Genomic DNA, 51,595 nt, shown 5'->3' with positions numbered 1-51,595 from the left:
CCGTTTGGGGTGCTGTCTCAATGTCTAGTGCTGCAGGTTTAGTGCTGCAGGTGCGCGACAGCTTCGTCAGCGCTCATGTTCTTATCAGCCATGAGCTTCTTGACGCGGTCGGCGTACACGTCCACGTATACCTGACCGCTCAGGGAGCGAATCTCGGAGCCGATACGGTCGGCAATTTCGCGCTGAACGCGGTGACTCATGTCCGATCCGTCGGTGTATTCCTCGAAGGTGAGGGGCTTGCCGATAATGGTACGCACCTGAATAGGCTTGCCGTCGTGGCGCAGGCGGATACGGTTCGAGCCGGAGGGCTGAATCAGGTCGGTACCGATCTGACCGACGGGCACTACGGGCACGCCTGCTTCAACTGCGAGGCGGGCAACACCGACCTTGGGGCGGTAGCCGCGTCCATCGGGGCTGCGGGTACCTTCGGGGTAGATACCAATCACGCCACCGTCTTTGAGGACCTGCGCGCCGGCGTTGAGGGATTCCTGGCTCTTCTGACCACCCGAACGGTCCATGGGCAGCTGACCGACGCCGCGGAAGAACGCCGCCATGGCGCGGCCCTTCACGCCGGGGGTGGTGAAGTAGTCGCTCTTGGCGAGGAAGTTCACGGTGCGAGGCATGGCGAGAGGAATGAAAATGGAGTCGCAGAACGCCAGGTGGTTGCTGGCAACGATGTAGGGACCCTCGGGCAGATTCTCAAGGCCCACCACGTCATGGTGGTACAGTCCCTGCAGCAGGGGGGAGCCAAGAATCTTAAGGGTTGAATAGAGGGCGGTGTTAGGCATAGGGTCTCCTCTCTGAATGTTCCCGGCTCAATTCTAGCGTGTCTGGAGAGGCGCGAGGGAACGCGCGATAATTAAAGAAAAGAGAACGATTTTTCTGCGCACCGGTGTGCGGGTGCGCGCTGGGCGATGTACCACCCCGCGGTAGCCTCCGTGGCACTCTGGGCGGGTACGCTATAGAGCTATACCTGCATTGACCGTGTTGCAGGCGATCAAGGAGAATTATGAGCATTTTTGATAACTCATTGGAGCCGCTCAAGCGGATGCGCCGCAAGGCTCGCGAGCGCAGGCTTCTAGCAACCCAAAATGTTAAGGATTCTCTGGCGCGTCGCCTCGGGGAGGAGCAGGAGGCGTTCGATCACTCCCCCGTTTCTTTTAGCCCTGACCCTGCGCAGCATTCTGTGGGTATTTTGCTGGTGCACGGTTTTACGGGTTCGCCGCATAGTATGCGCCCGTTGGCTCAGCGTTTTATGGAGCTCGGTTATGCGGTGGAGATGCCGTTGCTGACCGGTCACGGCACCCGGTGGCAGGATTTGCGTGATAGTACCTACCAGCAGTGGCTGGATTCTGCCGAGCAGGGGTACCGCCGCCTGGTGGAGCAGGGCCTGCAGGTGGTGGTCATTGGCATGTCGATGGGCGGCACGGTGGCGACCCATCTATCGGCTCGTCTGCCGGTGGCGGGTACGGTGCTGATCAACCCCTACATGGTGGATGTGAACCCGATGATGCGCCATGCGGGCAAGGTCTCTAAGGTTCTGCCGATGCTCAAGGCGATTGGCTCCGATATTGCGATTCCTGGCGTGAGCGAGGGTGCGTATTCTATCGTTCCGACGGCGGCGGTGCATCAGCTGCATCTTTTGGGTGCGGAGACTCGCGCGCTGATTCCGCAGTTGAAGGCGCCGGTGCTGTATGCGCGTTCACTGGGCGATCATACTGTGTCGGATAGCTCCCATAAATATTTTCTCGAACATTGTTCAGTTCCTGTAGAATTTAGGTGGCTGACCCGCAGCTACCATGTGGCAACGCTCGACTACGACGCCGAGTATCTTCTCTCCACCGTTCAAGCTTTTGTCGCATCCCTAAACCACTAAATTCTGAAGGTTCCGCCCGTTGCACACCGGCGCATGCATCACCCGCCGCGGTGCGCAGAACACTCAGAAAGCCATCACGGCACCTCGAGAAATCGAGGACAGCCCGCGGCACCGGACCGCCCGAGCTTACGCCCTGATTTGAAAGGCGCATTATGAAAGTCTTCTCCACTCCCGCTGAGGTTCTCGTCGACCCCTCGCTGAACCTGACAAGCATTGTTGAGCGCCACCGAGCCGATAGCTCCAACCCTGTGCTGTACCGCCGTCAGATGTCTCCGGGTAACTGGCAACCGGTTCGCGCCCAGCAGTTCCACCAGATGGTAACCGACCTGGCGAAGGGCATGATTGCTGCGGGTATCCGCCCGGGTGACCGTGTGGGCATTATGAGCCGCACCCGCTTCGAATGGACCGTCATTGACTTCGCGATTTGGTACGCGGGTGCCATCTCCGTTCCGGTGTACGAGACCAACGCCCCTGCACAGGCGGCGTGGGCGCTCGCCCATTCGGAGGCTACCGCCATCTTCGTTGAGGATGAGAAGCTCCTGGCACGCATCGCCGAGGCTGAGGAGTTCGCCTCCACGACCGAAGAGCCCATGCAGTTGAAGCACCGCTGGGTCATTGAGAACGGCGACCTTGATACCCTCAGCGCTCGCGCATCCGAGGTGAGTGATGACCAGCTGGAGCAGGTACGTTCCGCAGCCGGCTGTGATGACATCGCGACCATTGTGTACACCTCCGGCACGACCGGTCGCCCCAAGGGTTGCGCGCTGACTCACGGCCACTTCCTGAACCTGAGCGCGAACACTAAAATTGCAGAGTCTGAGATTGCAAACCCCCGCAACTCCTCCATCCTTTTCTTGCCGCTGGCGCACGTTCTGGCGCGCCTGATTCAGGTTCTGGCGCTGGATGCCGGCCTGGTCATCGGCCACTCCCCCAATATTAAGAACCTGGCTGCTGACTTGGATAGCTTCAAGCCGACCATGCTGCTGGTGGTGCCCCGCGTCTTTGAGAAGGTGTACGAGGGCGCCATGGCGAAGGCGGCTAAGGGCGGTAAGTTCAACAAGGCTCTCTTTGAGCGTTCCACCGACATTGCGGTGCGCTGGTCGCAGGCGAAGGTTGAGGGGCGCGTGCCCATCAAGCTGGCGGCACAGTACGCTCTGTACGACAAGTTGGTCTACTCCAAGCTGCGTGCGGCCCTGGGCGGCGAGCTGCGTTACGCGGTCTCCGGCGGCGGTCCCCTCGGCGAGCGCCTGGCGCACTTCTTCCACGCGGTGGGTGTGCAGGTGGTTGAGGGTTACGGTCTGACCGAGACCTGCGCCCCGATTGCGGCTGGCCGCATCAACCCGTACCAGATTGGCATGATTGGCCCGCTCCTCCCCGGTGCAGAAGGCTATATCGCTGAGGACGGTGAGCTTCTGGTTCGTGGCGTGGGCGTGATTAGCAGCTACTACAAGAACCCTGAAGAGGACGCTCAGGCGTTCACCGAGGACGGCTGGTTCCGTACCGGTGACCTGGCTCGTTTCGATGAGCGGGGCTACCTGAAGATTGTGGGCCGCAAGAAGGAAATCATCGTCACCGCCGGCGGTAAGAACGTCATTCCGGGCATTGCGGAGAGCCATCTGCGCACCTCTCCCCTGGTGTCGCAGGCGATGCTGGTTGGCGATGAGAAGCCGTTCATCGCGGCGCTGGTGACTCTGGATCCGGATACCCTGCCCGAGCAGCTGGAGCACCTGGGGTTGCCGCGCTCGCTCTCCATTCCGGAGGCCGCTGTTCACCCGGCGGTTCGCGCCGCAATTCAGAAGCTCGTGGATGAGGCAAACCAGCTGGTTTCCCGCGCCGAGGGTATTCGCGAGTTCCGCATTATGAGCCGTGACCTGACCGAGGAAGATGGCTACCTGACTCCTTCGCAGAAGCTGCGCCGCGCAAAGATTCTGCAGGACTTCTCCTCCTACGTGGATGAGATGTACGGCAAGGTTTCCGATAGCACCTCGGATTCTTTGGCTCGCCTGCAGGAGTACGCGGCGGAGCAGTCTGAGAAGTTCGCTGAGCTGCGTGAGCAGGCAGCCGAGCGTCTGCACGAGTACGCTGACCAGCAGACGGAGCGTCTTGCCGAGCTGCGCGAGCAGGCTGCGGAGAAGCTTGAAGAGCTGCGCGAGCAGGCTGCTGAGCGTATGCAGAAGCCGCAGGAAGATAAGGCTGAGGCTGACGCCAAGAAGCCTGAGAAGGCGGAAAAGGCTGAGGATTCTTCTGAGGACACTTCGGAGAAGCCTGCCGAAGCGAAGAAAGCAGCTACTCAGCGTTCAGAAGGTGAAGATTCCTAAACATCCCTAGGTGAAGACAAATACGTAAGGAGGGGGTCGTACCACTGTGGTACGACCCCCTCCTTACGTATCTTGGCTCTTTTATCTAGCTATCGTTAGTTGGCGAGCTCGTCGAATTCCAGGCCGAGCAGCGCGTTCTCAACGATTTCGGTCAGTGCCGGGTGAATCCAGTACTGGCCGCGTGCGAGGGTGCGCGCATCCATGCCGAAGCTCATTGCCTGCAGTAGCGGCTGGATGAGCACGGAGGATTCTTCACCGACCAGGTGCGCGCCGAGCAGCTCGCCGTTGTCCTTGCGGGCAATGAGCTTGCACAGACCGGTCTTGTCTTCCATTGCCCAGCCGTAGGCGGTGTCGCCAAAGTTCTGCGCCTTGACGGTAATCTCAAAGCCTTCACGCTCAGCAGCCTCGCGAGCCTGCTCTTCGGTCATGCCGACCACGGCGATCTGCGGGTTGCTGAAGACAGCACCGGGTACGTAGCGGTGGTCGCTGGCGCGCAGGTCCTCGGGGTGGCTGAGGTTGTGCTGCACGACGCGTGCCTCGTGGTTTGCCACGTGCTTGAGCTGGTAGCGGCTGGATACGTCACCGAGAGCGTAGAGGCCGGGTACGGGTGCGCCGTTGTAGAGTACGCGCTGGTACTTGTCGACGCTGAGCTGACCGCCATCCTGAACGTCGAAGTAGTTCTTCGCGTTGAGGGTGTCGGTGTTGGGGCGGCGGCCGGTTGCCACGAGCACGGCGTCCGCGGGGATTTCGAGCAGTTCTTCACCGTTCTCGGTGGTGCGCTTTGCCACGACGGTGACGCTGCCGTCGGCGTTCTCACGAATTTCGGAGAGGCCAGCATTCTTAACGATGTTCCACTGCTTGTTTGCGGCTTCTTCGAAACGTGCCACGACCTCTTCGTCCACGCCGCGCAACAGGCGGGAGGAACGGTTCAGCTGAGTCACTTCGGTGCCGAATGCGGAGAAGACGTGGGAGAACTCTGCCGCAATCACGCCGCCGCCGATGACGACCATGCGTGCGGGCAGTTCGTCCATGCGCATGACGTTGTCGTTGGTGTACACCTTGGAGGAGTCAATGCCGGGCACGGGAGGCAACACGGCGCGGGAACCCGCGGCAATCACAATCTGGCGGCCCTGCAGGCGGGTGCCGTCGGTCAGCTCGATGGTGTGGGAGCCGACGAAACGCGCGTACTGGTCGTAGAAGTCCACGTTGGGCAGACCGGCGCGCCAGTTGCGGCCGCCTTCAGAAATCTGGTCAATGCGGGAGGCGAAGATACGGTCACGAATCTGTGCCCAGTGCACGGCATCCACGTGCGCGTCGACGCCCAGGTGCTTGACCTCGCGGGTCTTCTGCGCGATGGTCGCCGGGTAGACGTACATCTTGGTGGGGATGCAACCAACGTTCAGGCAGGTGCCGCCAAAGATGCCGCCATCGACCAGGGCGACCTTCTTGTCGTCCCATTCGGGGCCGATGAGGGTGTTGCCGGATCCGGAGCCGATGACAATGAGGTCGTACTGTGCTACGCCGTCAATGCGTTCTACGTTCTCGATGCTCATGTGGTCCTCTCGTTTAAGGTGTTGAGGCTGGGCTCGTTCCCCAGCGTGCCCCTCGATGACGGGCTTATTTCTGTTACTGCCACTATAACGCGTGGAAGGTCTGGGCTATTCCCAAGATCTCATCTCATTGCCTGTTGATACGCAAAAGTGCGCCGCCCCAAAGAACACAGCGCTGAGAACACGGCTGTTTCTTGAGAAGACGCACTCATGCATTGAAACTATTCGAGCCCGCGGATGAGTATTCCTTAGATGTCAGCCATGAGCCCTGCCAGCAGACGGGTGAAGTCAATGGCGGGGTCGACCGACTCTTCGTCGGGCCAAAAATGAATCGGGTAGGCGGCACCCTGCGCACGCTGAAGCACGGGGCTTTCGGCGAGCACCGGTTCTGCCACGAGCTCGCCAAAGAGGGAGCGCATTTCGTCACGGCGGTAGCGGTGTTCACTGTCGTTGGGGCGCATCTTGTTGATGATGACGCCAGCACCATCAATGCTGATGCCGCTTTCCTGCTGAAAACGCACGATGGCGCGCAGGGTTCGTTCGGTGCCCGCCACGGAGAAGAGGGAGGGCTCAGCGACCGAGAGGATACGCTCACTCACCGCCCAGCCCATCGAAGATAGGGTGCCGAGGAACGGCGGGCAGTCAATCAAGATGACGTCGTAGGCGTCCGCAACCGCCTCCACCATGCGCTTAAAACGGCGGATGAACGGCGCGGCTTCCTGGCGGTCCACGAGGGTGGAGCGTGCCGAGCCGCGCGCCACCTTCACGCTACCGGTGGTCACGGGGTTATTGGTCAGCAGGGTGGGCTTGCCGACGAGCGCGTTCCAGGAGGAGCTACCGGCTTCCTCAGCAAAGGCGCGCTCATTGGAGCTGGCGATCAGGGAGGCGACGTCGGGGATGGTTTCATCCACCGCCAGGCCGGTGCTGGCGTCGCCATGGGGGTCGAGGTCAATAACGAGTGTGGAGAGTCCGCTGTGTAATGCCGCGGAGGCAAGCCCCAAAGTGATGGACGTTTTGCCAACGCCACCTTTGAGGCTGCTGATACTGACGATGCGGGGCATGCAGGTCCCTTTTATGAGTGAGGTGTAATGCCCCTTTATTTTAGCGAATCTTCGCTTTTCTTCCGGCTCTGACAGGGGTGTATCTTGAGTTTTTTCTCAAGCGGGCATTGAATATTCCCTCGGGTTTAAAGCTTCAGCCCGCGCTCGCCAGCTAGGTTGGTGGCAAACGCGGGCTGATCTACGTTTTATGTTTTATGCCTGTGCGCGGCGGGCACGGCGGGCGGCGAGTTCGTCGCCCTCGAAGTTTTCGTGCATTTCTTCGCCGGGCTGGCCGTTGAGGTTCATTTCGATTTCGCGCCAGACGCGACCGATAGCGATACCAAAGACACCCTGACCCGCCTGAACCAGGTCAATAACTTCGCTCGGGGAGGTGCATTCGTAGACGGTGGTGCCATCACTCATCAGGGTGATGTTCGCGAGGTCGTCAATGCCGCGGGTACGCAGGTGCTCAATGGAGGTACGAATCTGCTGCAGGGACACGCCGGTGTCGAGCAGTCGCTTCACGATCTTGAGTACGAGCACGTCGCGGAAGCTGTAGAGGCGCTGGGTACCGGAGCCGGATGCGCCACGCACGGTGGGTACAACCAGGTCGGTGCGTGCCCAGTAGTCGAGCTGACGGTAGGTGATGCCGGCTGCCTTGCAGGCGACGGCGCCACGGTAGCCGAGGTTTTCCTCGACCACGGAGACAGGGTCAGTGAAGAGTACGCCCTGTTCACCGCGCGGAGGCGGTGCTACGGGGAAGAGGGTATCGAAGCCGTCCAGGGGCTGGTCGAAGCCCTGGGGTGCCTCTTGGGTGCCTGCGGCCTCGCCTGCATTTTCGGCTACCTGCTGCTCTAGCACGGTCCCTCCTTTTCGTTAAACCCTTTTAAGTGCTTCACCGCGCCCTATCAAATGCGGTCGATATCGTTCCGGTGTAGACCCGAGTTTCGGGTGAGATTCTAGGGGCGAGCCTTGGAATCTGCGTCTATGATTCGCGTGGTTCCTCTCGGTTCCGGCGCGGTTTTCAATGCTACACATTGGTTCGACAATACGATTCGCAGAACACGATTCGATAGTGCGACCGATGCGCGATAGGCGCGGTTGTTCAATCTATTTTAACTGATAGAGGGCTCTACTTAAAATTGAACCCACCGGAGCGAATGATCTTTTCAGATTCATTCTCCTGCATTAACACCGTATGAGGCGCCCCTCCCCCGCCATTCGGTTCGCTTCCCCCATCTCCGCTGCGTGGCGGAAGTTTAAAAAGTAAATGCGTACGGATAGGTAGTCCGTACGCATTTACAGCTGAGTTGAGTGAATAGCCTTGGCAGGCCGGGAGCCCCCTGGTGAGAAAGCTCTTCGTGTTGGACGAAGGGGTAGAAATTCCGAGCGTGCCAGCGTCGGCTTCGTCCAAGTCTAGAGGCCGCTACCCGTTGGTGCGAGTAGGGACCATAGAGGGAAGCACCGTGGTCAGCAGTGTTTCCCGACAGGAAAACCCCATGTGGGGTGCGGTAGAACCGCAAGAGTTGTGAAGGGTAGACGGTCCGGTTGTCTGGGCCTTCGTTCGCCTACTCGTAGGTAGGCATTGCCGATTCGACGAGAGTTGCGTGCAGTTGCAGGCACAACTTGCGAATCTTGTCAGCTCGTTCCTGCGCCTGAGCCTGGGAGGCTGCGTCGCGGCGCGATGCCAGCGGAGCCACTGCGATTTCCACGAGGGAAATTTCGCGGTCTGCCGCAGACTTGAATGCGCGCAGGTGACGAGGCTGAATGCCATGCTGGGTCAGCTCTGCGCTCACGCGGGCAATCAGCACATCGTAATCGGTGTACTCCACATCCGAGCCGTCTTCGAGCAGTCCAAAGTCAATCAGCTCGCGAATCAGCTCGGGAGTGGTGTTAGCATATTCTGCCAGCTCGCGGAGGGTGTAGGTGCGACCTTCCTGCTCATCCGGTCCGAGGACGGTGTCCAGAACGTCTTCACTTACGGTGGCGGGCATGGAGTTCAGCACGCGACCGGCTTCCAGGTCCTCCAGATGCTGACGAATCACCTTGAGCGGCATGTAGTGATCGCGCTGCATAGTGAGAATGTAGCGCAGGCGCTCAATATCAGTCTGGGAGTACTTGCGGTAACCGGTTTCGGTACGGCTGGGGTGCACCAGGCCGCGCTCCTCCAGGAAGCGAATCTTGGAGGCGCTAATTCCGGGGAACTCCAGGTCGAGCTGGCTAAGAACCTGACCAATGGTCCGGCTCTTAACGTCACGCGGGTTACGGTCAGAGTCGCCGTTCTCCACGTCCTCTAGTTCAACCTCAGCGTTAGTGAGGTTTTCATCGATGCGTGAGGTCATCTATGTCTTTCGGGTACTTTGTTCAGCCGATGTCGATACGAGCCGAAGTTTGAGTGAGTGGCTCGTTCCCCCGGTTGAGGGTCTCGCTTCGTGCCGAACATCTTTGCTTAGTGTTGAGAGTGTGATAGATAAGTTCAGTTGTTTATCACGAAATGATAAACCGCAAACCTTCGAGACAATCTTATAGCCTCACAAGGCATTTTGCTATTTAGTTCGCCCTTTTCAGGGGCTTTTTGAACCCAAAAATAGCCACACAATCAAACACTATTCTGTAGAGACAATACCAATTTTAGCAAAATTCCAATATTCCTAACACTCATACCCCATATTGGACTGCTTTACGGAGAAAATTTTATCTTCTCGCGATAGTTGAAGTTTTCATCACATTTAACTTGAAAGAGGCTCCCACTAGGGGTTTAGCCATATTTCAAGCCCCTTCGACGGCTTCAGTGACCCTCAAGATGAACCTTATATACATCCGTTTATTTGCGTTTGTGTGCACTTTAAATGAAAAAACGGCGAGACCAATCGGTCTCGCCGTTTTATCAGTACGTACCTCTTATTTTGAGGAACGTCAGGGCTATAGAGTCTATCGACTTAGAGCTTAGCCAGCTCAGCCTTGTATGCCTCTGCATCCAGCAGGTTAGCCAGGTCGTCAGCGTTCTCGGGGCGAATCTCAACAATCCAGCCCTCGCCGTAAGGATCGGAGTTAACCAGTGCGGGGTCATCCTCCAGACCCTCGTTCACTGCAACAATCTCTCCAGCAACGGGAGCGAAGAGGTCAGAGACAGACTTGGTGGACTCAATCTCACCGAAGCTATCCTCAGCAGCTACAGAATCGCCAACAGAGGGAAGGTCGACGTAGACGACGTCACCCAGTGCATCCTGAGCGTGGTCGGTAATACCAACTCGTACGGTGCCCTCAGCGGTGAGAGCGGAAACCCACTCGTGCTCAGAAGTGTAAGAGAGTTCTGCGGGAACGTTGCTCATAGCAGCGGTGTCCTTTCAGTGTGATCTTGCGTAGCGCGGACCATTCCGCGCACGGTGCCGTTCCGTGTGTGGGATGACGGAACGTCCTACATCAATTATCACATAAGAAGTAACGCGGGGCACGTCTAAACACCCCCGTACCACTTCTATGACACTATATTTTCCTCATCCCATCTAACCCCTTAACAATCGCCCCTTCCCAAGGTTCTAGAGGCACCTCTATTACTCACCTCCAACACCCCGTCCCTATTCTTCTCCAAACCCTCCCCGGCATACAGCCACCAGATACGCAAAAAGCTCAGGACCCCACACCATGAAGGTGCAGGGCCCTGAGCCTTAGGCTAGAGAGCTAAACTCTCACAGCGCCTTAGCGGGAAGAAATGACGCGCTCGGAGAAGCGGTTCGGGTTACCGAAACGGTGTGCGGTAATCGAAACAGCCTGCTCGCGGAGGAAGGGCAGCATCTCGATACGGCCAGCCTCGGTGACCGGTGCGAAGTACACTGCAACATCCGGGCGACCACCCAGTGCCGAGTAGATGGACTTCACATCGTTACCGATGTAGCGGATACGGGTGCCTTCCAGCGGGGTACCAGCCAGTGCGCGAACCGGGGTCTTAGCGTTCGAAGCCAGGTACTCGCGGAACTGAGCGTCCGACTTGACCTCGTACTTGACACCCTTGTTCTCCAGGACGCCGCGGACGTCGACCGGCAGGTCCTTACCGACGGACAGAGCAACCGGTGCGTTAGCTGCCAGACCGGCGAGCACAACGCGCAGGGTCTCTGCGGGCGATGCGGACTCGTCTGCACGAACCAGAACCTGGGTGGGTACGTAGCGCAGGATGTTGCGCTCGACGCCCAGCTTCGAGGGATCGTGGCCGAAGCCGAACTCGGTGTCCCAAGCGTGTGCGTCAGAGGAGACACCGCGCTTGATGAATGCGAAGTCATCGCGCTTGCCGAGCTCGGAGTTCTCGATGGTAGCCAGGGTCTCGCGGACGGTCACCGACTGGGTGGTTGCGGTCGCGGTTGCCTGTGCGGGCTCCCAATCGGACAAAGCGATCAGGTAGCTGGGGCCACCAGCCTTGGTACCGGAACCCACGGTGGACTTCTTCCAACCACCGAAGGGCTGACGCTGAACGATTGCACCGGTAATTGCACGGTTGACGTACAGGTTACCTGCCTGGACCTTGGAGAGCCACAGCTCGAGCTCGTCAGCATCCAGCGAGTGCAGGCCTGCGGTCAGACCGTAGTCGGGTGCGTTCTGCAGCTCGATTGCCTCTTCCAGGGTGTCAGCGGTCATGATGCCCAGGATGGGGCCGAAGTACTCGGTCATGTGGTACTCGGAACCGGGCTTGACGCCTTCGCGAACACCGGGGCTCCAGAGGCGGCCGGTCTCGTCCAGTTCCTTGGGCTGGATGAGCCAACGCTCGCCCGGGCCGAGGGTGGTCAGACCGCGCAGCAGCTTCTCTTCCGGCTTCTGAACAACGGGGCCCATCTGGGACTCGATGTCCTGCGGGTGTGCCACGTGCAGGGAGCTGACGGAGTCAATCAGCTGGCGACGGAAACGCTCGGACTGTGCCACGGAGCCAACCAGGATGACGGTCGAACCAGCGGAGCACTTCTGACCTGCGTGGCCGAATGCCGAGTAAACGACGTCCTTGACGGCGAGGTCGATGTCAGCGTTCGGGGTGACGATGATGGAGTTCTTACCCGAGGTCTCACCGAACAGGGGCAGGTCATCACGCCAGGAGCGGAAGAGCTCAGCGGTCTCGTAACCACCGGTCAGGATCAGGCGGTCAACCTCGGGGTGCGAGATGAGCAGCTTACCTGCAGCGCGGTCAACAACCTTGACGAGCTTCAGAACTTCCTTGGGAACGCCTGCATCCCACATAATCTCTGCGATCAGTGCACCGGTGCGAGCGGTGATGGTTGCGGGCTTGAAGATGACAGCAGAACCTGCAGCCAGACCAGCCAGAACACCACCAGCGGGGATAGCGGTCGGGAAGTTCCACGGGGGAACAACCAGGGTCAGGTCAACGGACTTGGGCTTTGCGCCGTCGATCTTCTCGAGGTCCTCGGCCAGCATTGCGTAGTAGTATGCGAAGTCGATTGCCTCGGAGACCTCGGTGTCGCCCTGCTCCAGGGTCTTGCCAGCCTCAGCTGCCATAACCTCAAGCAGGTCACCGCGGCGCAGTGCGATAGCCTTACCGACCTTGCGCAGAATCTCTGCACGCTCGTGGCCGGAGAGCTTACCCCATGCCTTGCCTGCCTCTTCGGTTTCCTTGATCAGCTTCTCTGCGTCAGCTTCGCTGGTCAGCTCGTTAGCCTTGAGGGTTTCGATGCCCAGCTTGGTGGTCTTGGAGCGCTCGAGGATTGCACGGCCCCACTCGCGGTTACCTGCCAGTGCGGGGTCGGTGTCGGGGGTGTTCTCGAAGCGGCCAGCCGGTACGAAGACGTTGTCCTCGTTCTCGGTCAGACGGTTCTGGGAACGCTTGGATGCGGGAACCTCGTCGGTGACGGAGTTCAGTGCACGCATGAAGCGGTCCTCTTCGCGCTTGAAGATGGACTCGTCGGTTGCCAGGTCGAAGATACCGGACATGAAGTTCTCGGAGGAAGCGTTCTCCTCGAGACGACGGATCAGGTATGCGATAGCAACGTCGAATTCCTTGGGGTTCACGACGGGCACGTACAGGAGCAGGTGGCCAACGCGGCGGCGGATAATCTCAGCCTGCTGCTCAGCCATACCAATCAGCATCTCGAACTCGACGCGATCCTTCACGCCACGGTCCTCGGACAGCAGCAGTGCGAAAGCAACGTCGAAGAGGTTGTGGCCTGCGATACCGAGGCGGATGTTCTTCACGTGCTCGGGGCGCAGTGCGTAGTCCAGAACGCGCTTGTAGTTGGTGTCAGCAGCCTGCTTGGTGTCCCAGGTGGTCAGCGGCCAGCCGTGCATAACAGCTTCCACGATTTCCATGGAAAGGTTTGCACCCTTCACCAGGCGGACCTTGACGCCAGCGCCGCCAGCCTCAACACGCTTAGCAGCCCATGCCTGCAGGCGCTGCATTGCAGCCAGGGTGTCGGGCAGGTATGCCTGGAGCACGATACCGGCTTCCAGATCCTTCAGGTGCGGCTGGTCCAGAATCTTGGTGAACACCTCGATGGTCAGGTCGAGGTCCTTGTACTCCTCCATGTCCAGGTTGATGAACTTCTTGGGGGAGGAAGAAGCAGCCAGCTCGTACAGCGGGGTCAGGCGGCGAACAGCGGTCTCAACGACCTCGTCGAATGCCCAGTGCTGGTGGGGGCCGGAAACAGCGGACACCTTAATGGAGACGTAGTCAACGTCGTCACGTGCCAGCAGGCGCTTGGTCTCAGCCAGGCGGTGCTCTGCTTCCTTGTCACCCAGAACTGCCTCACCGAGCAGGTTGACGTTCAGGCGGTTACCGGTCTTGGTCAGCTCTGCAATTGCGTCGCCCAGCTTCTCCTCGGAAGCGTCGACAATCAGGTGACCGACCATCTCGCGCAGCACGCGGCGTGCAACGGGAACGGTAGGCCATGCGACCTTGCCAGCCAGCTTGCCACCGAAGCCAACAGCGGACTTCATGTACCAGGGCAGGAAGGAAGGTGCCAGGCCGGAAATACGGGAAAGGTTGCGGCCGGAGACGTTGTCGTCTTCGGGGCGAATAACGCCATCAACAAAGCCGACGGTGAAGGGAAGACCATTGGGGTCCTTCAGAACACCGGCGAGCTGCTCAGCCGCGAAGGTGGGCTTGATCGACTGGGACTCGTTTACCCACTGACGAACAAGCTGACGAGCTTCCAGAGCCATCTTCTGGTAGTGCTCAGATGCGAAAGGATGGGTCATCCTTGACTCCTAACTATCTCACTGTGTGCGGTGCACACCACGTTTGGCGATGTCTCTATTTCACCACAAAAGGGTAATAAATACCTCATTAGAAAAACTGAATGTTTTTTCCAAAATCCATTTAGTTTTTCTAAATGATTGTGTAGCGTGGTTCCCGCCCGGCAACCCTCCGAACACCGAGCCCAAAGAGAAGAAACGAAGACCATAGCAACATCGCTATCCATCTCTCTCAGGCTAGCACTTTCAGAACGCAAATACCGAACCGATTTCGTAACAATCGAACACTTCAAAACCATTCCCAAAAGCATCTTCGCCCCTGAGAATCATCACGTTCACGCAAAATACCCGTCACACAAGCCAACATGCGCATCCAAGATCCCCGCCGTCTCAAAAAGAGCCGCAACAAAGCCCACGCGGTACCATAGACAAGAGTCCACAATGAGAGACGCACCACGGAAGAGCTCAGAGGCACAATCTGCAGAACAACCGGGCGCACCAGGGAGAAAAACGTGTCAATCTACGACATCCGACGCATGCAAATGCTCCTCGAAATCCAAGAACGCGGCACCATCATCGCCGCCGCAGAAGCGCTCAGCCTCACCCCCTCCGCCGTCTCCCAGCAGATTGCCACCCTCGAAAAAGAAACCGGCACCCCGCTGTTGCAGCGCATCGGCAGGCGCGTACAGCTCACCAGTGCCGGACTCATCATCGTCGACAGCGCCCGCAGTATCCTGCGCGAACTCGACCGCATGCAAACCTCCGTCGCCAACCTCACCGGCGAACCCGCCGGCATGGTGCGCCTCGCCATCTTCCAGTCCGCCGCCTTCGCGTTGCTACCGGAAACCCTCAGCTACCTCGCCGAGCACGCCCCCTCGCTCACCCTGCAGGTACTGCAAATCGACCCCGAAACCGGCACCTCCCTGACCCGAAGCCGCGAATACGACATGGTACTCTCCGAAGCCTACCCGCACCACCACATCCCCGAATACCCCGAGCTGCACTCCGAGCTACTCACCGAAGACCCGCTCAGCCTGATTGTGCCCAGCACCTCCACCATCACCTCCATTGAAGAGGCGCACGCACTGCCCTGGGTACTCGAAATGGAGCAAAACACCTCCCGCAGCTGGGCACTCAACCAGTGCCGCACCGCAGGATTCGAACCGGTCATCCGCTACAGCGCCAACGACATGATCACGAACTCCAACCTCGTCAAGGCCGGATTCGCCGTCACCATCGTGCCCGGCTTCATCCTCTCTTCACTCTCCACCACCGAGGGGCTACGCATCGTGGAGCTACCCGGCAAGCCCTCCCGCAAAATCTTTACTGCCGTACGCCGGGAATCTGCCGCCAACCCCGCCATCGCCATGGTGCGCGAAGCGCTGCACCACGCGGTCAAGGTGGCATTCGGCGAACGTGAAAAAACCGAAACCGCATAGGAAAACTCAGCCGCCGCCCAACCCGGCGCACTAGACAACGCAAAGGTCAGGGCCGTTCCTACGAACGACCCCGACCTTTCACTGTGCCTTTTGAACAGGCGCCTATATATAGAGGTATAAAAAGCACACAACAGTGGAGCTACTCCCCCGCCGCGCCCATTCTCCACAAGCGCCAGTTCAACTGCTAGTTCAGCGAAGCAACCACAGCCGGGCTCTGAACCTCATAGAACGACGACGACAAACCAGCCGCCGCCATATCCAGCACAGCGCTCACATGAACCTGCTTCAATGCAGAACCGGCAACGCCCGAAGCCACCTGATAATTCAGCTGAACATCCAGACGGTGACCGCGAGGAATAGCAGTACGCAACTCCAGAACGTTCTCACTGCCGGAACCAGCCTGACCGGTCTGTTCGCTACGGCGCACCGCATCAAGATTCAGAGCATCCACCGGAGCCACCAGAGCCGAAGCGCCCAAGCCACCCGAAGGCGACACCGCCTGACCAGAGGTCACGCGAAGAGTCACCGCAGGATTCAGCAACAAGCCGGTCTTCGGATCCTGCGCGCGAGCACGCACCATCAGGCGCGTACCCACCGGCAGAGTCGAATTGCCCTCATTAATAATGCTCAGACGAGTCGGCAGATTCCGGAAAGCAACAGTACGCGCCGGCTGACTCTGCAAAGGCACAGCCTGCACACCGTTAGCAGCCTTCAACTCCAGGCGGATGCACGACTCGTTATAGCGCATCGGAACCTGCACCAGCGCAGAACTCGCCGCGCCACCGTTCTGTCCACCACTGTGCTGTCCACCGCCGTGCTGACCGCGCTGCCCGCCACGCTGTCCGCCAGGGCGCTGGGTCACCGGGCTCACGCGAGCGCGCTTACCGCCCGAACGAGTTGCCGCCTCCGCAGCGCTCACGCCGCCAGCCACCAGGGCAGCCGAAGCGCCCGCAACCTTCAACGCGGTACGGCGAGAAGCATTCATCAGATTATTCTTAGTCATTTTCTACTCCCCTTATGCCTTCGCGATACGGTACACGCCGCTAATCGTGCCCTGCCACCAGGTGCCGTAACGGTCAATCGTGCCCACCATCTGCAGGGTGTCACCGCCGCCAAGCAGCAGACTCACATGCTGAGGCAGGCGTTGCTCGTGCACAGTCTTACCGGTTTCCATATCAATCGCGACAGCCCACGCGTAGGCACCATTCGCCAAACCAGCCGGGCCGCGGCGACGCTCACACGTGTAAATCAGCCCGTCAGCAGTGGAATAGCGCGGAACAGCCGAAGAGTACACATCCCTACGGTCCCAAATCTTACGCAGACCGCGACCGGTAATATCCCAACGCTCCATACCGGGGGCAAAAAGTGCGTTCGCCGGAACCGACGGGCCGGCACCCTCAGGGTACTTCGGGTAGGGGTAGCCGTAGGTGCTTGCACCCACCATCGTGTTACCCACACCAATCATGGAGTTCTCAGTGCCAGAAGTACCGGCGGTAAAGAGGCCAGCACTACCGACCTTCGCACCATTATCGGTGCGATACACAATGACCGACTCCTGAATATCAGAGTTATCGGTCAGCATCACGTAATCGGAGCCGTTCGGGCCAAAGAACGTCGGAGAGGCACCCGAGCCCCACGCGAGCTTGCCCGGCTTGCGGGCGCTACCCCGGTCATAGGCATGCCACCACTTGAGGACGGGGGCACCGGTTGCCGTAGCGTTCAGCATATAAATCGCGTGGGAGGTCACCACGCTCACACCCTGCGGGCACGCCGAAATCGAGTTATCGATACGCTCACCAGCAATCGACGCCTTATTCAGACGCATAGAACGAATCGTGCCGCGGGCAGAATCAATCACCGTAATGTAGCCATTTTTCGTGGCAACCCAAATGCGACCGGACCAGTCGGGCACCAGACCAACCACAGCATCGTTAGCACTCTGGGCAAGCATGCGGCTCAGGTCAATACGCTCATCAACCCGGATGCTGCGTCCGTCGTTGGAATGAGAAAGGCGCAGCAGGCACTGGGAGCCATCCACCAGAACCATGCGGTCCTGCCCGTCAAGGTAAGCGTACACACCGCCCAGCAGCGCGCCCTTCGGAATGTCCAGGTGCGAAAGTTCACGACCCGTATGCGGGTCAAGAATAGAAAGCTTCGGGGTGATGAACTCGCCGTGGGCGAAGACCTGGGTGCAGAGCACCTGAATGAAGCCGTCGCGTCCGGCAAGGATCGTCGGGCAGGCGCCGCCGAGCTTCGTGCCGGTAATCTTCCAATTGCCTGCGCCGGGGCCGGCAAGAGGAGTAGCGTCAGAGGACTGGGCATCACCGTGCATGGTGGTAATGCCGGGTGCGCCCAGGTGCGGATTCGCCTGGGCGTTATAGGTGGGGGTCATGGTTGGTTCTTTCTAACGGTGAGTGGCGCACATCTTCAATGGAGTGCACAAATATGCGCTTTCACATGCGCAAACGTTTCACATTGTAGGGTCAGAAAGCAGTTTTTGACGACACTAAAGGGCACCTTGAAACATTGTTCAGGCGACGCTTGAGAGCTTCACCAGGAAAACTCTCAGCACTACCCATTCAGATTCAAGGTGCCCCTTTAACCCATCACCACAGACTCTCGCACTCGTGGCGATTATTTTTAGCTATTTCTCCATGAGCGCCTTTGCCAGGGCATCATCAAGAACCAAGTCAGTAATTGCGCCCGTACGCAACGCGCCGCGCAAAGCACGCACACGGTGAGTACCGGACGCAACGCAAATACGGCGCGGAATGCGGGCAAGCTCCTTCGGAGTCGGACCGGACGCACGCTTATTCAACTCAAGATCAGCCCATGAGCCGTCCTCACGCAGAAGAATCGTGCACATATCCCCCACAACGCCCAGCTCACGCAACTGACGCTGCTCCTGCACCTCAAAATAGCCACCCGAGTACACGTGAGAAGGAATAGGCCCGCCAAAAGCACCCACGCCAAAAATAGCAAGGTCAACATTCTGCTGGGCATGCAGATTCTTCTGCACGCTACGCTCACGCCACATGGCAGTCTTCGTGTCCGCATAGTCAAAGAACGCGGGAACCGGAAAATGGATAGTCTGCGCATCATAGGCATTCACCAACTGCCCCAGCAAGGAGCCCAGGTACGGAATACCCGAATGGTGCGCGTTACCGGCACCATTCATCTGCACCACAGTCACGCCCTTCAGTGGGCGGCGCGGCAGATGACGAGAAATCTCAGTCATGGTTGAACCCCACGCCACACCCAGGCTCGTTCCATTATCAATCAGGGAATCAAGTAGAGCCGCCGCAGTACGGGACACCTGGCTCATGCGGGCGATGGGGGTGGCGTCCGAACGGACATTCACGAGAGTAACGCGCACTTTATAGCGCTCGCCGATGCGGCGCTCAAGCTCGCTGCGGGCACGGAAGGAATCATCTAGACGGATCTGCACCATGCCGCTCTCACGAGCACTTTTAAGCAGACGCGACACAGTGGCTCGAGAAACCCCCAGACGAGCCGCGATAGCGTCCATCGTCATGTTGTGGATGTAGTACAGCTGCGCTGCCTCATAGGTATGGTTAGCGCGTTCGTTCATCTGCCACAGACCCCCAGTGAAAATCCGTTCATACTGCTTGGTTATTATTTCACCATTGGGTTTTACTAAATGCAAGATGAAACCCCCACGCCGCACAAGCGGCAATACAGGAAAGAGCAGTACATGAGCTCCCAGCACATTGCACAGCAGTCTCAGCTGACCGCCGAGTCCCGCGCCAAGGCGCTCAAGAGCATGGTCAACGAAGAACTCGACATCTTGGTCGTCGGCGGCGGCATCACCGGTGCAGGCATTGCCCTCGACGCAGCAACCCGCGGTCTGCGCACCGGTATCGTCGAAGCAGGCGACTGGGCTGCAGGCACCAGCGCATGGTCCTCCAAGCTCGTTCACGGCGGCCTGCGCTACCTCTACAACCTCGACTTCAAGCTCGTGACCGAAGCACTGACCGAGCGCGGCCTGCTGCTGAACAAGATCGCACCCCACCTGGTGCACGCACAGCCCTTCCTGTGGCCCCTGAAGATGCCCGTCATCGAGCGCGCATACTCCGCAATCGGCATCGGCATGTACGACACCCTCGCATTCCTCGGTTCCCGCGGCAACAAGGGCGTCCCCTCCCAGCGTCACTTCACCAAGACCGGCACCAAGACCGTCTTCCCCGACATCAAGGACTCCGCATTCAGCGGCGCAATCCAGTTCTACGACGCACGCGTTGACGACGCACGCCTCGTCATCGACGTCGTCCGCACCGCTGCAGGCTACGGCGCACTGGCTGCATCCCGCACCCAGGTTGTCGGCTTCACCAAGGACGCATCCGGCCGCGTCATCGGCGCAGAGCTGGCAGACCTGGAGACCGGCGAGCGCCTGAACGTGCGCGCAAAGCACGTCATCAACGCAACCGGCGTGTGGACCGAAGAGTCCGAGTCCCTGGCTAACCCCGATGCAGGCCTGGAGGTTCTGGCTTCCAAGGGTATCCACATCGTGGTTCCCCGCGACCGCATCAACGCAACCAGCGGTATCTTCACCAAGACTGAGAAGTCCGTTCTCTTCATCATCCCCTGGCAGCGTTACTGGATCATCGGCACCACCGACACCCCCTACTCCGAGGACCGCGAGCGCCCCGTCGCAACCAGCAAGGACATCGACTACGTGCTGATGCAGGCTAACAAGCTGATCGCTAACCCGCTGACCCGCGAGGATATCATCGGCACCTACACCGGCCTGCGTCCGCTGCTGCAGCCCAAGGTCAAGGACGGCGCAGCATCCACCAAGGTTTCCCGCGAGCACACCGTGACCGAGGTTGCACCCGGCATGAGCGCAATCGCAGGCGGCAAGCTCACCACCTACCGTGTGATGGCTGCCGACGCTGTGGACTTCGCACTGGGCGAGCAGGCTAAGCAGAACCCCTCCGTGACCGCAACCATCGGCCTGGTTGGTGCTGAAGGCTACCACGCAATCGCCGCTAACCGTGCACGCTACGCAGAGCGTTACGGCTGGGATGAGGACCGTATCACCCACCTGCTCGAGCGTTACGGATCGCAGATTGAGGACCTCGGCGCTCTCATCGACGCTGACCCCTCTCTCGGTGCTCCCCTGGCTAAGGCGCCCCAGTTCCTGCGTGCAGACGTCGTTTTCGCTGTCCGCTACGAAGGTGCCCTGCACCTGGAGGACGTTCTGGTCCGCCGCGTACGCCTCGACCTTGAGCAGCGTGACCGCGGCCTGGCAGCAGCAGACGAGATCCTCGACATCATGCGTGCCGAGCTTGGCTGGGACGACAAGAAGGTTAAGGAAGAGCTCGACCTCTACGCAGCACGCGTTGCAGCAATGCGCGAGGCTGAGTCCACCTCCACCGACGCTGAGGCATCGGCAAAGATTGAGGCTGTCACCCCCGTGGCACCCCGCGTGAAGCTCTAATCCTTAGAGAATCCACCTACCTTTCGTAACCGTTTATTCAGCACGAACCAACCGTTCACCCCTCATCTGTTATGAGTTATCTCACATTTTGGTGAGGGGTGGACGGACGGTTAAATAACCGTTTACGATATTCCCCTAGCTAAGAAGCAGCGAGTTAAATACGGGGTTAGCCCACTGGTACAAACTGCTTCTCATCCAGAAACATCTATCAACTTTTCGTAGCAACCGCTACACATTTCAGCACAGCGTTGTGCCCCGATCCGCCCGTGCGGTGAGGATGCACGGGAATGCGCAAGCAAAGGTTCGCTTGCCTTCCAGACGCTTCGTCTTCAAGGAGCAACAATGTCTCTTCTTACTTCCGCAGGAACTGTACTTGCAGCCGGCTCTTCCGCTCTCGTGGATGCATCCGGCGCCCCCACCACCCTCGGAATCTTCGTTTCCGAGTTCTTCGGCACCTTCATCATGATTCTGCTCGGTGCCGGCGTATGTGCCGCAGTGACCCTCAAGAAGTCCTACGCTAAGGACGCAGGCTGGGGTGTTATCACCTTCGGATGGGGTCTGGCAGTGTTCACCGCCGTGTACCTCTCCTTCCATTCCGGTGCACACCTGAACCCCGCTGTGACCGTTGGCCTGGCAACCGCAGGCCGCGACCTGGCAACCGGCGTTCCCGCAACCCCCGGCAACATTGCCCTGTACATCGTCGCTCAGATGCTCGGCGCAATGGCCGGCGCAACCGGAGCGTACCTCACCTACAAGAAGCACTTCGATGAGGACCCGGGCGACCGCCTCGGCATCTTCGCAACCGGCCCCGCCATCAAGTCCTACGGCTGGAACTTGCTCACCGAGATTATCGGCACCTTCGTCCTGATTGGCTGGATCATCGCATCCGGTAAGACCCCCAGCGAGCTCGGCCCCCTGGCTGTTGCCCTGGTCGTTGTATCCATCAGTATGAACCTCGGTGGCGCAACCGGTTCCGCTATCAACCCCGCACGTGACCTCGGCCCCCGTATCGCCTACACCTTCCTGCCCATCCCCGGTAAGACCGGCTCCAACTGGTCTTACGCATGGGTTCCGGTTGTTGGCCCAATCATCGGCGCTATCCTCGCAGGCCTGATCGTTCCGGCAGTTCTGCCCCTCTAAACCTCTCTAATACCCCCGTTCTTTTGTTCTAAGGAAAAATCAATGACGACTTCTCTGCACTCCGCAACCCTCAACGTCGAGCGCAAGTACATCCTCTCCATCGACCAGGGCACCACCAGCTCCCGCGCGATCCTGTTCAACAAGGCGGGCGAGAACGTGGCTCAAGGCCAGCTCGAGCACGAGCAGATCTTCCCCAAGGCCGGCTGGGTCGAGCACAACGCAACCGAAATTTGGCAGAACGTCCGTAAGGTCGTAGCAATGGCTATGGCAAACGGCGAAGTCAACCACCACGAAATCGCTGCAGTCGGCATCACCAACCAGCGTGAAACCACCGTCGTGTGGGACAAGAACACCGGTGAGCCCGTCTACAACGCAATCGTCTGGCAGGACACCCGCACCCAGGAAATCGTTGAAGAGCTCGCAGGCGAAGAGGGCGTTGGCAAGTACCACGACATCGTCGGCCTGAACCTCTCCACCTACTTCTCCGGCCCCAAGATCAAGTGGATCCTGGACAACGTTGAAGGCGCACGCGAGCGCGCAGAACGCGGCGACCTGCTCTTCGGCAACACCGACACCTGGCTGGTCTGGAACCTGACCGGTGGTGTTGACGGCGGCGTTCACGTCACCGACGTAACCAACGCATCCCGTACCCTGCTGATGAACATCCGCACCCTCGAATGGGATCCGCAGATCGCTGCAGACATGGGTATTCCCATGAGCATGCTGCCCGAAATCAAGTCCTCCTCCGAGGTGTACGGCTTCGGCCGCGCAACCGGTCTGCTCAGGGGCACCCCCATCGCGGGTATCCTGGGTGACCAGCAGGCTGCAACCTTCGGTCAGGCTTGCTTCGAGAAGGGCATGGCGAAGAACACCTACGGTACCGGTAACTTCATGCTCATGAACACCGGCAACGAGCCCGTCTTCTCCAACAACGGTTTGCTGACCACCGTTGCCTACAAGATTGGCGACGCAGCTCCCGTCTACGCTCTGGAAGGTTCGGTCGCGATGAGCGGCTCCCTGATCCAGTGGCTGCGCGACAACCTGCGCATGATTGAGCACGCTGCAGAGTCTGAGGAACTGGCTACCTCCGTCAAGGACTCCGGTGGCTGCTACGTTGTTCCCGCATTCTCCGGCCTGTTCGCACCGCACTGGCGTTCCGACGCTCGCGGTGTCATCGTTGGTCTGACCCGCTACGTGAACCGTGCACACATCGTGCGTGCAGCGCTGGAAGCAACCGCATTCCAGACCCGCGAGGTTCTGGACGCAATGAACGCTGACTCCGGTGTTGAGCTCTCCGAGCTGCGCGTGGACGGCGGCATGACCGCTAACGAGTTCCTCATGCAGTTCCAGGCTGACATCCTCGGCGTTCCCGTGATTCGCCCGAAGGTTGTTGAGACCACCGCTCTGGGCGCAGCATACGCTGCAGGTATCGCTGTTGGTTTCTGGAGCGGCGAGCAGGACGTTGCGGACAACTGGGCTGAAGACAAGCGCTGGCTGCCCTCCATGGAGCCCGCAGAGGTTGACCGCCAGTACCGCCTGTGGAAGAAGGCTGTCTCCCGCACCCTCGAGTGGGTTGACGAGGACGTTCCGACCGCCTAATCGCAGCACCCGTTGCCTAACGGCACGGCCCGCGTACTAACGAAGCCCCGGCTGCTTCTCCCCCGCTATGGGGTTGAAACAGCCGGGGCTTTTCGCTGTTTTATGACGCTCAATTCAGCGTTTATTGCGGCGTAATTTCTACAAAAATTAGTGCTGGGGTACGGTGGGTGATTGTAAATGCAGTATCTTCCGCCGGCTGCTTCCCGCGGTATTGTTCGTGAGGTGTCAGTACCGTGCAGGATCCCGTTGACATATTCTGGGTTTCCTCACGCAACCAGCGGTTCGCGCTGATACTTATTTACGCTCCTATCACCGTCCGCCGTGGTTCCGGATACCGCGGCGGACGGGCTTTTAGCTCTTGTTACAGGCTTCTCTGTATTAACGATGAGTGGGGTTTCGCTTTTCTTGGTGCAGTTCTCACCGTAAAAATCACTCGTTTTATGTCTCTTCTTGAGATACCCGTTCACCTGGCATGTGGGGTTTATCTAATGGTGTTTGTACGCCTTTTATGTCTACTTCTCGCGCCGTATCATAGATGTATAGGCTTATTGGTCCTACTCTAACCGCGAAGATGGCGGTTAGTTAAGCATCTGGCACCTACCCGGTGCTCACGAGAGCGGAGGTACGCTCCGCTGGAAGGAGGGAGCGGGTTATCCCGCACCGATTATGGTTGATGTCCGTCGCCGCAAGCTTGCAATTATTGCTATGAACGTTTCGGTTCTTGCAGCTGCTCTCTCCTGGTTGCTGGTGCTCTTCTCCGCCCTGTACTCTGCCGCGGCTGTGCCGTGGGCTCTGGGCGTTGCTATCGTGCTGACGGTGATTGGCGCCTACGCGCTGTACCGCTACTACTCCAAGTACTCGCACGTGCTCCCGAACGAGGACCCGGATGCGCACGATGTGCTCGGTCACGACCTGCACTCGACCCACCTGCCGCACCTGCACCACACGGAGGGCAATACCAACGGGGTAGCCGCTAAGTAGCGAGCTCCTCTTCCCCAGACAATATAAATGTGCCGCCTCACTGATACCGGTGAGGCGGCACATTTGCATTAAAATCGCGGTTCAGAGTCCGACCCTGCACTCAAGATTATTTCTGGTTTGAGTCAGTGCTCCGCTGCGCTTCAGCTTCGGTTCTGGCTAGTTCTATCTTTTTGTTCTTTTCGACTATCAGAGCGTTATATTTCCAGCCGGGGATTCGCTCAACAAGCCACCCACCCCAGATGAGCGCAGCGGTAATGAGGGCGACCGGAATCAGGTAAATGAGGACGCTCGGGTCGCGGGTGTGGTCTGAGCCAAGCACGGTGAGCTCCCACAGCAGAAGGATTGGTGCCGCCATGGAAGGCATCACTATAAAAAGGACGAGGGCATAGTAAATGCCCATCTTGCTACCGGGCCTACCTCTATTTATACGAGCTTGGGTAACGGCTCTGTCCAGGCGGTTGTATTCCTCCAGAGTTTCGCCATCTAGAAGCGAAGCATCAGGGATCTTGGCCATGACGTACTGTACGGCTTCAAAATCTGAGGGCGCGCAAATAAAGATATGCCCCTGGGACGTAACGGTGTATTCTTTCGCGATGTCAAGACACGCCTGCGCGTAACGGTTATTGAGCTCTCGACTCTCCGGGTTTTCATTGAGCTGCCGGCGGAGGTCTTTCAGGTCTTCCATGTTTCTCCTTGCAATTTCAGTCATCGTTGAACCCATCGTTGAGGTACGAGAAACACAGGTCATCCCCCACCCGGTGCGGGGTGGAGAAGCCGGAGTATTGAATTGCGGTGTATCGGTGTGTACTTCACAGAATGCCAGGTCTTCGGGCTCAATCAAAATTGGCGGGACCTCGTGAGAGCCGTAACCGGCGATGTGTATATCTCGTAGCGGTTAGTTATAGACAAAACCCGCTACGGGTACGGTACGGAGGCACGCCTCCCCTATGATGGTTGAAAGGGATATTTACCCCTAATACCATCTGCAGTACACGCCCACGAGCCTACGAGGAAGAGCATGACCAAAGCGACCGATTCGCCGCAGCCGCCGGAAGCGCTCGCGCGCTGGTACACGCGCTATGCAAGCCCCGTGGGCACGCTCTACATCGCCGCCCGCGAGGATGCTCTTGTCGGCATTTGGTACGAGGACCAGGGGCATTTTCCGCTCCCCCATGAGCTCGGCACACTGATTGATAATCCCGGCACCTACCTGCGGGAGCACGGTACGGCGGACGATGAAGAGCCTACCGGCGAGTATACTGCGGCGCAGTTGCTGTCCCGTGCTGAGGTGGAGCTCTCCGAGTACTTTAACCGCAAGCGCACTTCTTTTACGTTGCCTCTAGATCCTGAGGGCACCGATTTTCAGCTGATTGTGTGGGAGCATCTGAAGACTGTTCCTGCCGGGTACACCACGACCTACGGCGAGATTTCGCGTGCGGTTGGCCCGGGTGCTCCGGCGCAGGCGGTGGGTCAGGCGGTTGGCCGCAATAAGGTTTCTATCATGATCCCTTGTCACCGCGTTATTGGTGCTGACGGTAGCCTGACCGGCTACGCTGGCGGTGTTGAGCGTAAGCAGTTCCTCCTGGATTTGGAGGAGCCTGAAGAGGTGCGGGAGGCGCGGCTCTTCTAGCGCCTGCCGACTAGTCTTCGAAGCTCATGAGGGGTGGGGTATGCATCGGATGCGTATCCCGCCCTTTTTCGTACCTGGTTTCGGTTTCGATGCTCTACAACACGACACGAAATAGAATATAGTTGCGATTATTCCATGTTGGGGTTAGTGTTTAAGTAGAACATGATTCCTAAGACTTCGAATCAGATACAGACTTCTCAGAGAGGAGAAACCGTGACCTCGCAACCTACTATTCCTGCCGACCCCCTCAAAAACGCCCCGAGCTACCCCACGTGGGTGACTGATGAGCTTCTGCGCAACTACTACGACACCGAATGGGGCATGCCCGTCACCGACGAGCGTGGACTCTTCGAAGCCCTGAGCCTTGAAGCTTTTCAGGTGGGGCTCTCCTGGCGCACGATTCTTGCCCGCCGCGAGGCTTTCCGTCGCGCTTTCGAAGGTTTCGATCCCGAACGCGTGGCTGCGTTCACCGACCAGGATGTTGCACACCTCCTTCAGGATGAAGAGATTATCCGTAACGAGAGGAAGATTCGCGCGGTCATTTCCAATGCACGGCTGACCATTCGGATGCGTGAGCTTGCCGCAACGTCACAAGATGCTTCAGCTGATGAGGTTGTTCTTCCCCTCATTGCTCTGGCGTCCGTCTCATCCAGCGCAGACAGCACCGAGGCGGCAGACGCTCGCCGCCGCCGAGTTCGTACGCTAAGCCACGAAGATTTGGACCGGATGCGCGAGCGCACCCTATCTGACAGCACGCGTGTGCCGGGCGGGCTACCGGCGTGGCTGTGGTCCTTTGCGCCGAGCGAGACTATCACTCCGCATACTTTGGAGGATATTCCGACCGATACCGCTGAGTCCGCGCTTCTTGCAAAGTCTTTTAAAGCTCTAGGAGGGGTGTTTCTGGGGCCGGTGACCGCCTACGCACTCATGTGTGCGGTCGGCATGGTGGACGCTCACCTGGTGGGTTCGCATCGGCGAGGTTGTTCGGGTCTCTTCGACTAAGCTTTTGAGTCTCTGTGCGAAGGCGCTCCCGGACATAGAAACCCGGGCGTAGAAACCTGGACATAGAAAAGCCGCGTGCTACTTCCTGAGAAGCAGCACGCGGCCCCAAAAACTCGGAGGTTCCCTTCCGCATAGCTAGGTTGCCGACTCTATTAGATCGTCACAAAGAGGAAAATCAGAGACAGCAGCGGCGGGGTCAGCTGGATTAGCGCAGGCTTGCGCTTTGCCGGGGAGGTGAGGAACAGGTAGATACCTGCGATTGCCATGGAACCCAGGCCTGCGAACATGAGTGCCACGCCCACCTGCGGGGAACCGAACCAGAAAGCCAGCAGACCGGTTGCGGCATTCCAGGCGAGCATCAGGTTGTACAGGCCCTGATTTGCTGCCATCTCCTTGGTGGACTCGGCGAATTCTTCGGTCATGCCGAAGGTTTCGCGGCCCTTGGGCTTAGTCCAGAGGAAGGACTCGATGATCCAGATGTACACGTGAATAGCGATTGCGACGAAGGCAAAGACAGTAGTAATCGTTGCGAGTGCCTGCATTGTTTTTCCTTAAGCAGTAGGTGTTCTATTAGGCACCTGCCCGTTCTTTATTCTGGAGTACAGCCTGTGGTGATGTTCAGAATCATGCAAGAGCAAGCACAAGAAGTAATTCTACGCTTCTTCCCGGTTTATCGGAATTTCCCTGAATATACGTGAAACCCCTCGATTTGTCGTCTGCGGAGAAAATTGCAGGGTTCTCATCGAGGGGTTTCTTATGCGGGGTTACGCCGATTCCGGTATCGGCCTTTAGCCCATCATGAGTGACAGGGCGAAGGACCAGACGCATACCAGGCCCAGCAGAATAGCGCTGTACTTGATAGACATGGAGGTGATCTTCGATTCCTCACCGGCGCTGTTCACAGCCGCCGCCGCAATCGCAATGGACTGCGGGGAAACGATCTTACCCATCACGCCACCGGCGGTGTTTGCGGCAACGAGCAGGGTCGGGTCAACAGCAATCTGGGCTGCGGTGGTGGACTGCAGGCCCGCGAAGAGCACGTTAGCGTTCGTCACGGAGCCGGTCACGAACACGCCAATCCAACCGATAATCGGGGACAGCAACGGGAAGACCGGGCCAGCTGCCGCGAGCGCCAGAGCGATGGAGGTGGTCATACCGGCGTGGTTCATCACGTTTGCGACGGACATGACCAGGCAGATCATGAGGATCGGCATCTTCAGCTGGTTCCAGGTGCCGCCGAGTTCTTCAAAGGCTTCACCCCAGCTAATCTTCGAGGTCAGCACGGTAATCAGTGCTGCCACCAGAATTGCGGTACCGGAAGCACCAAGGATGTTCCAGGAGAACATCGCGGTCACGGTCTTGCCGGCACCGGTGGTGATGGCTTCGTGAATGCCGGGGATGGGGAACGCCAGGGTTGCGGCGCCGAGCAGGCCGTTGGTTGCGAAGATCGGCTTCAGTGCGGTGGACCAGAGCAGGATGGTTGCGGAGAGGAAGATGAAGGGGCTCCACGCCTTAACAATCTCAGCACCGGTGTGCTTGACGCCCTGCTGCGCCTGAACTTCTTCGAGGCTGGGTGCGGTGGATTCGCGGTAGATGTGCTTGGGCTGCCACTTCTGCATCACGAGCGCCAGTGCTACCAGGGAGAGCAGCGGCGGGATGATATCGACCAGTTCGGGCGAGCCGAGCAGCATCAGGATAGCCGCCTGACCGCCGGAGAAAATCACGCCGGTCATGAGCGCTACGAGGCCGACTTCGCGGATGCCGTGGATGCCGTCCTGGATTGCAACCATCAGCAGCGGCACGAAGGCGACGAAGATCTGCAGTACCGGAACCATACCTGCGGACAGGTGCGCGGTGTCGAGGCCACCAACCTTAGCTGCGGTAGTCACGGGAATACCGATAGCACCGTAGGCGCCGGATGCGGCGTTGGCTACCAGCGCCAGCATGGATGCCTTGAGGGGGTTGAAGCCCAGGGATACCAGCAGTGCCGCGGATATAGCGATCGGGATGCCGAAGCCTGCCGCGCCTTCGATGAAGCCACCGAAGCAGAAGGCAATCAGCAGCACCTGGATGCGCTGGTCGTTCGAGATCGAGGAGACGGAGGAGCGCACGATGTCGAAGTTACCGGCGCGTACGGCAATGCGGTAGAGCCACACCGCCATGAGCACAATCCAGCCGATGGGCCATGCACCGGAGAGGAAGCCGGAGAGGATGGAGCCGGCACCTGCGGTGATGGGCAGGCCGAAGACTGCGCAACCGATGATGAGGGTGGTGCCGAGGGTCAGCAGTGCTGATTTGAGGCCGCTGAGTTTCAGGACGGTCAGGCCCAGCAGGAAGAGGATGATGGGTACTGCTGCGACCAGTGCGGAGAGCACCGGTGAGTTCAGCGGGTCGTAGGTTTGCTGCCACATGGGGCGGGGTGTTCCTTTCGGTCTGTGCTTTAGGCGGTCGCTTCTTCCGGTACGGCGTCTGCGCTGTATGGAAGCGTTCGGGCCGCATAAAAACCGATGGGCCCGTCCTGTGTCTCGTGGACGGGTCCATCGGTGAAGCGTGATGGTCTTGAGCTGCCGGGCGTTTGGTGATTTGCCGTGGCGATATACCGTAGCGCGGCGGCGGTGAGCGGGCTCCTTCTCGCCCACTAGGTGCTCTTGACTTTATCTGTCTAAGCTAACAGGTCTCTCCTTAGACTTCAGGATAGGGTGACCTTAAGTGTGCACAAACGATATTTATGTGCATATTTACACTCCCCGGTATTCGCCCCTAACCGCCCCCCCCCCTCGAGCCATTAGCTAGGCATCCCACCACACGCCCCCTAACAAGCCCAGATAACGTAAAAGCCCCCTCCTACAAAAGAAGGGGGCTTTTGCTAAACCGTGTCGCGGGTACCTCACCTTTCAGAGAAGGTAGGTTACACGCATCAGGTACTCACGCTATTTACAGGCCGACCAGGGACAGCACGTAAACCCAAACACAGGTGACAACCAGCAGAGCCGCGCTGTACTTGATCGCCATGGAGGTAATCTTCGATTCCTCGCCGGAGCTGTTCACAGCAGCAGCTGCAATTGCGATGGACTGCGGGGAAACGATCTTCGCCATCACACCACCGGCGGTGTTAGATGCAACCAGCAGGGTCTGGCTGACGCCAATCTGCTGTGCGGTGGTAGCCTGCAGGCCTGCGAAGAGGATGTTGTTGTTCACCACGGAGCCGGTCACGAACACACCGATCCAACCGATGATCGGGGACAGCAGCGGGAAGATTGCACCCACGGCGGCAACAGCCAGTGCGATGGAGGTAATCATACCCGCGTAGTTCATGACGTTTGCAACGGACATGACCAGGCAGATCATGATGATCGGGGTCTGCAGCTGCTTCCAGGTTGCGCCGAGTTCCTCGATAGCCTCACCCCAGCTGATGGAGGAGGTCAGGATGGTGATGATGGCAGCCACCAGAATTGCGGTACCGGAAGCACCAATGATGTTCCAGGTGTAGGTCACGTCAATTGCCTTGGGGGTTGCAACGATCGGTGCGGTCTGCTGGATGGTCTGGTGCAGCCACGGAACGGGGAAGGTGATGTTACTGAAGGCCAGCAGACCCCCCTTAGCAAAGAGCGGCTTCATCGCGGTGGACCAGAGCAGAATCACGACGGACAGGTAGACGAAGGGGCTCCATGCCTTGAGGATTTCGCCACCGGTGTGCTTGACGCCCTGCTGAGCCTGAACTTCTTCCAGGGAGGGAGCGGTGGGCTCACGGAAGATGTGCTTGGGCTGCCACTTCTGCATAACCAGTGCCAGAGCGACCAGTGCCAGCAGCGGCGGGATGATGTCGACCAGCTCGGGGTTACCCAGGGCTACGAGCAGAACGGACTGGCCGCCGGAGTAGATCAGGCCAACCATGAGAGCTACCAGACCGACCTCGCGGATACCGCGGATGCCATCCTGAATAGCAACGAGCAGTACGGGGATGAGCGCTGCCATGATCTGGATAACCAGGACCATTTCGATGGACAGTGCGTGCAAGTCCACGCCACCGCGGGTTGCAGCGGTGGTCACGGGGATACCGATAGCGCCGTATGCGCCGGAGCTCACGTTAGCAATCAGGGCGAACATTGCGGCCTTGAGCGGGTTGAAGCCCAAGGAAACCAGCAGTGCAGCACAGATAGCAATCGGAATACCGAAGCCTGCAGCGCCTTCAAGGAAGCCACCGAAGCAGAATGCAATCAGCAGCATCTGGATGCGCTGGTCGGTAGAGATGGAGGAGATGGAGGAGCGAACAATCTCAAAGCCGCCAGAACGCACGGAAATGCGGTAGAGCCACACTGCCATGAGAACGATCCAGCCAATGGGCCACATGCCTGAGAGGAAGCCGTAGAGAATCGAGCCTGCACCGGCGGTGACGGGCATACCGAAAATAGCGCAACCGATGACCAGTGCAATAACGAGAGAGATAACGGCAGATTTAATACCGCTGAGCTTCAGGACGGTGAGGCCCAGAAGGAAGAAAATAATCGGGACTGCTGCCACGAGTGCGGAAAGTGCACTCGAGTTCAGCGGGTCATAGACTTGCTGCCACATGATGTACTGTGTTCCTTTCCAGCCCACGAGGGGCGGGATCGTTGTGTGCCGCAAAGCCTTCCCAGTATCGCGCGTGACGGTGTGTGCCGTGTGTTGTAGGTGCGTGCACCTAGCTGTTTGATGCGTTAAGGACGCTATCCCTTGGGATATATGCCTTCACTTGGGTTCGTGTTGGTTTTGCGGCTATGAAATTTAGTGTGTTGAAACGGCGTTTTTGTCACAGAAACCTAAATATTCCTTGATTTGTCAAGGGAATTTCAGGAGCAGGATAATGAATCCCTAATCCCAAAAACGCAATTCCTTGTGTACCCAATGTACCACCGAACACCCACAAAATCGGGCATATTCCAACATTTAGATTCAAGCTCATAATTGCAACCTAACCTAAACCCCACCCCAGATTGAGGGCTTATCCAGCCCCCTCCCCCGCTATTTCAAGGAAGAAACAGTACCCCCGGCACTTTCGGCAGTACATTCGGCGCATATCCTGCCCAAAACCCACTCAAACAACCAAACCGTGCGAACCCCTAAACGGCATACAAAAAAGCTCCGGAAGGAAAACCTTCCGGAGCTTTATCTGTCGGGTTGACAGGATTTGAACCTGCGACCCCTTGACCCCCAGTCAAGTGCGCTACCAAGCTGCGCCACAACCCGATTCGTTATTCACGATATTGTTTTCAAGGTTTCCCCTGAACACTCGAATAACTATACCGGGCTTTCAACCCCCACGCAAGCCAGAATCCCCATTTTTAGAAAAAATCTTAAAAATCTTTTTTGCAGATTTTCTGCACAGGATCCAGCGCGTGGGGGCCCAGCCTAACAAGGGGCCAGCCCAGCAACACGGCATCAGGCAGACACCCCCGCTACTAGCGGCGGCCGCTCTTGCCCTTCTTAGCCTTCGCGCTCTGACGCTCACCCAGGGAACGGCGCTCACGCACACGCATCGAAATCTCAATCGGAGTACCCGTGAAATCAAAAGTCTCACGCAGACGACGCATAATGAAGCGACGGTAACCCGGGTCCAAGAAGCCGGTAGTAAAGAGCACGAACTTCGGCGGACGCGAAGACACCTGAGTACCGAAGAGAATACGCGGCTGCTTACCACCACGCAGCGGGTGCGGATGCGCGGCCACAATCTCGCCCAGGAACGCGTTCAGGCGACCGGTCGGAATACGCGAATCCCACGACTCCAGCGAGTGCTCCAGGGCGGGCACCAGCTTGTCCTTGTGCCAGCCGGTCTTCGCCGAAATGTTCACGCGAGGAGCCCACTGCACGTGCGCCAGGTCGCGCTCGATCTCGCGCTCAAGCATGTAGCGGCGGTCCTCATCGAGGGTATCCCATTTATTGAATGCCAGGACCATCGCACGACCCGAATCAATCACGGTCTGCACGATACGCACGTCCTGCTCAGAGATCGGCTCGGAAACATCCAGCAGCACCACGGCAACTTCAGAACGCTCCAGAGCAGTCTGAGTACGCAGCGAAGAGTAGAACTCCGCGCCCTTAGCCATGTGCTGGCGACGGCGAATACCCGCGGTATCCACAAAACGCCAGGGGTAGCCGCCCAGCTCAATAATCTCGTCAATCGGGTCACGAGTCGTACCAGCCAGGTCGTTCACCACGGCACGCTCAGAACCAGCCAGCTTATTCAGCAGCGACGACTTACCCACGTTCGGGCGACCCACCAGAGCCACACGACGCGGGCCACCCAGCGCCTCCGGCTGAGCGAACTGCGAGTGCTCCGGCATGACCTCAAGGATCTCGTCCAGAGCATCCGCCAGGCCACGGCCGTGCAGGCCCGACACCGGGAACGGCTGGCCCATACCCAGCGACCAGAGGTTATAAATCTCCGGCTCCAGGTGAGCGTCATCAATCTTGTTAGCGATCAGAATAATCGGCTTCTTCACGCGGCGCAGCATACGCACAATCTGCTCGTCCGAAGCGGTCACACCCACGCGGGCGTCCACCACCAGGACCACAACATCGGCCTGCTCCACAGCAATCTCAGCCTGCTCAGCAACCTGAGCATCAATACCGCGAGCGTCAGACTCCCAACCACCGGTATCAACCAGGGTGAAGCTCTTACCCAGCCACTCAGCCTTATAGGACACGCGGTCACGAGTCACACCCGGCTTATCCTCAACCACCGCTTCACGGCGGCCCAGAATACGGTTAATGATGGTCGACTTACCCACGTTCGGGCGGCCAACAATCGCCACTACCGGATCAGCGAGCTGCTCTTCCTCTTCCTCAATGTCGAAGCCCCAAGCACCCAGCAGGGCGCGGTCCTCTTCATCCAGGTCGTAGTCCTCAAGACCCTCAAGCAGAGCCTGAGCACGCTGGTCAGCGGTCTCATCATCAATCTCAGCGAGGCGCTCGGTAACGTCGTCCTCGCCACCGCCCAGGTACTTATCTTCGTAATCGTCGCGGATAGCGTCCTCAGCCATGCGCATTCCTTTCTCTACCCGCCCCACGCCCAACCCAAAGGTCAGCACGCGAGCGCGGCTCAACGTCTTATCGGGAGCGGAAGCACCACTCCCCCAGCGTTCGGCGGGGCCTAGCCCGCGCGCTTCGCCTTCAACTGGTCATTCACAGCGTTAATCACTGCAGAGACCGTCGCATTAAAATCAAGATCCGAGCTGTCCACCAGGGTCACGCCCTCGGCAGCTTCCATAAAGTTATTGACCTTCGAGTCCTTCGCATCACGCTCAGCGATCTGCTTGCTCAAATCACCCGAAGCGCCCGACTTCTCGGAGTTCTCCAGGCCGCGGCGCGCCATGCGCACCTCCTCAGAAGCAGTCAACAGGATGCGCGCGTCAGCATCGGGAGCAACCACGGTGGTGATGTCGCGGCCCTCAGCGACCATGCCGTTAATAGCGTGGTCAATCATCCAACGCTGCAGGCCAATCAGGTGCTCACGAACCGCCGGAACCGAAGCCACAGCAGAAACGGCCGAAGAAATGCGCTCGCTACGAATCTCCTCACGGATATCGGTCGAGCCCATCAGAATCTCTTCTTCCTTAATGTTCGTACCGAACACCAGGGGCATCTCCTCGACAGCCTTCGCGATCGCCTCAGCGTCGTTCAGGTCAATGCCAAGTTCCAGCACACGGTAGGTTGCGGCACGGTACATTGCACCGGTGTCCAGGTACGCCAGACCAAAGTGGCGTGCAACTTCCTTAGACACAGACGACTTACCGGAACCAGAGGGACCGTCAATAGCAATCGTCAGTTTAGGGTTCTCGTGCATCAGCACTCCTTCAAATTCGTCTCAAACTTTATGCCGGAAAATACAGCTTTAACTCTACTTCACAACACGCCAACCGCGAGCCGACAAATCGCGGACCAGCGCCTCATGAATAGACGGATTGACCGAGATTTCAGCCATACCCACCGGGGCACCCGTCGAGTGCTCCAGACGCAAATCCTCAAGGTTCGCGCCCAGCTCACCAATCTCGGCAAGCAAACGAGCCAGCGTGCCGGGGGTGTCGTCCACCAGCACCGTCATCTTTGCGAACGCAGCGGGCGCCGTACCGTGCTTACCCGGAATACGGCTCACACCCGCGTTGCCTTCGCTCATCAGCTGCGCCAAATCCAGGCGAGCACCGGATGCCGTCGGGTTCTCCAGCGTCGCGATGAGGCGGTTCAGGTCATCGCGCACCCCGTAGAGGGTCTTCACAATCGGGTCGGCGTTCGCCGCAAAAATCTGCACCCACAGCGTCGGGTCCGAAGCCGCGATACGCACCGTATCGCGCAGGCCCTGACCCGCCAGGGACAGTGCGTACAGCGGAGTGTCCTGCAGGCGCGAAGCCAACAGCGAGCTCATCGCCTGCGGCACATGCGAAATCAGAGCAACCGTCTGGTCATGCTCCTCAACGCTCAGAGAGGTCACAATCGCACCCAGCTCAACCGCCACAGAACGCACCAGACGCACACACTCGGGGCGAACCGAATCGTGCTCGCAGATAATCCACGGACGTGCCTGGAACAACTCACCGCGAGCAGCCACCGGGCCCGACTTCTCACGCCCAGCCATCGGATGCGAACCCACGTAACGGGACGCATCCGCATCCGAAGCGAGCACATCAGCCAGCGGCTGCACCTTCACCGAGGCAACATCCGTCACCACGGCGCCGGGGTAGCCCGCCTCCGGTCGAGGCGCATAGGTGTTCAACGCGCGAGCACACACGGCACCGGCACTATCCGGAGGCGCAGCCACCACCACCAGCTGCGGGGCGAAGGCGGCGCGCTCCTCCTCCGACAGCGTGGAGAAGCTTGTACCGGCACCGATATCCTGCGCCACAGCCTCGGCGGTGGGTGAAATATCTTGGACGTACACGTCCTCGCATCCTGCCGCACGCAACCCCAAACCAATGGAGGCACCCAGCAGACCCGAGCCAATAATGAGTACCGGTCCGGTCAGCGTTGAATCCATGGGCAGCTCAGATGCGGAAAGCTCAGCGGGCGAGCTCATGACAACTCCTTAGCGTTATTACATATCCACCGAAGCGAGCAGGTGACCGATCTCAACCTTGGAGAGGTTACGGACGGTGCCCTGCTTCTGCGAACCAATACGGATCGGGCCCATCTCGACGCGGACCAGGCGCTCAACCGGGTAGCCGACTGCGTCGAAGAGGCGGCGCACAATGCGGTTCTTACCGGAGTGGATGGTCACCTCAACGAGCACGTGGCCGGGGGTGGAATCCACCAGCTTGAACTCGTCCACGCGGGTCACGCCGTCCTCCAGGCGAATACCCTTCTTCATGGCTGCGCCGACGCCGGGCTCCATGGGGCCGGGAACCTGCACCAGGTAGGTCTTGGGCACCTCGTAGGAGGGGTGGGTCAGGCGGTTCGCCAGTTCACCGTCGTTAGTCAGCAGCAGCAGACCCTCGGTCTCAACGTCCAAGCGGCCCACGTGGAACACGCGCTCGCTCATGGAGGAACGCAGGAAGTCAGAGATGCAGGGGCGGCCTTCGGGGTCTTCCATGGTGGAGACCACGCCGGCGGGCTTGTTGAATGCCATGTAGACGAGCTTGTCGTTGGTCTGAACGGTCATGCCGTCCACCTGCACGGTCACCTTGGAGGGGTCAACGCGCACGCCCAGCTCGGTCACGACTTCACCGTTGACGGTGACGCGGCCTTCAGAAATCATTTCTTCGCAGACGCGGCGGGACGCCACACCGGCCTGAGCCAGCAGCTTCTGCAGGCGCACACCGTCGTGGTCGTAGAACTCGTAGTGGTCTACCGGGGCGTTGCGCGGGCGGCGGGGACGGTGCGGGCCCGCGTAGTTGCTGACGCGGTACTCGCCGCGCTCGTTTGCGAAGGCTTCGCCGGAGCGGTAGGGGCGGCCCGGTGCGCGGCGTTCGCGCTTGGGCAGTTCGGTACCGCGGCCGCGACCTGCGCCGAACTTCTTCTCGCCAAACTTCTTCTCGCCGAAGCCCTTAGCGCCGCCCTTACCTGCGCCGCTCTTGCCTGCGCCGGGGCGACCGCCGCGTGCGGATACACCCTTAGCGCCGGGCTTACCGCCCTGACCGGGACGACCGGCGCCGGGACGGCCACCGCGAGAGTTCTGGGGGCGACCGGATGCAGAGCGGCCGCCGCGGGAGGAGTTTCCATATGCCATGGTGTTCTTCTCTTTTCTGTCGTATAGTGCGAACGTTTCAGGCATTTCCCGAACGTTCGTTCGTCTTATTGGTTCGTTGTCGTTGTCTTAGTCGTTGCCTTCGGCAAGCACTGCGGCTTCCGTGTCATCGGGCAGGAAGGGTGCGAGCGCCGGTAGCTCCTCCAGGGAGTTCAGCCCGAGCTTCGCCAGCAGCAGCTCCGTAGTTTCGTAGAGGGTCGCGCCGCTTCCGGCTTCTCGACCCGCCTCACGAATCAGCTGCCGTTGCAGCAGCTGGCGGATTGCCGCGTCCGCGTTCACGCCGCGGATCGAGGCTACCCTCGCCCTGGTCACCGGCTGCTGGTAGGCAATCACGGCGAGCGTCTCGTAGGCGGGCTTGCTCAGGGTTGCACTCTTGGAGCGGGTCACAAAGCGTGCCACCCAGGGGGCGAAGTCGTCGCGGGCGTAGAGCTTCCAGCCTCCGGCGATGTTCCGCAGCTGGAATCCGCGCGGTTCGGGTGCCACCCGGTTTTCGTCTTCTCCATAGCCGCTTTCTTCGCCGTTGTACTCGCGGTACAGCTGGTCGAGCGCGTGCTCAACGGCTCGCTCATTGACGATGAGCGCGGCAGAGAGTTCTTTGACGCTCACCGGTGCTTCCGCGACGGCAAGAATCGCTTCGATGGCGCTTTTGACACCGCCGGGGATTGCCTCGACCTTGGAAAACTCGGCTTCGGCATCGACCGCCACACTGGGTGCGGTGGAGGGGCCTCCCGCCGGAATCTTCGCGGTTTTCGTTGCCGGTTTCTTCGACTCGCGGGGTGCAGGTTCCTGCGCTTCTTCCGTCTCTGGTTCCCCAGCTACATCAGTAGCCTCAGCTTCTTCAGCAGCCTGGGCTTCTTCGGTAGCCTCCGCTTCCAGAGGCGCTGCGGCTACCTCGTACTCAGCCGGTTCAGATTCCGCAACAGTAGGCTCTACATCCTCTGCTACCGGCACCGAGTCAGCCGAGTCATCATCCGCGTTCGGATCCCAGTAGCCCAGGTTCACGATGGCTAGGTCGTCAGGGGTGAATTCACGGTCGAAACGTGAGCCGTGATTACTCATGATCCTCCTTTACCGGTTCCGTGTTAGCTTCAGATTCGTTCACTTCGGGTGTTTCAGACGTTTCACTGGTTTCGTGCGCTTCCTGAGTGCCTGCGGCATCTGCGGTGTCTTCGCGGATTACGAACTGCGCGGCACTGGCGCTCGCACGTACCCGAATGGCTCCGAGGGGTGCGTCCTGTTCTACGTGCAGGGCGCCTTCTTTGTAGAGCTCGAGCAACGCCAAGAAACGAACCACAGCGATTTCTAATTCGCCAGATCCTTGTACCAATTCGGCGAAGCTCAGTTCCCGCGCCGCGGTATCGAGCAGGCTGTGCAGAATGTAGTGTTCTTCAGCCGCAATGGTGGTCAGCGGAACGTGCAGGTGGTCGTTGAGTTCTTCAACGATTTCTTCGGGTTCCGGTTCGGGTTCTTTGGGGGTTCGGCTCAGCGCGGCGGCGGCGATGCGGGCGAACTCTTCGGCGCCTCCAGTGAAAACGAGCTCGGGCAGCGCCTGAGCGAATCGTTCTTCGAGGGCTACCGCGCGGGGAAAACGCTGCGCTTCTTGCGCCCAGCGTTCAGCAAAAATATCGGCGACTTCGCGGTAGGCGCGGTATTGCAGCAGACGGGCAAAGAGCAGGTCGCGTGCTTCCAGCAATGCAACGTCCTCTTCGAGGGGTTCACGATGCTGCGGGAGCAGGCGTGCGGTTTTGAGTTCCAGCAGGGTTGCGGCGGTGACCAGAAATTCGCTGGCCTCATCGAGTGCGCGCTCGGTGCCCTCGGCGTAGAGGGCGTGCAGGTATGCGAGGAACTCATCGGTGACCTCTGCGAGCGCCACCTCGGTGATGTCGAGTTTGCGGCGCGAAATCAGGGTCAGTAGAAGATCAAAGGGACCCTCAAAATTACTCAGGGTGAGGGTGAAACCGCGTTCCGGGTTCTGCAGGCCGCGGCCCTCAGTCCGGGCGTTCGCGGCGGTGTCTGCGTTCGGTGTCGGTACCCTCACGGCAGCGACGTTCGTGGTCATAAAGACCTATTCTCCTTAGGTTTATTCTCCCCGGCTTTGTCGGTGCCGTCTCAGATGCGGCTTTTACTTCGCCTATTTTTTCAGCGTAAGCAGTGTGCCGGGGTCTTTAGAATCCACACAATTATACGCCCTCTACCGGTGCGACTCAAGGGTGAGAGTCACCTCAGCAGAGGGCGTATAGGTGCGAAGGGCTTTAGCGTGCGCCACCCTTGTAAATCAGTTCGCGTGCCACCTGGCGGTATGCTTCCGCGCCGGGGTGGCTGGAGGCGTAGCTGAGAATCGGCTCAGCGGACACCGATGCGTCCGGGAACTTCACGGTGCGCTTGATGACGGTGTCGAAGACCTTGTCGCCGAATGCGTCGACGATGCGTGCCAGAACTTCCTTGGAGTGGATGGTTCGCGCATCGAACATGGTAGCGAGCACGCCGGAGATTTCGAGGTCGGGGTTCAGTCGGTCCTGAACCTTCTCGATGGAGTCGACCAGCAGCGCGACAGCGCGCAGTGCGAAGAACTCACAAATCAGCGGAATAATGACGCCTTCGGAGGCGGTCAGCGCGTTGACGGTCAGCAGGCCCAGGGAGGGCTGGCAGTCGATGAGGATGACGTCGTATTCGTCGCGGACCTTGCGCAGTGCCGAGGCGAGAACCTGCTCGCGAGCCACCTCGTTGACCAGCTGAACTTCAGCAGCGGAGAGGTCAATGTTGGCGGGCAGCAGGTCGATGTTCTCCACGCCGGTGGGCAGGATAACGTCCTTAATGTCGACCTTGCGGTCCATCATGACGTTGTAGACGGTCAGGTCCAGTTCGTGCGGGTTCGCGCCGAAACCAGCGGAGAGAGCACCCTGCGGGTCGAAGTCGACCAGTAGCACCTTACGGCCGCATTCTGCCAGTGCCGCGCCCAGGTTAATGGTGGAGGTGGTCTTGCCCACGCCGCCCTTCTGATTCACCATAGAGATAATGCGGGCGGGACCGTGGCTGCTCAGCGGAGCCGGGTCGGGGTATACGCGCAGGGGTCGACCGGTGGGGCCGAGTTCTTGAGCCTGAGCTTCAGTCAATGGTTCACCTTCATCAATGAATTCGAAGTTTTAAAGTTTAAGCGTTGTCTATAAGGTTACCTCAAGAGCGGCTGTTCCGCGGATTGACGGGGTTTTATCCCCGTTCGTGGGCACGCGGATGCGCCATGCGGTACACCTCCATGAGCCCCTCGGGCGTGACCTTGGTGTACACCTGCGTGGTAGCGATGGAGGCGTGCCCGAGCAACTCCTGCACCACGCGAATATCGGCGCCGCCCTGCAACAGGTGCGTTGCGAAGCTGTGGCGCATGGAGTGCGGCGAGAAGTCGGAGCTGAGCCCGGCGGCTTCGGCGGCTTCTTTGAGGATGAGCCATGCGCCTTGGCGTCCGAGTCTGCCGCCTCGTCCGTTGACGAAGAGCGCGGCGGTACCTTTACCGTGCGCCATGAGGGAGGGGCGGCCGCGCACCAGGTAGTCTTGGATTGCTTTTTGGGCGTAGCTACCGATGGGCACGAGTCGTTCTTTGTTTCCCTTGCCGAAGAGCCGAACGTACCCGGGCAGGGTGATTTGGTTGCCATCTTCGTCGGTGAGGGTTCCTTCAAAGTGCACGTCGTCGATATCGGCGTTGAGCATTTCGCTCACGCGTGCGCCGGTGGCGTAGAGGAATTCGAGTATGGCTCGGTTGCGTAGCCCGGTGGCGGTTTCGCGGTCGGGTACGGCAAGTAGCCGCTGGATGTCTTCTACGCTGACCGCTTTGGGTAGGCGCTTGACGTTCTTAGGCGGGGTGACCGGCGCGGCGGGGTCGGTGGGCACGATGAGCGCGGAGACCCAGAAGGCGTGCGCGCCGCGGACTGCCGCCATGGTGCGGGCGATGGAGTTCGGGCCCAGCGGCAGGGGCAGACTCGGCACCCCTTCAGCGGTTGGCGTTTCTTTTTCTGGCTCCCCGGCTTTCTCCGGTTGCCCGGCGCTCCTTTTTTCAGCGCGCCCGTTTCCTGTACCTCGCCCCGATTCGGAGGCGATCATCAGCGCCAGCGATTCTGCGGCTTCTTCCTGTACTTCCTGAGATTCCTGCGCGCTCTGGCTGTTCTTCTCCCCCGCCTCGAACCCGGCAAGGGGCACGGTGGGCGCGGCGAGCTCACGCATAAAGGAACGCACCTGCGCGGTGGTAATGCGTTCGGGATCAATCACGCCGAGGGTTGCCATGTAGGCGCTGTATCGCCGCAAATCCCGCGCGTAAGAGGCGATGGTGTGTTCACTGCTACCTCGCTCCACGCGCAGGTGGATGAGGTACTGCTCGATTGCTCTCTGGAGCGGGGTCTGCGCCTCCTGGTGGGAAGCACCCAGGGCAGAAGAACCCCGATTAGAAGAACCCAGCACGGAGGAACCGGCAGAAGAAGGCACGCCAAGCAGACCCGCGCCACGGGGCGCCTTGCTCACCGTGCTTTTTGCCTGCTTCACGCTATCTCCTCTGTCGGTTCTCTCTGCTTGTTCAGGCTTGCCGTAGGTAGGGGCTGCTCCCCTGCTCTGCATGCCCTTCTTAGTGGTTGCGGAAGCTCTCCGGCTTTTCGCGACGCTTGCCCATGTACGGGTGGAACTCCCAGCCGTCCTCAGCCTTGCGCAGGCCCTCGAAGTTGTTCTGTGCCGCCGCGTAGGTGGCAAGCACCGCCTGGATAGCGAGCGCGTTGTGCACCTTTCCGCCCAGTACCAGCTGTACCGCCTCGTCGAGGGGCACCCAGCGGTAGGTCATTTCTGCTTCTTCTTCGGTGCGTTCGCTGCGTTCTTCGGCGGGCAGCTCCGAAAGGTCGCGTGCCAGGTAGACGCGGCCTGCTTCGCTGGTTGCACCGGGGCTGCTGAAGTAGTCGGTCAGCGCGTTCCAAGTCTTAGCCTGCAGGTCAGCTTCTTCAGCAAGTTCGCGCTGCGCGGCGGTCAGGGGGTCTTCGCCGTCGATGTCGAGCAGTCCGGCGGGTACTTCCCAGAGATTCATGCGCACCGGGTGGCGGTACTGGTTGAGCATCAGCAGTTCGTTGTTCTCGTTGAGAACCGCTACGGCGACGGCGCCGGGCATCTCCACAACGTCGCGGGTGAGCACGGTTTTCTCGTTGAGTTCGTACTCTTCCACGGTGGTTTCGATGACGTAGCCGCTGTACTTCACGGTGCGGGTGCGAATAGTGCGTTCGGAGGGGGCATCAATAATCTGCTGGTTGTTGCTCATTCTTTCATTGTAGGCGGCTTCTTTGCTCGGTTACGTTTGACTCGTCAGCGGGTGCCGCGAGATAAAACACGCTTAAACGGAAGCATCCCGCTCTCCCCTGCGCGGGGTGAGCGGAATGCTGAACGTTTGTGCCTAGATATTAGGCGCCGCGGCGCTCCAGGGCAGCCTTAATCAGGCCGGAGAAGAGCGGGTGCGGGCGGGTCGGACGCGAGCGGTACTCGGGGTGTGCCTGAGTTGCCACGTAGTAGGGGTGTGCCTCTGCGGGCAGTTCCACGTACTCGACCAGCGAGGAGTCCGGGGAGGTACCGGAGATGAGCAGGCCTGCTTCTTCAAGCTGCTCACGGTACTCGTTGTTCACCTCGTAGCGGTGGCGGTGACGCTCTGCAACCTCGGTTGCACCGTATGCCTTAGCAACCTGAGAGCCGGGAACGAGGTTCGCCTTGTACAGGCCCAGGCGCATGGTGCCACCCAGGTCGCCTGCACCTTCGACGAACTGCTTCTGCTCTTCGATAGTTGCGATGACCGGTACGGAGGTTTCCGGATCAAACTCGGTGGAGGATGCTTCGCGCAGGCCCAGTACGTTGCGTGCGTACTCGATGACCATAGACTGCAGGCCGAGGCAGATGCCCAGGGTCGGGATCTTGTGCTCGCGTGCGTACTTGAGGGCGCCGATCTTGCCGTCCAGGCCGCGGATGCCGAAGCCGCCGGGCACGAGGATTGCGTCCATGTCGCGCAGCTGGTGGTCTGCATCTTCGTCGTTTGCGCACAGGTCGGCTGCAACCCACTTGATGTTGACCTTCACGTTGTTTGCGAAGCCGCCGGCGCGCAGAGCCTCGGAGACGGACAGGTATGCGTCGGGCAGGTCGATGTACTTACCGACCAGGCCAACGTTGACCTCTGCTGCGGGGCGGTGCACTGCGTCGAGCAGACGGTCCCACTGGGTGAAGTCCGGTGCGGGAGCTTCAATGCCAAAGTAGTCGAGGATGTAGTCGTCGAGCTTCTGGCTGTGCAGGGTCTTGGGGATGTCGTAGATGCTGGGTGCGTCGGCGCAGGAGATGACTGCGTCGCTGTCCACGTCGCATGCGTTACCGATCTTGGAGCGGTGCGATACGGGGACCTCACGCTCACAGCGCAGAATCAGGCCGTCAGGCTGGATGCCCAGGCCACGCAGTGCTGCGACGGAGTGCTGGGTCGGCTTGGTCTTGAGCTCGCCGGAGGGGCCGATGAAGGGCACCAGGGAGACGTGCAGGAAGAAGACGTTCTTGCGGCCAACATCGCGGCGTACCTGGCGTGCTGCTTCCATGAAGGGCAGGGACTCGATATCGCCGACGGTACCACCGATTTCGGTGATGATAATGTCGGGTGCGTTTTCAATTTCCGCTGCGTGACGCATGCGGGCCTTGATTTCGTCGGTAATGTGAGGGATGACCTGGACGGTGTCGCCGAGGTATTCGCCGCGGCGTTCTTTTGCGATGACGGAGGAGTAGACCTGGCCGGTGGTCACGTTAGCGGACTGGTCGAGGTTTTCGTCCAGGAAGCGCTCGTAGTGTCCGATGTCGAGGTCGGTTTCAGCACCGTCGTCGGTGACAAAGACTTCACCGTGCTGGAAGGGGTTCATCGTACCGGGGTCGACGTTCAGGTAGGGGTCGAACTTCTGCATGGTCACGGAGAGGCCACGTGCGCGAAGAAGCTGACCGAGGGAAGAGGCCGACAGGCCCTTACCGAGAGAAGATGCAACGCCGCCGGTCACGAAAATCTGGCGGGTTACCTTGTCGTTAGAGGACGCGTTCAGAGCGTTATTTTTTTCATTCACCACGGAATTTAAGCCTACCATTTTCTTGTCTGCTATCCAAGCAGAGGGTTTTGCCGCGAGAGGATTCTCTCAGGCGGCTCTCCCTCCCCTATTTGTCCTTATCACCACTGTAAACGGAGCCGGGGATTTATTATTCCCGCCGCGCCGTATAGAAGCACGTGTAGGAGCATTCACAGAGTATCTCACATCCTCTGCGGCTCGTGCGCCCCAGTTGGTCATCTGTGCAAGGTACACCGATAACTTTCTGAGGATGCTCTCACGTTCCTCGACATCTTTTCTGTTCGGTACACCGAAAGATATCTTTTCCGGTTCTTTAGCCGACGCTATTATGCACCCGGGTTTAGCGTCCTTGCGGCACTTCCCTACCGGCAGCCAGTAGCTCTCGGGCGTGTTCTCGCGCCGATTCTGATTGGTCGTGACCGGAGAGCATGCGTGCCAGCTCCACCACGCGTTCCTCTTCGGAAAGCACCTTGACCTTCGAGAGGGATGCGTCATCATTCTTCAGCACGAGGATGTGCTGATCCGCGAAGGCGGCAACCTGCGGCAGGTGGGTGACCACCAAAACCTGCACGTGCCGGGCGAGCATGGCGAGACGGCGGCCAATTTCAATAGCCGCTTTACCACCCACGCCGGAGTCCACCTCGTCGAAGATGAAGGTGGGTACGGGGTCCACTTCGGCAAGCACTACTTCCAGGGCGAGCATCACGCGGGAGAGCTCACCGCCGGAGGCGCCCTTACCGAGCGGGCGCGGCACGGCGGTTCGGTGCGGCGCCAGCATGAAGGTCACGATGTCTCGACCGTGTACAGAGAACTTTTCAGCTTCGGCAACCTCCACGACCAGGGAGGCGTTCGGCATGGCAAGAGCAGTGAGCTCTTCACTGACAGCATCCGCAAGCTTCTGCGCGGCGGCACGGCGCAGAGCGGTCAGCTCTTCCGCCTGGGCGCCAAGCACCTTGCGCAGCTGCACCAGTTCGGTTTCGAGGGTTTCCTGTCGCTGCGGGTCGTCCACCAGGGTCTCCAGGCGTGCGCGTGATTCTTCCGCCCACTCGAGGACCTCGGCAATGTCGGCACCGTATTTGCGGGTGAGGGTCGCCAGCTGGGCGCGACGAGTCTGCACCTGCGCCAGGCGTTCGGGGCCTTCAACATCCAGGGACGCCATGTAGGAAGACAGGTCCGAGGAGATGTCGGTGGTCAGAATCAGCAGTTCGTTGACGCGTGCCGCGAGGGAGGCAAGCTCTTCGTCAGCGTCTGCCTGCGCCTGGAGCGCGGAGCGGCTTGCATCGAGCAGGCTCATGACGCTCTGCTCGTCACCGGTGGAGTATTCACTACCACTCAGTGCTGCGGAGGCGGTCGCAGAAGCAATGCGTAGCGCTTCCACGTTCATAAGCTTCACCATTTCGGCTTTGAGCTCTTCTTCTTCCCCCGCCTGCGGGTTGACGGCGCTGATTTCTTCGAGGGCGCCCTGCAGGGTCTGCGCTTCGAGGGCTCGCGCGCGAGAGTTTTCGCGTACTTCCTTCAGCTCCGCGGCGGCGGCGCGGTATCGCTCGTAGTTTTCGCGGTACTTCTCCAGCAGGTTGGCGAGCTCTTCACCGGCGTACAGGTCGAGGGACTGGCGCTGTTCCGCCGCAGATTTGAGGCGCAACTGATCGGACTGGCCGTGGACTGCAACAAGAGTCTGACCAATCTGTGCCAGGGTTCCGATGGGCGCGGAGCAACCGCCGACGTGGGCGCGGGAGCGTCCCGAGGCGTTAACAGTGCGCGCCAGGAGCAACTCGGAGGTCTGTTCGTCGATGTCTTCGGCGGTGCCGCCGGCTTCTTCGGCGAGCTCGAGGGCGCGGTGCCCGTGGGGCAGGCGAATCACTGCTTCGGCAAGGGCGTTCTTGGCACCGTTGCGCACGCTGGATGCGTCGGATCGGGCGCCCAGGAGCATGCCGAGGGCGGTGACGACCATGGTTTTACCTGCGCCGGTTTCACCGGTCAGCACGGAGAATCCGGGTTCGAGGGGGAGCCTCGCATCGGTGATGATGCCGAGGTCTCGAATATGGATTTCCTCAATCACGAACGTTCATTCCTTTTCTTTAGTGCTTCTCAGTATCCTGCGGGCCACGCCAGCCACGGATCGGAAGCTCAAATTTACGCACCAGTCGCTCCGAGAAGGGAGCCGGGTGAATACGGGCGAGCAGCACCGACTTTTCGGAGCGTCGCACCTCAATACGGGAGCCAGGGTCCAGCTCCACGGTTCGGCGGCCATCGCACCAGAGCACGCCGGAAGCGCCGTTTCCGGGCATCATTTCTACCGCCAGGGTGGAGGTCGGCGCCGCTACCAGCGGGCGCGCGAAGAGCGCGTGAGCCGAGAGCGGCACCATGAGAATTGCTTCAACTTCGGGCCAGACGACCGGGCCGCCGCCGGAGAAAGCGTAGGCGGTCGAGCCGGTGGGGGTTCCCATGACCACGCCGTCGCAGCCGAAGCTACTGAGCGGGCGGCAGTCCACCTCGATAATGACTTCAATCATTTTTTCGCGGTTGCCCTTTTCGACGCTGGCTTCGTTCAGCGCCCAGTCGCTATGCACGCGTTTGCCGTCGTTCCAGACTTCCACGTCGATTGCCATGCGTTCTTCAACGGTGTATTCGTTGTTGACGATGCAGCGAACGGTTTCATTCAGGTCGCTCTCTTCGGATTCGGCGAGGAAGCCAACGTGGCCGAGGTTCACGCCAATGAGCGGAACGCTGGTTCGGCGCACCATTTCAGCAGCGCGAAGAATAGAACCGTCACCACCAAGCACCACACCGAGTTCAATATCGATGAGCGCCACGGATTCGTGCACGACCTGCACGGGGACGGGCTCGTCCCAGTTTTCACTCAGGGTCTCCAGATCGGAGCGAGTCATGACGGGTGCGAGTCCCGCTTCGTAGAGCTGAGTGCACGCCTGGCGGGCGGCATCTCGTGCTTCTTTACGTCCCACGTGGGCGAAGACGAGAATCTTTCGGTGATGCTGCCCTGCAGAGTCCCCGTAAGCATGGCGTGCGCCAGTAGCAGCTGCCTGCACGGCCGCCTCCTGCGTTGCACGGCTTTCTTGTTCTGCCATTACGACTCTCTCCCATCAGTATTGAGCATCAGTGTTGGGTCGGTGATGCTGGGGTGTTGAGATGGTGTATCTATACCTATCATACCGAATATGTTCTCGAAGATTTTCTAAAGAGCTATATTTTTAGAAAATTATTTCGAATAGCGTACGGTTGGGCATCTTTAAAATGCCCGTGAATAGCGCGGCAGCCTGAGAAACCCCACACTTAACGCTTCCTGCGTTACCGGGCGGTTTTTCTCAGACTGCCTATAACACTATTTATTTTCGGCACCAGAGGAAGTACTCTACATTGCCGTCCTGTCCGGGGAGCGGGCTGGGTTCCATACCCATCACGCGCAGCCCGTGGCTTACCGCGGATGCTTGGACTTTTTCGACTGCTTCACGGCGGGCGGATTCTTCGTGCACCACTCCCCCGCGTCCGATGCGGTGTTTGCCGACCTCGAACTGCGGTTTGACCATGAGCACCAAATCACCGCCGGTTTCGGTGGCGTTCGCTAGCGCTTCCATGACCAGGGTCAGCGAGATGAACGAGAGGTCGGAGACCGTCAGCTCGACCTGCCCGCCAATATCTTCGGGCTTCATGTAGCGAACGTTGAGCCCCTCGTACACGCCGACTCGGGGTTCTTCGCGTAGTGCGTCCACGAGCTGGCCGTGTCCCACATCCACGGCAGCCACATGAGCGGCTCCTCGACGAAGCAGCACATCGGTAAAGCCTCCGGTGGATGCTCCCGCGTCCAGGCAACATTTGCCTTCCACCTCGATATCGGGGAACGCATCGAGAGCACCGGCGAGCTTGTGGCCTGCGCGACTGACGTATTCGGTCAGCTCGCTCTGACGCACGTAGAGGGTATCCTCCGGGCCCACGAGCATGGACGCTTTGCGCGCAACCTTGCCGTTGACTTGCACGTCTCCTGCCGCGATGAGTTTTGCGGCGAGGGTTCGGGAGCTCACGAATCCGGCTTCGACCAGGTATTTATCGAGGCGCACGTGTCCTTGTCTTCTTTCTGTCGTCTGGTGACGGGGTTGTCTAGTGCCGGTGAACCCTCAGACGATAACGTTCTGAGGGTTCACCGTCGAGGGCTAGGAGAGGTTTTCGAGGTCCTTCTCCAGCTGCTCGCTCATCGTTTCGAGGCGCTTAACGCGCTCTACAGGGTCCATGGCGAGGGTCGCCGCCAGCTGACGCTCGAATTCTGCGTCAAGCTCAGCGATTTCCTCTGCTGTGCTGTTAGTGTCGGGTTCTTTAGGCACCGGGGATCCCCTGGATGTTGGGGCGTGCGCCCTGTTCGGGGTTTGCCGCCCACCATGCTGCGCAGGCTACACGCCATGCTTCGGCTTCGCTCTCGCTACCCGCGAGTGCTTCGGCGTCTTCAACCTCGGGACCGGTCAGGCTCAGGTTTTCGCCGCGGACGCGTGCCTGCCAGGTAGGGCCGGTTGCGGTGACTTCGTAGCCTTCGTAGAGCACCTCAATTTCGGGGTAGGGTGCGAAGAAATCCTCAAGAGTGCGCAGAATATAGGTCGGACGCTGGTTCGGCACGGCCTCAATGACGTCCTGGTAGGTCTGCACGCCGGTGAGGACGAGGGCGCCGTCCATCTTTGCGTTGTTGGCGCCGAGAATGTCGGTGTCCAGGCGGTCACCCACAATGACGGGGCGGCTGGAGTTCACGGCCTGTGCGGCGGTGTGGAAGATGGGCGCTTCGGGCTTGCCAGCAACAAGCGGAGTACGACGGGAGGCGGTTGCCACGGCAGCTACGAGGGTTCCGTTACCGGGTGCCTGGCCGCGTTCCTTGGGGATGGTCTGGTCGGTGTTGGTTGCAATCCACAGCACCTCGGGGTTTGCGAGGGTGTAGGCGGCTTCTGCGAGGTCTTCCCAACCCATCTTCGGGTTGAAGCCCTGGATGACGGCTACGGGGCCTTCTTCTTCCTTGCGTACGGTTTCGAGGCCTACTGCACGAACGCAGTCGGCAAGTGCTTCGGTGCCGGTGATGAGTACTTTGGAGCCTGCGGGTACGTGCTGTGCAAGCAGTGCGGCACCGGCCTGTGCGGAGCTGACGACTCGTTCTGCTCGGGTGTGTACACCCAGTTCACGCAGGTGTTCCGCTACAGATTCTACGGAACGGGATGCGTTGTTGGTGACGAAGATGACCGGTACGTTGAGTTCCTCTTCGGCGCGGTTGAGCGCTTCGGGCGCACCTTCGATGGCGAAGGGGCCAGCGTAGACTACGCCGTCCAGATCGGAGAGGAGAGCATCGTAGCGGGATAGGAGTGCGTTCGTGGTCATAGTGTGTTCCTCTCGGGGTCTCTGGCGGTTGTCGCTATTAATCGTACCTGTTAGACACTCCTGTGTAAGTGCCTTCCGGAGATTATGTGCAAAACCGCTGGACGCTCTCCCCTATTCAGGGGCGCGTCCAGCGGTTGCTGACACTGAGGTCAAGTATTCAGAATCCTTAGATTCTCTGCAGTCTTATTCTGCGGAGGTTTCCTCTGCTTCTTCAGCCTCGGACTCAGCAGCTTCGGACTTCTCGCCCTCAGCTGCCTCTTCCTGTGCTTCAGATGCTTCCTCGTTAACGGAAGTCTCAGCAGTCTCTTCTGCCTTTTCTTCTGCGGGCTCAGCGATTTCTACGGACTTCTCTTCCTTTTCGAAGAGGCCTGCTTCGCCGAACATATCGAAGATTTCGGGCTCAGCAAAGTTGCCCTGGCCCAGTGCTGCTTCTGCCATGAAGGCGAGGCGTGCCCAGCGTTCTGCTTCCTGGTTACGGCCTGCGTTAGCCAGCGCGTCGGAGTATGCGCTGAACAGGCGGGGGCTGTATTCGAAGGCGCGCTTGGGGTTCAGCTGAGGAATCTGCAGCGCTACAACAGCTTCAGACTTCTTGCCCTGATCGCTGAGGATACCGGATTCAACGATGGCAAGCTCTACGCGTACGTTGGCGGGCAGCTCTTCCTTCTTGAATTCAGCAATCATTTCCTGTGCCTTGGGCAGGCGACCCAGTGCACGTTCGCAGTCCACCAGCAGTGCCAGGTGGTCTACGGAGCCGCTAATACGACGGTGGGTACGCAGTTCACGCAGTGCCAGTTCGAAGTCTTCTGCTACGTATGCGGCAACGCCGACTGCTTCACGTACTGCAGCAATACGACCGGCACTACGGGATGCAGCAACCGCGTGCTCCAGCGCGAACTCGGGGTCGATGTCGAGGTAGCGACCGGCCATGGCGAGGTGCTTTGCAACGGTTTCAGCGTTGCGGGGCTCCAGGGCACGCAGCTGGCGGAAGGTTGCACCGTCCAGCTCGCGACCGGTAATGTCGTCGTCAATTTCCGGAGCCTTGGGCTTTGCAGGGCGGTAGCCTGCACGGCCACCGATGCTGCGTACTTCTTCGCGGGGTGCTTCAGTCTCGGGACCGTTGGAGCGAGGTGCCTTGGATCGGGAGTCGGAGCGACGACCGTCAAACTTCTTGCCTCCGCGGTCGTTACGCTTGAAACCGCCCTTGCCGCCAAAGTTCTTGCCGCCCTTCTTGGAGCGGAAGTCCTTTCCTCCGCTGTTCTTGCGGTGCTGGCGGGGGCCGGAGCCGTTAGACTCGTGACGGGGGGTCTCAGACATGAATCTCCTTGGGAGGTATCCGCCAGTGTGGGCGGGTAGGGTATGCAGTCGATTCGGGCGAACCGCTGCCTGAGGCATCAACTCTATGAGGGGTGCTTAGATACACCCGCTAATGCCTAAACATAAGCCATACCATTTTAGTATAGAGAGCACCTTCCGTGCACCCGTACTGATGGGATGTTAAAGACAAATGGGCAGGCGGTTAGGCCTCCCCAAACAAAAATAGCCCCGGCAAAGCCGGGGCTACTCAACAATAAAGCGGCAACAACCTACTCTCCCACACCCACAAAAGTGCAGTACCATCGGCGCAAAGAGTCTTAGCTTCTGGGTTCGGAATGGAACCAGGCGTTTCCCTCTCGCTATAATCACCGCAAACCTACGGGATT

39 protein-coding genes, 1 tRNA gene and 1 rRNA gene are annotated in these 51,595 nt (G+C 59.4%); 9 read left to right on the top strand and 32 right to left on the bottom strand.

Translation table 11 applies throughout. The annotated features are described in order from the left end of the window. Nucleotides 1-38: 38 nt before the first annotated feature. Nucleotides 39-788 carry a lysophospholipid acyltransferase family protein gene (locus tag AB8E48_RS05675; protein WP_368886053.1) on the bottom strand — a complete coding sequence of 250 codons (750 nt, stop codon included), beginning with the start codon at nt 786-788 and terminating at the stop codon, nt 39-41. 221 nt (nt 789-1,009) lie between these two features. Between AB8E48_RS05675 and AB8E48_RS05670 the strand changes: the two genes are divergently transcribed. Together AB8E48_RS05670 and AB8E48_RS05665 are read left to right on the top strand one after the other, a co-directional pair. Continuing rightward, nucleotides 1,010-1,876, top strand: coding sequence for an alpha/beta hydrolase (locus AB8E48_RS05670; protein WP_368886052.1), 867 nt, complete (start codon nt 1,010-1,012; stop codon nt 1,874-1,876). Nucleotides 1,877-2,028: 152 nt separating this feature from the next. Next, nucleotides 2,029-4,194: an AMP-dependent synthetase/ligase gene (locus tag AB8E48_RS05665; protein WP_368886051.1), complete on the top strand. Its 2,166-nt coding sequence runs from the start codon at nt 2,029-2,031 to the stop codon at nt 4,192-4,194. 95 nt (nt 4,195-4,289) lie between these two features. On the opposite strand, the gene AB8E48_RS05660 is transcribed toward AB8E48_RS05665, so the two are convergent. The 6 genes from AB8E48_RS05660 to AB8E48_RS05635 all read right to left on the bottom strand — a co-directional run bounded on the left by AB8E48_RS05660 (nt 4,290) and on the right by AB8E48_RS05635 (nt 13,975). Beyond that, the gene (locus AB8E48_RS05660; RefSeq protein ID WP_368886050.1) at nt 4,290-5,747 is read right to left on the bottom strand and encodes a mycothione reductase; all 1,458 of its coding nucleotides are present in this window, start codon (nt 5,745-5,747) and stop codon (nt 4,290-4,292) included. Nucleotides 5,748-5,992: 245 nt separating this feature from the next. Further along, on the bottom strand, nt 5,993-6,805 hold the full coding sequence (locus tag AB8E48_RS05655; RefSeq protein ID WP_368886049.1) for a ParA family protein: 813 nt from the start codon (nt 6,803-6,805) through the stop codon (nt 5,993-5,995). 192 nt (nt 6,806-6,997) lie between these two features. Continuing rightward, nucleotides 6,998-7,645, bottom strand: coding sequence for a MerR family transcriptional regulator (locus tag AB8E48_RS05650; RefSeq protein WP_303950304.1), 648 nt, complete (start codon nt 7,643-7,645; stop codon nt 6,998-7,000). Between the two features lie 707 nt (nt 7,646-8,352). Next, nucleotides 8,353-9,126, bottom strand: coding sequence for a transcriptional regulator FtsR (gene ftsR, locus AB8E48_RS05645; protein ID WP_294603306.1), 774 nt, complete (start codon nt 9,124-9,126; stop codon nt 8,353-8,355). A gap of 597 nt (nt 9,127-9,723) precedes the next feature. Beyond that, complete coding sequence (gcvH, locus tag AB8E48_RS05640; RefSeq protein WP_298594368.1) at nt 9,724-10,116, bottom strand: glycine cleavage system protein GcvH; 393 nt, start codon at nt 10,114-10,116, stop codon at nt 9,724-9,726. Nucleotides 10,117-10,483: 367 nt separating this feature from the next. Then, nucleotides 10,484-13,975 (bottom strand): bifunctional proline dehydrogenase/L-glutamate gamma-semialdehyde dehydrogenase, encoded by a 3,492-nt coding sequence (locus AB8E48_RS05635; protein ID WP_368886048.1) that lies wholly within the window; start codon nt 13,973-13,975, stop codon nt 10,484-10,486. A 509-nt stretch (nt 13,976-14,484) separates the two neighbouring features. Here AB8E48_RS05635 and AB8E48_RS05630 point away from each other — a divergent pair. Then, nucleotides 14,485-15,411, top strand: coding sequence for a LysR family transcriptional regulator (locus AB8E48_RS05630; protein ID WP_368886047.1), 927 nt, complete (start codon nt 14,485-14,487; stop codon nt 15,409-15,411). A gap of 184 nt (nt 15,412-15,595) precedes the next feature. Here the strand turns inward: AB8E48_RS05630 and AB8E48_RS05625 are convergent, their stop codons facing one another. The 3 genes from AB8E48_RS05625 to AB8E48_RS05615 form a co-directional block, all read right to left on the bottom strand. Then, nucleotides 15,596-16,414, bottom strand: coding sequence for a transcriptional initiation protein Tat (locus AB8E48_RS05625; RefSeq protein WP_368886046.1), 819 nt, complete (start codon nt 16,412-16,414; stop codon nt 15,596-15,598). A 12-nt stretch (nt 16,415-16,426) separates the two neighbouring features. After that, nucleotides 16,427-17,803: a 6-pyruvoyl tetrahydrobiopterin synthase gene (locus AB8E48_RS05620; RefSeq protein ID WP_368886045.1), complete on the bottom strand. Its 1,377-nt coding sequence runs from the start codon at nt 17,801-17,803 to the stop codon at nt 16,427-16,429. Between the two features lie 252 nt (nt 17,804-18,055). Continuing rightward, nucleotides 18,056-19,003 carry a sugar-binding transcriptional regulator gene (locus tag AB8E48_RS05615; RefSeq protein ID WP_049359844.1) on the bottom strand — a complete coding sequence of 316 codons (948 nt, stop codon included), beginning with the start codon at nt 19,001-19,003 and terminating at the stop codon, nt 18,056-18,058. Nucleotides 19,004-19,126: 123 nt separating this feature from the next. Here AB8E48_RS05615 and AB8E48_RS05610 point away from each other — a divergent pair, with 123 nt between their 5' ends. From AB8E48_RS05610 to AB8E48_RS05595, 4 genes are all read left to right on the top strand, one after another. Further along, nucleotides 19,127-20,872, top strand: a complete 1,746-nt coding sequence (locus tag AB8E48_RS05610) for a glycerol-3-phosphate dehydrogenase/oxidase (RefSeq protein WP_368886044.1) — start codon at nt 19,127-19,129, stop codon at nt 20,870-20,872. 342 nt (nt 20,873-21,214) lie between these two features. Next, a complete protein-coding gene (locus AB8E48_RS05605) occupies nt 21,215-22,012 on the top strand; it encodes an MIP/aquaporin family protein (protein ID WP_368886043.1) in 798 nt (265 codons plus the stop codon). 42 nt (nt 22,013-22,054) lie between these two features. Beyond that, complete coding sequence (gene glpK / locus AB8E48_RS05600) at nt 22,055-23,611, top strand: glycerol kinase GlpK (RefSeq protein WP_368886042.1); 1,557 nt, start codon at nt 22,055-22,057, stop codon at nt 23,609-23,611. A 666-nt stretch (nt 23,612-24,277) separates the two neighbouring features. Beyond that, the gene (locus AB8E48_RS05595; protein ID WP_246827224.1) at nt 24,278-24,592 is read left to right on the top strand and encodes an N-acyl-D-glutamate deacylase; all 315 of its coding nucleotides are present in this window, start codon (nt 24,278-24,280) and stop codon (nt 24,590-24,592) included. A gap of 106 nt (nt 24,593-24,698) precedes the next feature. Here AB8E48_RS05595 and AB8E48_RS05590 read toward each other — a convergent pair whose 3' ends face one another. Next, nucleotides 24,699-25,301: a hypothetical protein gene (locus AB8E48_RS05590; protein ID WP_368886041.1), complete on the bottom strand. Its 603-nt coding sequence runs from the start codon at nt 25,299-25,301 to the stop codon at nt 24,699-24,701. 309 nt (nt 25,302-25,610) lie between these two features. Here AB8E48_RS05590 and AB8E48_RS05585 point away from each other — a divergent pair, with 309 nt between their 5' ends. Together AB8E48_RS05585 and AB8E48_RS05580 are read left to right on the top strand one after the other, a co-directional pair. Beyond that, nucleotides 25,611-26,222 carry a methylated-DNA--[protein]-cysteine S-methyltransferase gene (locus AB8E48_RS05585; RefSeq protein WP_368886040.1) on the top strand — a complete coding sequence of 204 codons (612 nt, stop codon included), beginning with the start codon at nt 25,611-25,613 and terminating at the stop codon, nt 26,220-26,222. A gap of 213 nt (nt 26,223-26,435) precedes the next feature. Then, a complete protein-coding gene (locus tag AB8E48_RS05580) occupies nt 26,436-27,224 on the top strand; it encodes a DNA-3-methyladenine glycosylase I (RefSeq protein WP_368886039.1) in 789 nt (262 codons plus the stop codon). Between the two features lie 152 nt (nt 27,225-27,376). Here AB8E48_RS05580 and AB8E48_RS05575 read toward each other — a convergent pair whose 3' ends face one another. From AB8E48_RS05575 to rrf, 21 genes are all read right to left on the bottom strand, one after another. After that, entirely contained in the window at nt 27,377-27,766 is a 390-nt protein-coding gene (locus AB8E48_RS05575) for a DUF1304 domain-containing protein (protein WP_368886038.1), read from the bottom strand. 246 nt (nt 27,767-28,012) lie between these two features. Continuing rightward, on the bottom strand, nt 28,013-29,635 hold the full coding sequence (locus tag AB8E48_RS05570; RefSeq protein ID WP_368886037.1) for an L-lactate permease: 1,623 nt from the start codon (nt 29,633-29,635) through the stop codon (nt 28,013-28,015). 523 nt (nt 29,636-30,158) lie between these two features. Next, a complete protein-coding gene (locus AB8E48_RS05565; protein ID WP_368886036.1) occupies nt 30,159-31,796 on the bottom strand; it encodes an L-lactate permease in 1,638 nt (545 codons plus the stop codon). Nucleotides 31,797-32,376: 580 nt separating this feature from the next. Beyond that, nucleotides 32,377-32,450: transfer RNA gene (locus AB8E48_RS05560), tRNA-Pro, on the bottom strand. 212 nt (nt 32,451-32,662) lie between these two features. Continuing rightward, entirely contained in the window at nt 32,663-34,243 is a 1,581-nt protein-coding gene (der, locus tag AB8E48_RS05555; protein WP_005506621.1) for a ribosome biogenesis GTPase Der, read from the bottom strand. A gap of 110 nt (nt 34,244-34,353) precedes the next feature. Beyond that, nucleotides 34,354-35,046: a (d)CMP kinase gene (cmk, locus tag AB8E48_RS05550; protein WP_070634468.1), complete on the bottom strand. Its 693-nt coding sequence runs from the start codon at nt 35,044-35,046 to the stop codon at nt 34,354-34,356. A gap of 54 nt (nt 35,047-35,100) precedes the next feature. Beyond that, nucleotides 35,101-36,270, bottom strand: a complete 1,170-nt coding sequence (locus AB8E48_RS05545) for a prephenate dehydrogenase (protein WP_368886035.1) — start codon at nt 36,268-36,270, stop codon at nt 35,101-35,103. Between the two features lie 18 nt (nt 36,271-36,288). Next, nucleotides 36,289-37,419, bottom strand: coding sequence for a pseudouridine synthase (locus tag AB8E48_RS05540; RefSeq protein ID WP_368886034.1), 1,131 nt, complete (start codon nt 37,417-37,419; stop codon nt 36,289-36,291). A gap of 87 nt (nt 37,420-37,506) precedes the next feature. Then, the gene (gene scpB / locus AB8E48_RS05535) at nt 37,507-38,496 is read right to left on the bottom strand and encodes an SMC-Scp complex subunit ScpB (RefSeq protein ID WP_368886033.1); all 990 of its coding nucleotides are present in this window, start codon (nt 38,494-38,496) and stop codon (nt 37,507-37,509) included. Further along, a complete protein-coding gene (locus AB8E48_RS05530) occupies nt 38,489-39,496 on the bottom strand; it encodes a ScpA family protein (RefSeq protein WP_368886032.1) in 1,008 nt (335 codons plus the stop codon). Before AB8E48_RS05530 ends, scpB begins: the two co-directional genes overlap by 8 nt. A 193-nt stretch (nt 39,497-39,689) precedes the next feature. Next, nucleotides 39,690-40,550, bottom strand: a complete 861-nt coding sequence (locus tag AB8E48_RS05525; protein WP_005506637.1) for a ParA family protein — start codon at nt 40,548-40,550, stop codon at nt 39,690-39,692. Nucleotides 40,551-40,644: 94 nt separating this feature from the next. Further along, nucleotides 40,645-41,964 carry a tyrosine recombinase gene (locus AB8E48_RS05520; RefSeq protein WP_368886031.1) on the bottom strand — a complete coding sequence of 440 codons (1,320 nt, stop codon included), beginning with the start codon at nt 41,962-41,964 and terminating at the stop codon, nt 40,645-40,647. Nucleotides 41,965-42,043: 79 nt separating this feature from the next. Next, nucleotides 42,044-42,718: an NUDIX domain-containing protein gene (locus tag AB8E48_RS05515; protein ID WP_368886030.1), complete on the bottom strand. Its 675-nt coding sequence runs from the start codon at nt 42,716-42,718 to the stop codon at nt 42,044-42,046. Nucleotides 42,719-42,857: 139 nt separating this feature from the next. Further along, on the bottom strand, nt 42,858-44,552 hold the full coding sequence (locus AB8E48_RS05510; protein WP_368886029.1) for a CTP synthase: 1,695 nt from the start codon (nt 44,550-44,552) through the stop codon (nt 42,858-42,860). 319 nt (nt 44,553-44,871) lie between these two features. Next, nucleotides 44,872-46,590: a DNA repair protein RecN gene (gene recN / locus AB8E48_RS05505; RefSeq protein WP_368886028.1), complete on the bottom strand. Its 1,719-nt coding sequence runs from the start codon at nt 46,588-46,590 to the stop codon at nt 44,872-44,874. 19 nt (nt 46,591-46,609) lie between these two features. Beyond that, the gene (locus AB8E48_RS05500) at nt 46,610-47,617 is read right to left on the bottom strand and encodes an NAD kinase (protein WP_368886027.1); all 1,008 of its coding nucleotides are present in this window, start codon (nt 47,615-47,617) and stop codon (nt 46,610-46,612) included. Nucleotides 47,618-47,875: 258 nt separating this feature from the next. Continuing rightward, nucleotides 47,876-48,604 carry a TlyA family RNA methyltransferase gene (locus AB8E48_RS05495; RefSeq protein WP_368886026.1) on the bottom strand — a complete coding sequence of 243 codons (729 nt, stop codon included), beginning with the start codon at nt 48,602-48,604 and terminating at the stop codon, nt 47,876-47,878. A gap of 93 nt (nt 48,605-48,697) precedes the next feature. Next, complete coding sequence (locus AB8E48_RS05490; RefSeq protein WP_368886025.1) at nt 48,698-48,865, bottom strand: GTPase; 168 nt, start codon at nt 48,863-48,865, stop codon at nt 48,698-48,700. Next, nucleotides 48,858-49,895, bottom strand: a complete 1,038-nt coding sequence (locus AB8E48_RS05485) for an HAD-IIA family hydrolase (protein WP_368886024.1) — start codon at nt 49,893-49,895, stop codon at nt 48,858-48,860. The genes AB8E48_RS05490 and AB8E48_RS05485 overlap by 8 nt, the downstream gene beginning before the upstream one ends. Nucleotides 49,896-50,078: 183 nt before the next feature. Next, on the bottom strand, nt 50,079-51,209 hold the full coding sequence (locus AB8E48_RS05480) for a hypothetical protein (protein ID WP_368886023.1): 1,131 nt from the start codon (nt 51,207-51,209) through the stop codon (nt 50,079-50,081). A 256-nt stretch (nt 51,210-51,465) separates the two neighbouring features. Continuing rightward, nucleotides 51,466-51,582, bottom strand: a 5S ribosomal RNA gene (gene rrf, locus AB8E48_RS05475). Between the last annotated feature and the right edge of the window lie 13 nt (nt 51,583-51,595).

It is taken from the genome of Rothia mucilaginosa (genome assembly GCF_964211445.1).
Taxonomy (GTDB): domain Bacteria; phylum Actinomycetota; class Actinomycetes; order Actinomycetales; family Micrococcaceae; genus Rothia; species Rothia mucilaginosa_E.
This window is presented reverse-complemented; position numbering and strand designations above follow the sequence as displayed.

Excerpts from the sequence above, each read along its gene's own strand:
- AB8E48_RS05670 (WP_368886052.1), top strand. The coding sequence starts at position 1,010 with ATGAGCATTTTTGATAACTCATTGGAGCCGCTCAAGCGGATGCGCCGC.
- AB8E48_RS05500 (WP_368886027.1), bottom strand. The coding sequence starts at position 47,617 with ATGGCAGAACAAGAAAGCCGTGCAACGCAGGAGGCGGCCGTGCAGGCA.
- der (WP_005506621.1), bottom strand. The coding sequence starts at position 34,243 with ATGGCTGAGGACGCTATCCGCGACGATTACGAAGATAAGTACCTGGGC.
- AB8E48_RS05615 (WP_049359844.1), bottom strand. The coding sequence starts at position 19,003 with ATGAACGAACGCGCTAACCATACCTATGAGGCAGCGCAGCTGTACTAC.
- AB8E48_RS05625 (WP_368886046.1), bottom strand. The coding sequence starts at position 16,414 with ATGACTAAGAATAATCTGATGAATGCTTCTCGCCGTACCGCGTTGAAG.
- AB8E48_RS05675 (WP_368886053.1), bottom strand. The coding sequence starts at position 788 with ATGCCTAACACCGCCCTCTATTCAACCCTTAAGATTCTTGGCTCCCCC.
- AB8E48_RS05620 (WP_368886045.1), bottom strand. The coding sequence starts at position 17,803 with ATGACCCCCACCTATAACGCCCAGGCGAATCCGCACCTGGGCGCACCC.
- scpB (WP_368886033.1), bottom strand. The coding sequence starts at position 38,496 with ATGAGTAATCACGGCTCACGTTTCGACCGTGAATTCACCCCTGACGAC.
- ftsR (WP_294603306.1), bottom strand. The coding sequence starts at position 9,126 with ATGACCTCACGCATCGATGAAAACCTCACTAACGCTGAGGTTGAACTA.
- cmk (WP_070634468.1), bottom strand. The coding sequence starts at position 35,046 with ATGCACGAGAACCCTAAACTGACGATTGCTATTGACGGTCCCTCTGGT.
- AB8E48_RS05570 (WP_368886037.1), bottom strand. The coding sequence starts at position 29,635 with ATGTGGCAGCAAACCTACGACCCGCTGAACTCACCGGTGCTCTCCGCA.
- AB8E48_RS05485 (WP_368886024.1), bottom strand. The coding sequence starts at position 49,895 with ATGACCACGAACGCACTCCTATCCCGCTACGATGCTCTCCTCTCCGAT.
- AB8E48_RS05605 (WP_368886043.1), top strand. The coding sequence starts at position 21,215 with ATGTCTCTTCTTACTTCCGCAGGAACTGTACTTGCAGCCGGCTCTTCC.
- AB8E48_RS05515 (WP_368886030.1), bottom strand. The coding sequence starts at position 42,718 with ATGAGCAACAACCAGCAGATTATTGATGCCCCCTCCGAACGCACTATT.
- AB8E48_RS05480 (WP_368886023.1), bottom strand. The coding sequence starts at position 51,209 with ATGTCTGAGACCCCCCGTCACGAGTCTAACGGCTCCGGCCCCCGCCAG.
- AB8E48_RS05660 (WP_368886050.1), bottom strand. The coding sequence starts at position 5,747 with ATGAGCATCGAGAACGTAGAACGCATTGACGGCGTAGCACAGTACGAC.
- AB8E48_RS05665 (WP_368886051.1), top strand. The coding sequence starts at position 2,029 with ATGAAAGTCTTCTCCACTCCCGCTGAGGTTCTCGTCGACCCCTCGCTG.
- AB8E48_RS05655 (WP_368886049.1), bottom strand. The coding sequence starts at position 6,805 with ATGCCCCGCATCGTCAGTATCAGCAGCCTCAAAGGTGGCGTTGGCAAA.
- AB8E48_RS05510 (WP_368886029.1), bottom strand. The coding sequence starts at position 44,552 with ATGGTAGGCTTAAATTCCGTGGTGAATGAAAAAAATAACGCTCTGAAC.
- AB8E48_RS05545 (WP_368886035.1), bottom strand. The coding sequence starts at position 36,270 with ATGAGCTCGCCCGCTGAGCTTTCCGCATCTGAGCTGCCCATGGATTCA.
- AB8E48_RS05595 (WP_246827224.1), top strand. The coding sequence starts at position 24,278 with ATGGTTGATGTCCGTCGCCGCAAGCTTGCAATTATTGCTATGAACGTT.
- AB8E48_RS05530 (WP_368886032.1), bottom strand. The coding sequence starts at position 39,496 with ATGACCACGAACGTCGCTGCCGTGAGGGTACCGACACCGAACGCAGAC.
- gcvH (WP_298594368.1), bottom strand. The coding sequence starts at position 10,116 with ATGAGCAACGTTCCCGCAGAACTCTCTTACACTTCTGAGCACGAGTGG.
- AB8E48_RS05610 (WP_368886044.1), top strand. The coding sequence starts at position 19,127 with ATGAGCTCCCAGCACATTGCACAGCAGTCTCAGCTGACCGCCGAGTCC.
- AB8E48_RS05635 (WP_368886048.1), bottom strand. The coding sequence starts at position 13,975 with ATGACCCATCCTTTCGCATCTGAGCACTACCAGAAGATGGCTCTGGAA.
- AB8E48_RS05575 (WP_368886038.1), bottom strand. The coding sequence starts at position 27,766 with ATGCAGGCACTCGCAACGATTACTACTGTCTTTGCCTTCGTCGCAATC.
- AB8E48_RS05585 (WP_368886040.1), top strand. The coding sequence starts at position 25,611 with ATGACCAAAGCGACCGATTCGCCGCAGCCGCCGGAAGCGCTCGCGCGC.
- AB8E48_RS05565 (WP_368886036.1), bottom strand. The coding sequence starts at position 31,796 with ATGTGGCAGCAAGTCTATGACCCGCTGAACTCGAGTGCACTTTCCGCA.
- glpK (WP_368886042.1), top strand. The coding sequence starts at position 22,055 with ATGACGACTTCTCTGCACTCCGCAACCCTCAACGTCGAGCGCAAGTAC.
- AB8E48_RS05590 (WP_368886041.1), bottom strand. The coding sequence starts at position 25,301 with ATGACTGAAATTGCAAGGAGAAACATGGAAGACCTGAAAGACCTCCGC.
- AB8E48_RS05540 (WP_368886034.1), bottom strand. The coding sequence starts at position 37,419 with ATGGCATATGGAAACTCCTCCCGCGGCGGCCGCTCTGCATCCGGTCGC.